Origin of the sequence: Caballeronia mineralivorans PML1(12) (assembly GCF_001028175.1) — a bacterium.
In the GTDB taxonomy this organism is placed as follows: Bacteria; Pseudomonadota; Gammaproteobacteria; order Burkholderiales; family Burkholderiaceae; genus Caballeronia; species Caballeronia mineralivorans.
Window position 1 is genome coordinate 1 of sequence record NZ_AEJF01000093.1, and the last position, 57,671, is coordinate 57,671.

42 protein-coding genes and 1 pseudogene (1 of these 43 running past the window's edge) are annotated in these 57,671 nt (G+C 61.1%); 31 read left to right on the plus strand and 12 right to left on the minus strand.

Annotated features, from left to right (window positions below; genetic code table 11):
* Positions 1–29: 29 nt before the first annotated feature.
* Both EOS_RS15020 and EOS_RS15025 read right to left on the minus strand, forming a co-directional pair.
* Positions 30–1,025: an HpcH/HpaI aldolase/citrate lyase family protein gene (locus tag EOS_RS15020; protein ID WP_047847457.1), complete on the minus strand. Its 996-nt coding sequence runs from the start codon at positions 1,023–1,025 to the stop codon at positions 30–32.
* Between the two features lie 152 nt (positions 1,026–1,177).
* Positions 1,178–2,164, minus strand: a complete 987-nt coding sequence (locus tag EOS_RS15025; RefSeq protein ID WP_047847458.1) for a malate dehydrogenase — start codon at positions 2,162–2,164, stop codon at positions 1,178–1,180.
* Positions 2,165–2,690: 526 nt separating this feature from the next.
* Here EOS_RS15025 and EOS_RS15035 point away from each other — a divergent pair.
* The 27 genes and pseudogenes from EOS_RS15035 (at position 2,691) to EOS_RS15155 (ending at position 29,490) form a co-directional block, all read left to right on the plus strand.
* Positions 2,691–3,479 (plus strand): GntR family transcriptional regulator, encoded by a 789-nt coding sequence (locus EOS_RS15035; protein ID WP_047847460.1) that lies wholly within the window; start codon positions 2,691–2,693, stop codon positions 3,477–3,479.
* Positions 3,480–3,636: 157 nt separating this feature from the next.
* Positions 3,637–4,047, plus strand: a complete 411-nt coding sequence (gene sdhC, locus EOS_RS15040; protein ID WP_047847461.1) for a succinate dehydrogenase, cytochrome b556 subunit — start codon at positions 3,637–3,639, stop codon at positions 4,045–4,047.
* Between the two features lie 2 nt (positions 4,048–4,049).
* On the plus strand, positions 4,050–4,424 hold the full coding sequence (sdhD, locus tag EOS_RS15045) for a succinate dehydrogenase, hydrophobic membrane anchor protein (protein WP_047847462.1): 375 nt from the start codon (positions 4,050–4,052) through the stop codon (positions 4,422–4,424).
* A gap of 3 nt (positions 4,425–4,427) precedes the next feature.
* Positions 4,428–6,206, plus strand: coding sequence for a succinate dehydrogenase flavoprotein subunit (gene sdhA, locus EOS_RS15050; RefSeq protein WP_047847463.1), 1,779 nt, complete (start codon positions 4,428–4,430; stop codon positions 6,204–6,206).
* Positions 6,207–6,221: 15 nt separating this feature from the next.
* A complete protein-coding gene (locus EOS_RS15055; RefSeq protein WP_047847464.1) occupies positions 6,222–6,926 on the plus strand; it encodes a succinate dehydrogenase iron-sulfur subunit in 705 nt (234 codons plus the stop codon).
* Between the two features lie 14 nt (positions 6,927–6,940).
* Positions 6,941–7,213, plus strand: coding sequence for an FAD assembly factor SdhE (locus EOS_RS15060; protein WP_047847465.1), 273 nt, complete (start codon positions 6,941–6,943; stop codon positions 7,211–7,213).
* Between the two features lie 88 nt (positions 7,214–7,301).
* On the plus strand, positions 7,302–8,603 hold the full coding sequence (gene gltA, locus EOS_RS15065) for a citrate synthase (protein WP_047847466.1): 1,302 nt from the start codon (positions 7,302–7,304) through the stop codon (positions 8,601–8,603).
* Positions 8,604–8,847: 244 nt separating this feature from the next.
* Positions 8,848–9,069 (plus strand): YdcH family protein, encoded by a 222-nt coding sequence (locus EOS_RS15070; protein ID WP_047847467.1) that lies wholly within the window; start codon positions 8,848–8,850, stop codon positions 9,067–9,069.
* A 270-nt stretch (positions 9,070–9,339) separates the two neighbouring features.
* Positions 9,340–10,232, plus strand: a pseudogene (gene ppk2, locus EOS_RS15075) (polyphosphate kinase 2); the annotation flags it as partial.
* 290 nt (positions 10,233–10,522) lie between these two features.
* Positions 10,523–11,932 carry a 3-isopropylmalate dehydratase large subunit gene (gene leuC / locus EOS_RS15080; RefSeq protein ID WP_047847468.1) on the plus strand — a complete coding sequence of 470 codons (1,410 nt, stop codon included), beginning with the start codon at positions 10,523–10,525 and terminating at the stop codon, positions 11,930–11,932.
* On the plus strand, positions 11,929–12,060 hold the full coding sequence (locus EOS_RS43920) for an entericidin A/B family lipoprotein (protein WP_063177457.1): 132 nt from the start codon (positions 11,929–11,931) through the stop codon (positions 12,058–12,060). Before leuC ends, EOS_RS43920 begins: the two co-directional genes overlap by 4 nt.
* A 43-nt stretch (positions 12,061–12,103) precedes the next feature.
* Positions 12,104–12,754, plus strand: coding sequence for a 3-isopropylmalate dehydratase small subunit (leuD, locus tag EOS_RS15085; RefSeq protein WP_047847469.1), 651 nt, complete (start codon positions 12,104–12,106; stop codon positions 12,752–12,754).
* A 43-nt stretch (positions 12,755–12,797) separates the two neighbouring features.
* Positions 12,798–13,865, plus strand: coding sequence for a 3-isopropylmalate dehydrogenase (leuB, locus tag EOS_RS15090; protein ID WP_047847470.1), 1,068 nt, complete (start codon positions 12,798–12,800; stop codon positions 13,863–13,865).
* A gap of 216 nt (positions 13,866–14,081) precedes the next feature.
* Positions 14,082–14,249, plus strand: a complete 168-nt coding sequence (locus tag EOS_RS47075; RefSeq protein WP_160312499.1) for a hypothetical protein — start codon at positions 14,082–14,084, stop codon at positions 14,247–14,249.
* An 89-nt stretch (positions 14,250–14,338) separates the two neighbouring features.
* Positions 14,339–15,460, plus strand: coding sequence for an aspartate-semialdehyde dehydrogenase (gene asd / locus EOS_RS15095; RefSeq protein ID WP_047847471.1), 1,122 nt, complete (start codon positions 14,339–14,341; stop codon positions 15,458–15,460).
* 171 nt (positions 15,461–15,631) lie between these two features.
* Entirely contained in the window at positions 15,632–18,010 is a 2,379-nt protein-coding gene (locus EOS_RS15100; RefSeq protein WP_047847472.1) for a FimV/HubP family polar landmark protein, read from the plus strand.
* A gap of 7 nt (positions 18,011–18,017) precedes the next feature.
* Positions 18,018–18,833: a tRNA pseudouridine(38-40) synthase TruA gene (gene truA / locus EOS_RS15105; RefSeq protein WP_235442823.1), complete on the plus strand. Its 816-nt coding sequence runs from the start codon at positions 18,018–18,020 to the stop codon at positions 18,831–18,833.
* Positions 18,823–19,491: a phosphoribosylanthranilate isomerase gene (locus EOS_RS15110; RefSeq protein ID WP_047847474.1), complete on the plus strand. Its 669-nt coding sequence runs from the start codon at positions 18,823–18,825 to the stop codon at positions 19,489–19,491. The genes truA and EOS_RS15110 overlap by 11 nt, the downstream gene beginning before the upstream one ends.
* 46 nt (positions 19,492–19,537) lie before the next feature.
* Positions 19,538–20,731 carry a tryptophan synthase subunit beta gene (gene trpB / locus EOS_RS15115; protein WP_047847475.1) on the plus strand — a complete coding sequence of 398 codons (1,194 nt, stop codon included), beginning with the start codon at positions 19,538–19,540 and terminating at the stop codon, positions 20,729–20,731.
* 11 nt (positions 20,732–20,742) lie between these two features.
* The gene (locus tag EOS_RS15120) at positions 20,743–21,621 is read left to right on the plus strand and encodes a DNA-methyltransferase (RefSeq protein ID WP_047847476.1); all 879 of its coding nucleotides are present in this window, start codon (positions 20,743–20,745) and stop codon (positions 21,619–21,621) included.
* Between the two features lie 53 nt (positions 21,622–21,674).
* On the plus strand, positions 21,675–22,478 hold the full coding sequence (gene trpA / locus EOS_RS15125) for a tryptophan synthase subunit alpha (RefSeq protein WP_047847477.1): 804 nt from the start codon (positions 21,675–21,677) through the stop codon (positions 22,476–22,478).
* Between the two features lie 65 nt (positions 22,479–22,543).
* Positions 22,544–23,416, plus strand: coding sequence for an acetyl-CoA carboxylase, carboxyltransferase subunit beta (gene accD / locus EOS_RS15130; protein ID WP_047847478.1), 873 nt, complete (start codon positions 22,544–22,546; stop codon positions 23,414–23,416).
* Between the two features lie 153 nt (positions 23,417–23,569).
* A complete protein-coding gene (gene folC / locus EOS_RS15135; RefSeq protein WP_047847479.1) occupies positions 23,570–24,892 on the plus strand; it encodes a bifunctional tetrahydrofolate synthase/dihydrofolate synthase in 1,323 nt (440 codons plus the stop codon).
* A gap of 35 nt (positions 24,893–24,927) precedes the next feature.
* Positions 24,928–25,803, plus strand: coding sequence for an SPOR domain-containing protein (locus EOS_RS15140; protein ID WP_047847480.1), 876 nt, complete (start codon positions 24,928–24,930; stop codon positions 25,801–25,803).
* A gap of 6 nt (positions 25,804–25,809) precedes the next feature.
* Entirely contained in the window at positions 25,810–26,346 is a 537-nt protein-coding gene (locus EOS_RS15145) for a CvpA family protein (RefSeq protein WP_047847481.1), read from the plus strand.
* Between the two features lie 129 nt (positions 26,347–26,475).
* The gene (gene purF, locus EOS_RS15150; protein ID WP_047847482.1) at positions 26,476–28,023 is read left to right on the plus strand and encodes an amidophosphoribosyltransferase; all 1,548 of its coding nucleotides are present in this window, start codon (positions 26,476–26,478) and stop codon (positions 28,021–28,023) included.
* Between the two features lie 276 nt (positions 28,024–28,299).
* Positions 28,300–29,490, plus strand: a complete 1,191-nt coding sequence (locus EOS_RS15155) for an O-succinylhomoserine sulfhydrylase (RefSeq protein WP_047847538.1) — start codon at positions 28,300–28,302, stop codon at positions 29,488–29,490.
* A gap of 58 nt (positions 29,491–29,548) precedes the next feature.
* On the opposite strand, the gene EOS_RS15160 is transcribed toward EOS_RS15155, so the two are convergent.
* Positions 29,549–29,890 (minus strand): FKBP-type peptidyl-prolyl cis-trans isomerase, encoded by a 342-nt coding sequence (locus EOS_RS15160; RefSeq protein ID WP_047847483.1) that lies wholly within the window; start codon positions 29,888–29,890, stop codon positions 29,549–29,551.
* 253 nt (positions 29,891–30,143) lie between these two features.
* Between EOS_RS15160 and EOS_RS48960 the strand changes: the two genes are divergently transcribed.
* Both EOS_RS48960 and EOS_RS15170 read left to right on the plus strand, forming a co-directional pair.
* On the plus strand, positions 30,144–31,307 hold the full coding sequence (locus EOS_RS48960) for a sensor histidine kinase (protein WP_326972928.1): 1,164 nt from the start codon (positions 30,144–30,146) through the stop codon (positions 31,305–31,307).
* Between the two features lie 61 nt (positions 31,308–31,368).
* On the plus strand, positions 31,369–32,769 hold the full coding sequence (locus EOS_RS15170) for a hemolysin family protein (protein WP_047847484.1): 1,401 nt from the start codon (positions 31,369–31,371) through the stop codon (positions 32,767–32,769).
* 35 nt (positions 32,770–32,804) lie between these two features.
* Here the strand turns inward: EOS_RS15170 and treY are convergent, their stop codons facing one another.
* From treY to EOS_RS15215, 9 genes are all read right to left on the minus strand, one after another.
* The gene (treY, locus tag EOS_RS15175; protein ID WP_047847485.1) at positions 32,805–35,729 is read right to left on the minus strand and encodes a malto-oligosyltrehalose synthase; all 2,925 of its coding nucleotides are present in this window, start codon (positions 35,727–35,729) and stop codon (positions 32,805–32,807) included.
* 4 nt (positions 35,730–35,733) lie between these two features.
* Complete coding sequence (malQ, locus tag EOS_RS15180) at positions 35,734–37,947, minus strand: 4-alpha-glucanotransferase (protein WP_235442824.1); 2,214 nt, start codon at positions 37,945–37,947, stop codon at positions 35,734–35,736.
* Positions 37,944–39,815, minus strand: coding sequence for a malto-oligosyltrehalose trehalohydrolase (gene treZ, locus EOS_RS15185; RefSeq protein WP_047847486.1), 1,872 nt, complete (start codon positions 39,813–39,815; stop codon positions 37,944–37,946). Before treZ ends, malQ begins: the two co-directional genes overlap by 4 nt.
* A gap of 78 nt (positions 39,816–39,893) precedes the next feature.
* Positions 39,894–42,149, minus strand: a complete 2,256-nt coding sequence (gene glgX, locus EOS_RS15190; RefSeq protein WP_047847487.1) for a glycogen debranching protein GlgX — start codon at positions 42,147–42,149, stop codon at positions 39,894–39,896.
* 953 nt (positions 42,150–43,102) lie between these two features.
* Entirely contained in the window at positions 43,103–45,319 is a 2,217-nt protein-coding gene (gene glgB / locus EOS_RS15195; RefSeq protein ID WP_047847488.1) for a 1,4-alpha-glucan branching protein GlgB, read from the minus strand.
* Positions 45,312–48,701: a maltose alpha-D-glucosyltransferase gene (treS, locus tag EOS_RS15200; RefSeq protein ID WP_200908649.1), complete on the minus strand. Its 3,390-nt coding sequence runs from the start codon at positions 48,699–48,701 to the stop codon at positions 45,312–45,314. The genes glgB and treS overlap by 8 nt, the downstream gene beginning before the upstream one ends.
* Positions 48,702–48,790: 89 nt before the next feature.
* Positions 48,791–52,186, minus strand: coding sequence for a maltotransferase domain-containing protein (locus tag EOS_RS15205; RefSeq protein ID WP_047847489.1), 3,396 nt, complete (start codon positions 52,184–52,186; stop codon positions 48,791–48,793).
* Between the two features lie 392 nt (positions 52,187–52,578).
* Positions 52,579–54,222 carry a glycogen synthase GlgA gene (glgA, locus tag EOS_RS15210; protein ID WP_047847490.1) on the minus strand — a complete coding sequence of 548 codons (1,644 nt, stop codon included), beginning with the start codon at positions 54,220–54,222 and terminating at the stop codon, positions 52,579–52,581.
* 411 nt (positions 54,223–54,633) lie between these two features.
* On the minus strand, positions 54,634–55,290 hold the full coding sequence (locus tag EOS_RS15215; protein ID WP_047847491.1) for a DUF1345 domain-containing protein: 657 nt from the start codon (positions 55,288–55,290) through the stop codon (positions 54,634–54,636).
* Positions 55,291–55,551: 261 nt separating this feature from the next.
* On the opposite strand from EOS_RS15215, the gene EOS_RS15220 reads away from it, so the two are divergent.
* Entirely contained in the window at positions 55,552–56,106 is a 555-nt protein-coding gene (locus EOS_RS15220; RefSeq protein ID WP_047847492.1) for a sugar dehydrogenase complex small subunit, read from the plus strand.
* Positions 56,107–56,208: 102 nt separating this feature from the next.
* Positions 56,209–57,671, plus strand: partial view of a GMC family oxidoreductase gene (locus tag EOS_RS15225; protein WP_047847493.1) — the 5' portion only. Its footprint extends 139 nt past the window's final position; the window shows 1,463 of its 1,602 coding nt (coding positions 1–1,463); its start codon is at positions 56,209–56,211; its stop codon lies beyond the right edge, outside the window.

The following is a 57,671-nucleotide window of genomic DNA, read 5'->3' on the forward strand; positions in this document are numbered from 1 at the left end:
CGACCCAGTCTCCTGATATGTAGAACGCGTTACTTGTCTTGTGAAAAAAGCGTCTCCGCGCCTTCGGGCAGCGTCTGTGCCGACGCTTTCGCGCGGCGCAGCACCGACCAGTAATACCGATAGCTTGCGCGATCGTGCAACGTGTCCTGATACCGCGTCGGTCCCCACTGCGCGTTTTGCGCGGCGAGCAGGATCTGCGTGGCGGTCGCGATTTCATCGCTCCGGGGCAGGAAGGCATCGACGATCGGCTGGATCTGATCCGGGTGAATGCTCCACATGCGTGTGTAGCCGAACTCATTGCGGGCACGCTGGGCGTCGCCCGCGACCACGCTCATGTCGCGCACTTCCGTGGACACGTTATGCGACGCTACCTTGCCATGCGCGTGGCAAGCCGCCGCGATCTCGAGCTTCGCGCGCCGCACGAGCGGATGATCGAACTGGCCCGGCGAGCGCATCGCGGTATCGGGAATCGCGCCGTTATGCGCCGAGACAAAGTCCATCAGCCCGAAACTGAGCGCTTCGACGCCCGGCAGCGCGGCGAGCTCAAAAACTTCAGCCAACGCGCCATGCGTTTCGATCAGCAGGTGGCACGCAATAGCATGCTTGATCCCAAACTCACACCGTGATGCTTCGACGAACGCGACCATTTCGGCGGCATCGAAGACGCTGCGAATCTTGGGCAGGGTGATATATGCAGGCGCTTTTTTGGCGGCGCGCAAGATGATGCGCACGTCGTCGCGCCATGCGCGGTTCTGGAAGTCGTGAATGCGCACGCCGACGCGGCTGAAGCGGTCTTCCTCACTACCGAGGAACGACGCCACCAGCTCGGCATGCGACGCTTCCTGGCCGACTTGCGCCCCGTCCTCGCAATCGAGCGTGACATCGAACACCGGACCGAGTTGCGCCTGCAACGCGAGCGATTTCCTGATCAGCTTTTCGCTTCCTGCATAGTGATCGCAAGGGGGCATCACAGCGGGTGGCACGTCGCCTTCAAACAGGACTTCGGCGGGGGTGAGAGCGCGCATCGTCGGCGTCGGGTTACATGTAAAGAGGATGGAAACCGCGGATTCGGGTGGGCTCGGACGTTCTTTTCAGGCTTCCAAACCCACTCGAATCAGCAGCGAGCGCCGGCTTTTGAGCCAGACGCTCGCGTGACTGCAAATACTGCTAAACCTGCTTACTTGCCCAGCAGATGCGCGACGCCGTCACGCTCTTCCAGCAATTCGTTCAGCGTGCCGGTCATCTTCTCGCGCGAGAACGCGTCGATTTCCAAGCCTTCCACGCGCTTGTATTCGCCGTTTTCGCACGTCACGGGGACGCCGTAGATGATGCCTTCCGGGATTTCGTACGAACCATCAGACGGAATGCCCATGGTGACCCACTTGCCGTTCGTGCCGAGCACCCAGTCGCGCACGTGGTCGATAGCCGCGTTAGCCGCCGAAGCCGCCGATGACAACCCGCGCGCTTCGATGATCGCCGCACCGCGCTTGCCGACGGTCGGGATGAACGTGTTGCGGTTCCATTCGTCGTCGTTGATCAGCTTCGTGAGCGACTCGCCGTCGACGGTGGCGAAACGGAAATCCGGGTACATGGTCGGCGAGTGATTGCCCCACACGGCCAGCTTTTCGATCGATGCCACCGGCTTGCCCGACTTGGCCGCCAGTTGCGACAACGCACGGTTGTGGTCGAGACGCAGCATGGCCGTGAAGTTCTTCTTCGGCAGATCCGGCGCCGAGTTCATCGCGATGTACGCGTTGGTGTTGGCCGGGTTGCCGACCACGAGCACCTTCACATCGCGGCTTGCCACGTCGTTGAGCGCCTTGCCCTGCACCGTGAAGATTTCAGCGTTGGCGGAGAGCAGGTCCTTGCGCTCCATGCCTTTCGAACGCGGACGGGCGCCGACCAGCAACGCGACGTCGGCGTCCTTGAACGCGACCTTTGGGTCGTCGGTGACGACCACGCCGGCCAGCAACGGGAACGCGCAGTCTTCCAGTTCCATGACCACGCCCTTGACGGCGCCTTGCGCCTGCGGCAGGTCGAGCAACTGAAGGATGACTGGCTGGTCCTTGCCAAGCAGGTCGCCATTGGCGATGCGGAACAGCAGCGAGTAACCGATTTGACCTGCGGCGCCGGTGACGACAACGCGCTTTGCGGACTTAGCCATTGAGAACACTCCTGAACGGTGCGTGAAACGCTAGGGGAAAACGCCATTTTAGGCGCGTTACGCGAAGCGTTGATGAAGCAAGTGAATCGAACTGCGCGGGCAGCCCTGAAAAGCCGATGGCGCCGCGCCTGAAGCGAGAATGTCATCGACTGTCCGGTAGCATGCCGGCAATCGCAGCCCGACCCACGTGCTGGGAATTCGGCCCTGTGAGCGTGGGATCTTGCTGGTTAGCGCCGCGCAACGCCCCGCGCGTCGCGTTTTCGATGGCGCGCGGGCGTTGCAAGAGCGGGGCACTGGCAGCGGCAGCGAACACGAAAGCCGTTCGGCTTGAAGCGATGAGCGGCAGGGCGTTTCCAACGTACCGGGCACGCCGCACGACACGTGCAGCATCCCGCAAACCCTTGCTCGCCAAGGAGTGTAGGATTCGATGAAGTCAAAGTCAACCATATCATATGTCTTATATAAGACATATGAATGGCCGGGAAAACTCTGGACGCGGCTTGTCGCTTTATGATGAAATGCGCGCATGAATTCGAACCCAGCGAGCACTACGAACCTTCCCGGCGCGGCCGGCGTGACGGAAGTCGTGCCCGCGACTTCGCCGACGTTCAGCCCGCTGTACCAGCAGATCAAGGCCCTGATTACGCAAGGGCTTGAATCGGGCGACTGGAAGCCCGGTGAAATGATTCCCAGCGAAGTCGAACTGGCTGCCCGCTACAAGGTCAGCCAGGGCACGGTGCGCAAAGCCATCGACGAACTCGCCGCCGACAACCTGCTCGTGCGCCGCCAGGGCAAGGGTACATTTGTTGCAACGCACAATGAAGATCGCGTACAGTTCCGCTTTCTGCGATTGCTGCCCGAAGACGGCGACCTTCATCCCCACGTGAGCCGATTGCTGGAGTGCCGCCGTTTGCGCGCACCCGCCGAGATCGCTCGCCAGCTGGACCTGAAGCCGGCCGACCCGGTGGTGTGTATCAAGCGCTTGCTGCAGTTCGACGGCGAAACCACGGTCTTCGACGAAATCTGGCTGCCCGGCGCCGTTTTCCGCGGCCTTACAGCCGAGCGCCTTGCAGATTACAAAGGCCCGCTTTATGCGATGTTCGAAGCGGAGTTCGGCACGCGCATGATCCGGGCATCGGAAAAAATCAGGGCGGTGGGCGCGGACGAGACGGTCGCCGAACTGCTTGGCGTGGCCATCGGTTCGCCGTTGTTGTCTGTCGAGCGTGTGTCGTACACGTATGGCGACCGGCCAGTGGAAGTGCGGCGCGGATGGTATGTCACGAACGGCTATTACTATCAAAACGATTTGAGCTGAAACAGGACGTGGATGGCTTGCCGGCGAACCCAGGGGGTTGCCTTAAAAGCCTTTCTCACGCGATTTGCAATAGCCTCTTGCGCGGCATTTCGCTGCAGCGCGATATAAAAAGGCGCTAAAATCGCGGACTAGTGTGATAACAAAGTTGGGGTCTAGCATGGCTGAAGCCGTAAAAAAACCAAGACCTGAGTACCGGAATATCGGAATTGCTCAGCTAGCAACCTACCGCTTGCCACTAGCGGGGAAGGTTTCAATTCTTCATCGGATCAGTGGCTTGCTTCTATTCATAGCGCTGCCGTTTCTGCTTTATCTGCTGGACCAGAGCCTTACGTCGGAGATCAGTTTCGACGCATTCAAGGGCTTCCTCGCCAATCCCCTCGTTAAGATCGTCGTGCTCGTGCTTTCGTGGTCCTTCCTGTTCCACTTTTGCGCAGGCATCCGCTTCCTGCTGCTCGATACCCATCGCGCAGTGAGCAAGGAAGGCGGCAAGCAGACGTCCATCGTCGTGCTCACGGTGTCATCTCTGCTGACAATCGTCGTTGCGCTTAAACTCTTCGGAGCCTTCTAAGAATGGCAGCGAACAACAACAATCGAATCGGTCCCAAGCGCCTTGTTGTCGGCGCGCATTACGGTCTGCGCGACTGGCTTGCGCAACGCATTACCGCCGTGGTGATGGCCTTCTACACGCTGGTCCTGCTGTTCTGGTTTTTCGGCGCACGTGACTTTTCGTATGACGGCTGGGCATCCATTTTCGCCATGCAGTGGATGAAGCTTGCCACCTTCGTAGCCTTGCTCTCGCTCTTCTATCACGCGTGGGTTGGCATTCGCGACATCTGGATGGACTACGTCAAGCCCATGGGGCTGCGCCTGTTCTTGCAGGCACTAACAATCCTCTGGCTGGTCGGATGCGTCGGCTACGCGGCACAGATTCTCTGGAGAGTGTAAAGAATGGCTGCAATTAAAACGTCCCTGCCGCGTCGCCGTTTCGACGTAGTCATCGTGGGTGCGGGTGGATCCGGCATGCGCGCATCGCTGCAACTCGCTCGCGCGGGTCTGTCGGTCGCGGTGCTGTCGAAGGTCTTCCCGACGCGTTCGCACACGGTCGCGGCGCAAGGCGGTATTGGTGCATCGCTCGGCAACATGAGCGAAGACAACTGGCATTATCACTTCTACGACACCATCAAGGGCTCCGACTGGCTCGGCGACCAGGATGCGATCGAATTCATGTGCCGTGAAGCGCCCGGCGCAGTCTACGAACTCGAACACATGGGCATGCCGTTCGACCGTAACGCGGACGGCACGATCTATCAGCGCCCGTTCGGCGGCCACACGGCGAACTACGGCGAGAAGCCGGTGCAGCGCGCCTGCGCGGCAGCCGACCGTACCGGCCACGCCTTGCTGCACACGCTGTATCAGCAGAACGTCGCGGCCAAGACGCACTTCTTCGTTGAATGGATGGCGCTGGACCTGATCCGCGACGCCGACGGCGACGTGCTCGGCGTGACCGCGATGGAAATGGAAACTGGCGACGTCCACATTCTCGAAGGCAAGACCACGCTGTTTGCCACGGGCGGCGCGGGCCGGATCTTCGCGGCATCGACCAACGCGTTCATCAATACTGGCGACGGACTTGGCATGGCGGCCCGCTCGGGCATCGCCTTGCAGGACATGGAATTCTGGCAATTCCACCCGACCGGCGTGGCCGGCGCGGGCGTGCTGATTACCGAAGGCGTACGCGGCGAAGGCGGCATTCTGCGTAATTCGGACGGCGAACGCTTCATGGAGCGCTATGCGCCGACGCTGAAGGATCTGGCGCCGCGCGACTTCGTCTCGCGTTCGATGGACCAGGAAATCAAGGAAGGCCGCGGCGTAGGTCCGAACAAGGACCACGTCTTGCTGGACCTGTCGCACATCGGCGCTGAGACGATCATGAAGCGGCTGCCGTCGATCCGCGAGATCGCGATGAAGTTCGCGAACGTGGACTGTATCAAGGAACCGATTCCGGTCGTGCCGACCATCCACTACCAGATGGGCGGCATTCCTACGAACATTCACGGCCAGGTCGTGGGCACGCTGAAGGGCGGTTACGAAGAACCGGTCAACGGCTTCTACGCGGTCGGCGAATGTTCGTGCGTGTCGGTGCACGGCGCGAACCGCCTGGGCACGAACTCGCTGCTGGACCTGGTGGTGTTTGGCCGCGCGGCCGGCAACCACATCATCAAGCACGCGATGGAAATGAAGGAACACAAGCCGCTGCCGGCGGATGCCGCCGACGCCGCGCTTGAACGCCTCGCCGTGCTGGAGAAGTCGTCGTCGGGCGAATACACGCAATCGATCGCCAACGACATCCGTTCGACCATGCAGGCGCATGCCGGCGTGTTCCGCACGTCGAAGCTGCTGTCGGAAGGTGTGGACAAGGTCAAGGAATTGTCGGAGCGCGTGAAGCACGTGCACCTGAAGGACAAGTCGAAGGTGTTCAACACGGCGAAGGTCGAAGCACTAGAGCTGGCGAACCTGATCGAAGTGGCGCGTGCCACCATGATCTCGGCCGAAGCGCGCAAGGAAAGCCGCGGCGCGCATGCGCATAGCGACTTCGAGCATCGCGACGACGACAACTGGATGAAGCATACGCTGTGGTTCAGCGAAGGCGACAAGCTCGACTACAAGCCGGTGCACATGACGCCGCTGACGGTTGAATCGGTGCCGCCGAAAGCGCGTACCTTCTAAGGCAAGGAAATCGAAATGGCAAAGCGTACTTTTGAAATCTATCGCTACGATCCGGACAAGGACGCGGCACCCCGCATGCAGACGTACGAGATCGAGATCGACTCGCACGAGCGCATGTTGCTGGACGCGCTGCTGAAGCTGAAATCCGTCGACGAAACGCTGTCGTTCCGCCGTTCATGCCGCGAAGGCGTGTGCGGTTCGGACGCCATGAACATCAACGGCAAGAACGGTCTGGCCTGCTTGCAGAACATGAACGACCTGCCGCAGAAGATCGTGTTGCGTCCGCTGCCGGGCCTGCCCGTCGTGCGCGACCTGATTTGCGACTTCACGCAATTTTTCAACCAGTATCATTCGATCAAGCCGTACCTGATCAACGACACACCGCCGCCGGAAAAAGAGCGTCTGCAAACGCCTGAAGAACGCGATGAGCTCGATGGCCTGTATGAGTGCATCCTGTGTGCCAGCTGCTCGACTGCATGCCCGAGCTTTTGGTGGAACCCGGACAAGTTCGTGGGTCCGGCGGGCCTGTTGCAAGCCTATCGGTTCATTGCGGACAGCCGCGACGAAGCGACGGGTGAACGTCTCGACAACCTGGAAGATCCGTACCGTCTGTTCCGTTGCCACACGATCATGAATTGTGTCGATGTCTGCCCGAAGGGACTGAATCCCACGAAGGCTATCGGCAAGATCAAAGAATTGATGGTGCGCCGCGCTGTCTGAGAAGGACTTGTGTCATGAATGACTCCGGGCATCAGTCCGACCCTCTACGCCGCGCACGCCTTCGCTGGCGCGCGCGGCGCGGTCTGCTGGAAAACGATCTGATCTTCGAGCGTTTTTTCAGCCGATATGAGCATGACCTCAGTGACGCAGACGTTGGTGTCCTGACGCAACTGCTGGAACTGAGCGACAACGACCTGATGGACTTGCTGCTGGCACGCAAGGAACCGGAAGGCGAACTGGCCTCGCCGGATATGACCCGCGTGCTGGAGATGCTGCGCTCTGCCTGAGTTAGGCCACTGAGTCAGCCCACGCGGTCGTGCAAGTGTCGTGCGAATTATCGAAAACCTGTTTCCATACTTCGATTGAGGATGTGCTATGACCCCGTCAGATGTTAAAGCCACGCTATCGTTCAGCGACAACTCGCCGAGCGTTGAAATGCCGATCTACAAGGGCACCCTGGGCCCGGACGTAATCGACATCCGCAAGTTGTACGGCCAGACCGGCAAGTTCACGTACGATCCGGGCTTCATGTCGACGGCGGCGTGCAATTCCGCAATTACCTACATCGACGGCGATAAGGGTGAGTTGCTGTATCGCGGGTATCCGATCGAGGAACTCGCGGTCAAGGCCGACTTCATGGAGACCTGCTACGCGCTGCTGCACGGCGATCTGCCGACCGTCCAGCAGAAGGCTGACTTCGTTGAAACCGTCACGAAGCACACGATGGTTCATGAGCAGATGCATTTCTTCTACCGCGGTTTTCGTCGCGATGCACACCCGATGGCGGTGCTCGTGGCGGCCGTCGGTGCCCTGTCGGCGTTCTATCACGACTCGCTGAATATCAATGACCCGCGTCATCGCGAAGTGTCGGCCATTCGCATGATCGCGAAGCTGCCCACGCTGGTGGCGATGGCGTACAAGTTCACGATCGGCCAGCCGTTCGTGTATCCGAAGAACGATCTGTCGTACAGCGCGAACTTCATGCACATGATGTTCTCGAACCCGTGCGAAGAGTACAAGGTCAATGACGTGCTCGTGCGCGCGCTGGACCGGATCCTGATCCTGCATGCGGACCATGAGCAGAATGCGTCCACGTCGACTGTGCGTCTGGCTGGGTCGTCGGGTGCGAATCCGTTTGCTTGTATCGCTGCAGGGATCGCTTGTCTGTGGGGCCCGGCGCATGGCGGCGCGAATGAAGCCGCGCTGAACATGCTGGAAGAAATCGGTTCCGTCGACAACATTCCTGAGTTCATCAAGCAGGTGAAGGACAAGAATTCGGGCGTGAAGCTGATGGGCTTCGGGCATCGTGTTTATAAGAACTACGATCCGCGCGCGAAGCTGATGCGTGAAACGTGCCACGAAGTGCTCGAAGAACTGGGTCTGCATGATGACCCGTTGTTCAAGCTGGCAATGGCGCTGGAAAAGATCGCGCTGGAAGATGAGTACTTTGTGTCGCGTAAGCTGTATCCGAATGTCGACTTCTATTCGGGTATCGTGCAGCGCGCGCTGGGCATTCCGACGGCCATGTTTACGTGTGTGTTTGCAATGGCACGGACCGTGGGCTGGATTGCGCAGTGGAACGAAATGATCGCCGATCCGGAGCAAAAGATTGGCCGTCCGCGTCAATTGTTTATCGGCGAAACGCCGCGCGAGGCGAAGGCTATCGAGAAGCGGTAATTTGCATTGAGTAGTGATTTAAAGGGAGCCCCGGCGGGTGTTTGCCGGGGCTTTTTGCGTTTTATCGGCGTGATTGTTTCCTGGCGCTCGACTTACCTCTTTGAGCGCGGCCCACACCCAACCCGAGCAAGCCAAAACTCGCGCAAACACGAGCTTTATCAACATCGGACTTGTGTAGTAATGCCAAGATAACCAGGCTTACTGACCCCGCGGCTTTGCCCGCGAACCGCAAGAGGAGCTACCGATGTTTCCAGAATTTCGCGATCTGATTTCCACGCTTAAGACCGAAGATGCCCACTTCGCCCGGCTATTTCAGCGCCACAACGAGCTGGATCAGGAGATCAAGAACCGAGAGGCCGGGCCGCTACCCGCGGACGGCAGGACCATCGAGACGCTTAAGAAGGAAAAACTGCTCTTGAAGGACAAGCTCTATGTTGTCTTGAAGAAGGCCGCCACGCCAGCTTAAGCAGGCAGTGCCCCGAACGAACCGGACACGCGGGGCACTCAGTCATAAGGAACAAACTTTGACATCACAGCACGACAAATTTAACGCTCGCGATTCAGCCGTGCGCAGCCGTCGCTCACGGCGACGTACGACCAACCAGCACACCGCGGCGCCGCTCAACTCGATGAAACCGGCCACGCCGTCGATGCAGCCAACGAGCATATTTCGAGCACGGTGCAACACGTTCTATCGACAGGCGCAACGCAGGATGCCGCCACGCTGATGGACACCATCAAGACATTGATGAGCGGTCTCTCCCCCGATGAAACCACTGCTCTGCGCAGCGTGATGCTGGAAGGCGATCCAGCACTTTGGCACACACGCGCTTCACGGCATCCGGACGATGAACTGGCGCGTGACTGGCGTGAGGGTGGTTATCCGTATCGCAACCTGATGTCGCGGCGCGGCTATGAAAAGCAGAAGTATGCGTTGCAGGTCGAATTGCTGAAGCTGCAGGCGTGGGTACGGGAGACCGGCCAGCGTCTGGTGATCCTGTTCGAAGGGCGGGATGCAGCAGGTAAGGGCGGTGCGATCAAACGCTTTATGGAGCATATGAATCCGCGTGGCGCGCGAGTCGTTGCGCTCGAAAAGCCGACTGAGTCCGAGCGCGGCCAATGGTACTTCCAGCGCTCTACGTACAACACTTGCCGACATCGGGCGAAATCGTTTTGTTCGATCGCTCCTGGTACAACCGTGCAGGCGTGGAACGGGTGATGGGATTTTGCTCGGAACACGAATACAACGACTTCATGCAGCAGGTTCCCGAGTTCGAGCGGCAACTCGTTCGAAGCGGTATGCACGTCGTCAAGTTCTGGTTTTCCGTGAGCCAGGAAGAGCAGCGCCGGCGTTTCAAGGAACGCGAGATTCATCCGCTCAAGCAATGGAAACTCAGTCCTGTGGATCTCGCCTCGCTGGATAAGTGGAACGAATACACGGACGCCAAGGAAGCGATGTTCGCGCAAACCGATACTGCCGATTCTCCATGGGCGGTGGTCCGCTCGGACTGCAAGAAGCGGGCGCGGCTTAACGCGATGCGCCATATCCTGCACAAGCTGCCGTATGCGAACCGGGACGTTCGCGCGATTGGTACGGTCGATCCGCTGATTGTGGGGCGGGCTCTGTAGCAGGTGTTGAAGAGATTGTTGATACAGTCGACGGGTGCCAGTGCGAACAGCACTTGCACCCGTCTTTGCATCCAGAGGCTTGTCCCCTCGCGGCGCGGCTAAACGGATGATTCTGTTCTGCATTTTGGGTTAACCGCCCATCCCGGTACTCCCCATACAGGTAGCTCCACTACCACCCTAACTCACTGTTTTATATCAGTTTTTTATCCGGCACTAGCGCAATGCGCCGTCCTGCGTGGCATAATCATCAAACCAAAAAACACCCCGCAGTCACAAAACCTGAAAAGACCATGGCCCAGACTCTGTACGACAAGTTGTGGAACTCGCATGTGATCCACACCGAGGAAGACGGCACGTCCATCCTCTACATTGACCGTCATTTGCTGCATGAAGTGACCAGCCCGCAAGCGTTCGAGGGTCTGAAACTGGCCGAACGGCCGGTATGGCGGATCAGCGCGAATCTGGCGGTGTCCGATCACAACGTCCCCACAACCGATCGCTCGCACGGCATCGCGGACCCGATCTCGAAGCTGCAAGTCGACACGTTGGACGACAACTGCGACGCCTACGGCATCACGCAGTTCAAGATGAACGACTTGCGGCAAGGCATCGTGCACATCATCGGGCCGGAACAGGGCGCCACGCTGCCGGGAATGACAATAGTTTGCGGCGACTCACATACCTCCACGCACGGCGCGTTCGGCGCGCTGGCGCATGGCATCGGTACGTCGGAAGTCGAGCACGTTCTCGCCACGCAAACGCTGCTGCAAAAGAAGAGCAAGAACTTGCTCGTCAAGGTCGAAGGACCGCTGCCGCGCGGCTGCACCGCGAAGGACATCGTGCTGGCGATCATTGGCAAGATTGGTACGGCGGGCGGCAACGGTTACGCCATTGAATTTGGCGGCTCGACCATCCGTGCGTTATCGATGGAAGGCCGCATGACGGTCTGCAACATGGCTATCGAAGCGGGCGCCCGTGCAGGCATGGTTGCCGTCGATGAAACCACCATCAACTACCTGAAGGATCGTCCGTATTCGCCGCACGGTGCTGAGTTCGAGCAGGCAGCAACCTATTGGCGCACCTTCACCTCCGATCCGGGCGCGAAGTTCGATCGCGTGGTGGAGTTGAACGCTGCTGAAATCGTGCCCCAAGTAACGTGGGGCACGTCGCCGGAAATGGTGACGTCCATCGACGGCCGCGTGCCTGATCCCGAGCGCGAAAAGGACCCGGTCAAGCGCGACGCTATCGAACGCGCGTTGAAGTACATGGCGCTCGAGCCAAACACACCGATGCAATCGATCAAGCCGGACAAGATTTTCATCGGCTCGTGCACGAATGCGCGGATCGAGGACTTGCGTGCAGCGGCTTACGTGGTGAAGACACTTGGCCGCCGCGTGGCGCCGAATATCCGCTTGGCGATGGTCGTGCCGGGTTCCGGCCTCGTGAAGGCGCAAGCGGAACGCGAAGGGCTCGACAAGGTGTTCCTCGACGCCGGTTTCCAATGGCGCGAACCGGGCTGTTCGATGTGCCTCGCCATGAACGCTGACAGGCTGGAGCCGGGCGAGCGTTGCGCGTCCACATCGAATCGTAACTTTGAAGGGCGTCAGGGCGCGGGCGGCCGTACGCATCTGGTGAGTCCGGCGATGGCTGCTGCTGCGGCTATCGAAGGTCATTTTGTCGATATTCGCGAACTGGCATGAAGCGCATCTTTATTCTGCTGGCGTTGATCGCGGTCGTTGCCGGTGCTGCGGGCTGCAATACGGTCCACGGCTTTGGCGAGGACATGCGTCACCTCGGCAATTCGATCAGCAATGCGGCCGACAAGTAAGCGGCTATAAGAACGGTCAAGCAAACCAAACCGGTAACGCATCATGGAAAAATTCATCGTACATAGCGGGCTCGTGGCGCCGCTGGATCGCGACAACGTCGACACGGACGCGATCATCCCGAAGCAGTTCCTGAAGTCGATCAAGCGCACGGGTTTCGGCCCGAATGCCTTCGACGAATGGCGTTATCTCGATGTCGGCCAGCCCGGCCAGGACAACTCGAACCGGCCGCTGAATCCGGATTTCGTGCTGAACCAGCCGCGCTACAAGGGCGCGTCGATCCTGCTGACGCGCAAGAATTTCGGCTGCGGCAGTTCGCGTGAGCACGCGCCGTGGGCGCTGGATCAGTACGGCTTCCGCGCGATCATCGCGCCGAGCTTCGCCGATATCTTCTACAACAACTGCTTCAAGAACGGCCTGCTGCCGATCGTGTTGACGGAAAGCCAGGTCGACAAGCTGTTCAACGAGACCTATGCGTTTAACGGGTTCAAGCTGACGGTCGATCTGGAGCGTCAAGTCGTGCTGACTGGCGATGGTACGGAATATCCGTTCGAGGTGCCGGGCTTCCGCAAGTTCTGCCTGCTGAACGGTTTCGACGACATCGCGCTTACGCTGCGCCACGCCGACAAGATCCGCCAGTTCGAAAACGAGCGTCTGGCGAAGCAGCCGTGGCTGAATAACCGCCTCGTCGGATAAGTACGGTTAGCGACGGATTAATACGAATAGAAAAGGAAACACCATGAAGATTGCAGTGCTGCCCGGCGATGGCATCGGTCCGGAGATCATCAAGGAAGCGGTCAAGGTCCTCAACGCGCTCGACGAAAAGTTCGAGCTCGAAGAAGCGCCGGTAGGTGGCGCGGGTTACGAGGCGAGCGGCCATCCGCTGCCGGACGCGACGCTTGCGCTGGCAAAAGCATCGGATGCAATCCTGTTCGGCGCTGTAGGCGACTGGAAATACGATTCGCTCGAACGCGCGCTGCGTCCCGAGCAGGCCATCCTGGGCCTGCGCAAGCATCTGCAATTGTTCGCGAACTTCCGTCCGGCCATTTGTTATCCGCAATTGACGGCGGCTTCTTCGCTTAAAGCCGAGATTGTCGCGGGGCTGGATATCCTCATCATTCGCGAACTGAACGGCGATATCTATTTCGGCCAGCCGCGCGGCGTGCGGTCGTCGCCGGATGGCTTGTTCGAAGGCGCGAAGGAAGGCTTCGACACCATGCGTTATTCCGAACCGGAAGTGCGCCGCATCGCGCATGTTGCGTTTCAGGCCGCGCAAAAGCGCGCGAAGAAGCTGACGAGCGTCGACAAGGCGAACGTGCTGGAAACGTCGCAACTCTGGCGCGACGTGATGATCGATGTATCGAAGGAATATGCGGACGTCGAGCTGTCGCACATGTACGTGGACAACGCGGCCATGCAGCTGGTGAAGGCGCCGAAAGCGTTCGATGTGGTGGTGACCGGCAACATGTTCGGCGACATTCTCTCCGACGAAGCCGCCATGCTGACGGGTTCCATCGGTATGTTGCCGTCCGCCTCGCTCGATAAGAACAACAAGGGCTTGTACGAGCCGTCGCACGGTTCGGCGCCGGATATCGCGGGCAAGGGCGTGGCGAATCCGCTCGCAACCATCCTTTCGGCCGCCATGATGCTGCGTTACTCGCTCGACAAGACCGAGCAGGCTGACCGTATCGAAACGGCGGTGAAGAAGGTGCTGGAACAGGGTTTCCGCACCGGTGACATCGCGACGCAGGATGGCCGCACGGTCGGCACGAAGGAAATGGGCGACGCAGTTCTCGCAGCGCTCTAAAACTGGCGACGCGCTTTTCCATCGGTTGAGTTGACCAAATGCGTCAGCGAAAAATTCCGGTGGAAAAGCGTCTCGCGGCGGACGTTTTTTTAAGATACCGCCGATCGCGACATTTCATCTCGTTTCGTCGCTTTTAGCGCACGAACCACGTCAAAACAGCGTGGAACGCTCGCTTGGAAGGACGAATATACGGGTTATCGTGTAGACTCTTTTGTTATGGCGAAGATCTCTAAAATCTCTCTGGACTCGATTTCATGCGGCGGCATTGAAGGCGCCCGCACGATTCGTCTCGCCATTACGCGTCTGGGCACGCATCTGGGTACGGTTGCGCTGTCCAAACGCATTACGAAAACCATTTCCCTCAAAACGATCACGTTCCGCTGATCGCCTGTCGTGTCCGCCCATCTTCCCCGCGCGGTCACGCCGGCGGAGGGTTCGGCCAAGCGGGGAAGTGTCCACAAAAAAGGTTAGTCATGAACGTAGGTCTCGTTGGTTGGCGCGGCATGGTCGGCAGCGTCCTGATGCAGCGCATGCAGCAGGAAGGCGATTTCGACCTGATCGAACCGGTGTTTTTCAGCACCAGCAATGCGGGCGGCAATGCGCCGTCGTTCGCGAAAAACGAGACGAAACTCAAAGATGCGACAAGCATCGACGACCTGAAAAAGTGCGACGCAATCATTACGTGCCAGGGCGGCGACTACACCAATGAGGTGTACCCGAAACTGCGCGCGGCCGGCTGGAAGGGCTACTGGATCGACGCGGCTTCGTCGCTGCGCATGAAGGACGATGCGGTCATCATCCTCGACCCGGTCAACCTGAACGTCATCAAGGATTCGCTCGTGAAGGGCGGCCGGAATTTTATCGGCGGGAACTGCACGGTCAGCTTGATGCTGATGGCGCTGGGCGGTTTGTTTAACCAGAACCTGGTCGAATGGACGACCGCCATGACGTATCAGGCAGCTTCCGGTGCGGGCGCACAGAACATGCGCGAACTGCTGCAGCAAATGGGCGTGCTGTATGGTGCGGCCAAAGAAGATCTGGCGGATCCGTCGTCGGCTATTCTGGATATCGACAAGCGTGTGCAGGCAGCCATGTCGAGCGAGCGTATGCCCGTCGATAATTTCGGCGTGCCGCTGGCCGGCGCGCTGATCCCGTGGATCGACAAGGATCTCGGCAACGGCATGTCGAAGGAAGAGTGGAAGGGCGGCGCGGAAACCAACAAGATTCTCGGATTGCCCGCCATGGGCGAGCCGGGTTCGGTTCCTGTCGACGGCTTGTGCGTGCGGATCGGCGCAATGCGTTGCCATTCGCAGGCCCTGACCATCAAGCTCAAGAAGGACGTGCCGCTGGACGAATTGCACGGCATCCTGGCATCGGCGAACGATTGGGTGAAGGTTGTCCCGAACGAGCGCGAAGCGTCGATGCGCGATTTGTCGCCGGCAGTGGTCACGGGTTCGCTGACAGTGCCGGTCGGCCGCTTGCGTAAGCTGGCGATGGGCGGCGAATATCTGTCGGCGTTCACGGTCGGTGACCAGTTGCTGTGGGGCGCGGCAGAACCGCTGCGCCGGATGCTGCGCATCCTGCTGGACAAGTAAAGTAAACTACGCGCCAAGACGCGCGGCAGTTCGATAAAAGCGTCGCGCTTGTGCGGCGCTTTTTCGTTTTGTGGCTATGTCGTGGCCAAACCACGGCTGGTCCGTGGCCGATTTTGGATGTCGCCCCGTTTTTTTGGTTTCTTGTTCCCCGTCCACTCGCCTGGAGTATCAATGATCGTTCGTCCGAGTCGGCCACTTCATTCACAGCCTCGCAGCTTCAGCCGCTCGCGGCGCGCGGCGCTGGTCGCGGCAAGCGTCGCGAGTGTGCTGCTCGGGACGTTCGTTTCCTTCGATGCCAACGCTCAAGCCAGCAGCGCATCAACCGTATCGGCGGCATCGGCACCGGATGCTGCGTCGGCGGCGGGCGCAATCACGCAGTACAGCGTGAAACCTGGGCAGTCACTCAGCGATATCGCCTCCCAAATCACCGGCTCGAACGACCGCGCCACGCGCGAAAAGATGGCGCGCGCACTGTTTGACGCAAATCCCAACGCGTTCATGGGTCATGACCCGAGCCGGCTGAAATTGGGATCGGTTTTGAACGTGCCGCCGGTTGAGGACGTGGGAGTGGCTTTGGCAGCTTCGCCGGTTTCTGCTTCTGCGCCGGTGGCTACGTCGGCGCCGGCAGTCGAGGCTAGCGGTTCCGTAGCGGCTGTGGCACCGGCTGAAGGGGCATCGAATACCGTCGGCGTGACGATGGCGGCGAGTGGTGCGGTCAGTGGCGCGGTTACGCCGAACGCATCGAGCGAGGCGAACGCGGTCTTGCCGACATCGGAGGCTCAACCTGCGGCGAACGCGAGTGAGGCTGCGAGCGCCAGCGAAATGGTGCCGGCATCGGCGGTGGCGTCGAGCACGCCTGCGGAGACTGCCGCGCCGGCCAGCGCTCCGTCGACGAGGGGTTCCCTCGCCACGTCAGCCAACGGGCCGATCGGTTGGATCGCCGGGGCTGTCGTAGTGATAGTCGGCTTGCTTCTGCTCGTTATGCGGGCCGGCAAACGACGCCGTGCCGCAAGCGCTGCGTCTGCGGTGACTGAGGATGACCGTTCGCCGCAAGAACCGCCGGTACCATCGACGGCGCCTGAAACAACGGTTATTCCCCCTTACGACGGTTCGACGAGCCACGTGCAATCTCCGACAGGCGCCGCCGATCTTGACGGCGCATCGGTCCAGCGCGGTCAAAGCGAGCTGAACGTGGTGGCGGCTAGCATCGAAAACTACGATGCCGCCCAGTCCTTCGATACTCCGACTGAAGACACTCCGTTTCCGCCGGCGGGGAGCGAGTCCATCGACGAAGATGCGGCTGCCGACGCACGAGTGACGCTGAGCGGGACCGAGAGCCGTGGACAGGACGCGGCGAATACGACTCGCGAAGCGGACACCAAACGCGCTCCGTTCATGCCCGACGCGCCCGCGGCACTTCATCGCGATTTCACACCGCCGCGGCCGGGTGCGATCGAAGCGGCACTGGCCGCTGAGCGGGCCGCGACGGATCGCGCAGAGGCGTTGCGTGCGGAAATGGAGGCGCGGGAGGAGGAGTTGCGCGAGGCTGCGGCGTTAGAACAGGCGACGCGGGAGGCCGTGGCGCACGAGGCTGCGGCGCGTGAGTTGGAAGCGCAAGTGGCGGCAGCGCGTGAAGCTGAGGCACGTGACGCCGCAGCGCGTGAAGTGGCAGCACGCGAAGCTGAGGCGCGAGAGGCCGCGGCAAATGAAGCCGCTGCGCATGAAGCAGAAGTGCGCGAAGCAGAGGCTCGTGACGCCGCTGCTCGTGAAGCAGAAGCTCGTGAAGCCGCAGCCCGTGAAGCCGCATCACAGGAAGAAGCGGCGCGTGCGTCTGGCACGCACGAAAGCGCAGAACACGCGCCATCCGCGCCTGAGCACGTAACCGACCAGCCTCACAGCCAGCAAGACTCGTCGGACTACGACGACGAACCCTCACCGGCTTCCCGTTTCCCCCAGCCCAAATTCCCGCAAGAGGCTATCGAAGCCCTGAGTGCGCTCGATTTCGGTTTGCCGCCGCGTCAGGAAGCGCCTTCGCCTTCGAATGTCCAGCCGACGTTCCCCGCTGCCTCGGCAACCGAACACCCATCGCCGACAGAATCCACCGAGCAGAACGAAACCACGCCTGTCGCTAAAACCCCCATAGCCGCCGCGCCCGTCACGCCCCAGCCGATCGCCGACCCGGCCGTCTTCGATCGCCAGAACGCGCAGCATCGCCACCCTGAATCCACGTCGACATCGGCGAGCGAGCAAATTGAATCCGGAACGACTGGCGCGGCATCGGTGGCAGGCCTCGGCGCATCGCGTTTTGGTCCGTTGAGCCTCGACTTCGACTACAACTCGCCCACGAGCCAGACCGAGCCGCTGCCGGCCTTCACGCCCGAGCAGATCTCGTCGATCGCCCGCAACAAGCTCGAACTTGCCGTCGAATACATCGAACTCGGCGATTTGTCCGGGGCGCGCACGCTGCTGCAGGAAGTGATCGAATCGAACGATCCGGCCACGCGCCAACCCGCTGCCGCGCTGTTATCGACGTTGGCGCCGCTCTCCTGATATGCCCTTGAAACGCATTGCATTAGGTATCCAGTACGACGGTTCGGCGTTCAGCGGCTGGCAGACTCAATCGGATGTCAAGACGGTACAAGACGTCCTCGAACGCGCGCTCGGCAAATTCACGCAAACCCGCGTGCAAACGGTTGTCGCGGGACGCACGGATACGGGCGTGCACGCGCTCGGCCAGGTCGTCCATTTCGATACCGAACTCGAGCGCACCGACTTCGCCTGGGTGCGCGGCACGAACGCGTTTTTGCCGCAGAGCGTCGCGGTCCAGTGGGCACGGCCGATGCCCGACGATTTCCACGCGCGTTTCGGCGCCTTCGAGCGTACGTATTACTACGCGCTGTACGTCCACCCCGTGCGCTCGCCGATGATCACCGGCCACGCCGGCTGGTGCTACGCCCCACTCGATGCCAATGCGATGCGCGAAGCCGCCGCCTGCCTGATCGGCAAGCACGATTTCACGGCGTTCCGCTCGTCCGAGTGCCAGGCGAAGACGCCGGTGAAGTACCTGCATCAGATCGACATAGTGGAGCAGGGCGATTTCATTCACTTTCGCTTCCGGGCGAACGCGTTTTTGCACCACATGGTGCGCAATCTGATGGGATGTTTCGTCGCGATTGGCCGCGGCAAGCATCCCGCGTCGTGGATGGCCGAATTACTGGAAGCCCGCGACCGCAAACGCGCCGCGCCGACGTTCATGCCCGACGGCCTCTATCTGGCCGAGGTCGGCTATCCTGAGAACTTCGCAGTGCCCGCGCCGCGCCTGGGAAGCTACCCTTGGAGCGCGGTCTGGCAAGGAAAACAGCATGATAAATAACGATTTGCGTAGAACGAGAATCAAACTGTGCGGTTTGTCGAAGACGGAAGACGTCGATACCGCCGTCGCACTCGGCGCTGATGCAGTGGGTTTCGTGTTCTACCCGCCAAGCCCGCGTTCGGTCAGCGTGGGCCAAGCGGTCGAACTGGCGGAGCGCGTGCCGCCGCTGGTTTCGGCGGTCGGTTTGTTCGTCAACGCCACGCCGGAATGGATCCGCGAAGTGACGTCGAACGTGCGGCTATCGCTGCTGCAATTCCACGGCGATGAAACCCCGGCGCAATGCGCGGCGCTCGCGGAAGTGGCCGGTTTGCCGTGGTGGCGTGCCCTTCGGGTAGGGCCTGATGCCACTGCACGCGATTTGGTAGAATCATCTCTTAATTATTCAGCAGCCAGCGGTTTGCTCCTCGACACCCTCGTCGAGGGCTACGGTGGCGGTGGAAAGGTATTCGATTGGTCACTTATCCCAACAGATCTCGGGCATCGGGCCGTTTTGAGTGGTGGGTTGAACGCGCAAAACGTCCTTGACGCCATCCGGCGCGTGCGCCCCTACGCAGTCGATGTCTCCAGTGGCATCGAAGTAGCGGGGGCGAAGGGCGTGAAAGATCACGCCCGAATGGCGGCGTTCGTACGCGCGGTGCGCGAAGCGGATGCCGGATGATCAACGTGGTAAAGCGCAACGCTTCCACGTACCGAGAGAGTGACACATGTACAATTTACCAGACGATCGGGGCCATTTCGGTCCATATGGCGGCGTTTTTGTATCCGAAACGCTGATTCACGCACTCGATGAACTTCGCGATGCCTACGCTGAATGCAGCAAGGATCCGGCGTTTATCGCGGAATATGAGTACGAACTGAAGCATTACGTCGGCCGTCCGTCGCCGATTTATCACGCCAAGCGCTGGAGCGACATGCTCGGCGGCGCGCAAATCTTCCTCAAGCGCGAAGACCTGAATCACACCGGCGCTCACAAAGTTAACAACGTGATTGGCCAGGCGTTGCTCGCGCGCAAGATGGGCAAGCCGCGTGTGATCGCGGAAACCGGCGCGGGGCAGCATGGCGTTGCAACGGCGACTATCGCCGCGCGTTTCGGGATGGAATGCGTGGTCTACATGGGCTCGGAAGACGTGCGGCGGCAAGCGGCGAACGTGTACCGCATGAAGTTGCTTGGCGCGACGGTCGTGCCGGTCGAATCTGGCTCCAAAACGCTGAAAGACGCGCTGAACGAAGCCATGCGCGACTGGGTGACGAACGTCGAGAACACGTTCTATATCATCGGCACGGTGGCGGGGCCGCATCCGTATCCTATGATGGTTCGCGATTTTCAGCGGGTTATCGGCGATGAATGCAAGGTGCAGATGCCTGAGATGACCGGTCGCCAGCCGGACGCGGTGATCGCGTGCGTTGGCGGCGGATCGAATGCGATGGGTATCTTTTATCCGTATATCGAAGATAAAGATGTGAAGCTGATCGGCGTGGAAGCGGCCGGCGATGGCATTGAAACCGGGCGTCATGCGGCGTCGCTGATCGGCGGAAGTCCGGGCGTTCTGCACGGCAACCGCACGTATCTGCTGCAGGACGAAAACGGCCAGATCATCGAGACGCATTCGGTTTCGGCCGGGCTGGATTATCCCGGCGTTGGCCCCGAACACGCGTGGCTGAAAGATGCGGGGCGGGCGGAATACGTGGGCATTACCGACGAAGAAGCGCTGAAGGGTTTCCACGATTGCTGCCGTATCGAAGGGATCATCCCGGCGCTCGAATCGAGCCACGCACTCGCTTACGCCGCGAAGCTCGCGCCCACGCTGCCGAAAGACAAGCTGCTGCTGGTCAACCTTTCGGGTCGTGGCGACAAGGACATGCATACGGTCGCCGAGCGCACCGGCATCACGTTCTGAGCCCGCAACCGATGCGCGATGAAATCGATCATGCAAGTGCGCACGATGCCGCCGATGGTGACATCGACCGTGGCATCCACCTGCATCACCGCGATTTCCTCACCGATGCAGCGAACCTCCCGGACGGCTCGATCGATTTGATCGTGGCCGATCCGCCGTACGGACTGGGCAAGGATTACGGCAACGACTCGGATATGCGTTCCGGCGATGCTTTCCTCGACTGGACCTACGGCTGGCTTGAACTGGCTATCCCGAAGCTCAAGCCAAGCGGTTCGCTTTACATTTTTTGCACGTGGCAATATGCGCCGGAGATCTTCGTGTTCCTCAAGCGCCGCCTCACGATGGTCAACGAGATCGTGTGGGACCGGCGTGTGCCGAGCATGGGCGGAACGGTGCGCAGATATACGTCAGTGCACGACAACATCGGTTATTTCGCGGTATCGAAGGATTACTTCTTCGATCTCGATCCCATCCGTATCCCCTACGACGCAGTGACAAAGAAGGCGCGTTCGCGCAAATTGTTCGAAGGCAGCAAGTGGCTGGAGCTGGGTTACAACCCGAAAGACGTATGGTCGGTGTCGCGATTGCACAGGCAGCACGCAGAACGCGTCGACCACCCGACGCAGAAGCCGCTTGAGATTATCGAGCGTATGGTGCTCGCGAGTTGTCCGCGTGGTGGACGCGTCCTTGATCCGTTCATGGGCAGCGGTACGACCGCCGTCGCATGCGCGCGTCATGGGCGCGAGTTCATCGGCTACGAGATCAACGCCGACTATCACGCGATTGCCGAAAGGCGCGTCGCCGAGACGCGTTCCGTCGGGGTTCGATCTGAGCCGGTAGCAGCGGAAAGCGCTGACACCGCTTCCATTGATCAAGCCAACGCCGCCTAAGTTACTGCTAAAAAATGCTAAAAGGCGCAGATTACGCGCGAAAGAGATAACTCATGTCCCGTATCAAAAGCACATTTGCGGCGCTGGCCGAGCAAGGCAAAAAAGGCCTGATCCCGTTCATCACGGCCGGCGATCCGAACCCTGAGCAAACCGTCGAACTTATGCACGCGCTCGCCAAGGGCGGCGCGGACGTCATCGAACTGGGAGTGCCCTTCTCCGACCCGATGGCCGATGGTCCCGTGATCCAGCGCTCGTCGGAACGCGCATTGGCGCGCGGCGTGTCGCTGAAACATGTACTCGCCGACGTCAAACGCTTCCGCGAGACCAACACCACCACGCCGGTTGTCCTGATGGGTTACGCCAACCCGATCGAACGCATGGGCACCGAAACCTTCGCCAAAGCAGCAAAAGACGCGGGCGTGGATGGTGTTCTGGTCGTCGATTACCCGCCGGAGGAATCGGTGGAATTTAGCGGATCGATGCGCGCCGCCGGCATCGATCCGATCTTCCTGCTCGCGCCCACATCGACCGATGCACGCATTGCCGCAGTCGGAAAAGTGGCGAGCGGCTATGTCTATTACGTGTCGCTGAAAGGCGTGACTGGTTCAGCAAATCTGGACGTGGCGAGCATCGCGAGTAAAATCCCGGCCATCAAGGCGCATGTCGCGTTGCCGGTGGGTGTCGGTTTTGGCATCCGCGACGCCGCATCGGCGAGGCGGGTGGCCGACGTGTCGGATGCTGTCGTGATCGGCAGCCGTCTCGTGCAATTGCTCGAAGAAGCGCCGCCAGAGAAGGCAGCGGAGATGCTGACGAGTTTTATCGCCGATATTCGCTCTGCGCTCGATTCTGCAAAATAACCCGTTTTTGCGGCCCCGAATAATCTCAAACGGGCCGCGAAACACGCGAACAAGAAGGAAACACGATGAGCTGGCTCGACAAACTGTTACCGCCGAAGATCAAGCAAACCGATCCGAAAAGCCGCAAGGGCATTCCGGAAGGGCTATGGATCAAGTGCCCGTCGTGCGAAGCGGTGCTGTACCGCAACGACGTCGAGGCGAATCTGCATGTCTGCCCGAAATGCAGTCATCACATGCGGATTGGTGCGCGCGAACGGCTGGACGGTTTGCTCGATCCGGAAGGCCGCTATGAAATCGGCCAGGAAATCCTGCCGGTCGATGCGCTGAAGTTCAAGGACAGCCGGAAGTACCCGGACCGCTTGAAAGAGGCGATGGAAGACACTGACGAAACCGATGCCATGGTCGTCATGGGCGGCGCGATCCACACCATTCCGGTTACCACGGCCTGCTTCGAGTTCTCCTTCATGGGCGGCTCGATGGGCTCAGTGGTCGGTGAACGCTTCGCCCGCGGCGCGCGCAACGCGCTCGAGCAGCGCACGCCGTTCATCTGCTTCACGGCGTCCGGCGGGGCGCGGATGCAGGAAAGCTTGCTCTCGCTGATGCAGATGGCGAAAACCACGGCCATGCTGACGAAGCTCTCCGATGCCAAGCTGCCGTTCATCTCCGTTCTCACCGATCCGACCATGGGCGGCGTGTCCGCCAGCTTCGCGTTCCTTGGCGACGTGGTGATCGCGGAACCGAAGGCGCTGATCGGCTTCGCCGGACCGCGTGTGATCGAGCAAACGGTGCGCGAGAAGCTGCCGGAAGGCTTCCAGCGCTCGGAATTCCTGATGCAGAAGGGCGCGATCGACATGATCGTGGACCGTCGCAAGATGCGCGAAGAAATTGCGCGTCTGATGGCGTTGCTGACGCTGCAACCGGCCGATTCGGTCGCCTGAGGTTTGTGTGTTTAAAGCGTCGTCTGAGCGTCGATCGCGCAGAAGGCGTTAAATGATGACGGCCCAGGCGCCGCGCGCGAACCCGCCGAGGGTCGCGCGCGGCGTTTTTGTTTCGGCATCTCCCCTTATTTTGCTGGCGAGCATCACCATTTCATGACGACTTCATCGTTCACCTTTTCGACCCTCGATGCGTGGCTCACCCACCTTGAATCGGCTCATCCGGTCGGCATCGACATGGGTTTGACGCGCATCAGCAAGGTCCGCGATGCGCTCGGACTGAGTTTCAAGTGCCCCGTGATCACGGTCGGCGGGACGAACGGCAAGGGTTCCACTTGCGCGATCATCGAAACCATCTTGCTGCGCGCGGGGTATAGCGTGGGCTGCCACACGTCGCCGCACTTGCTCGACTTCAACGAGCGCGCGCGGCTGAATGGCGTCGATGCCACCGACGCCGAGCTTCTCGAGCATTTCGAAGCCGTCGAACAAGCGCGCACGAGCTTGGCGGAGCCGGTTTCGCTGACGTATTTCGAATTCACCACGCTGGCGATCATGCGGCTGTTTGCATCGCGGGAACTGGATGCCGTGATTCTCGAAGTGGGCCTGGGCGGGCGGCTGGACGCCGTGAATATCATCGATACCGATTGCGCGATCGTGACGAGCATCGACATCGACCATACGGAATATCTGGGCGACACTCGCGAAAAAATCGGCTTCGAAAAGGCCGGGATTTTCCGCGGCGATACGCCCGCTATTTGTGGTGATCCGACGCCGCCGCAGTCGCTGATCGACCATGCGGCGGCAATCGGCGTGGATTTGTGGCTGGTCGGCCGCGATTTTCGCTACGAAACGCAGGGCGGCAACGAGCGGCAGCAATGGAGCTATATAGGTCGGACGCAGCGGCGCTCGGCGCTCGCTTACCCGGCTTTGCGCGGTGCGAATCAGCTGATCAATACATCGGCGGCTTTGGCCGCGCTCGAAGCGTTGCGCGACCGCATTCCGGTGTCCGCGCAGGACATCCGGCTGGGCCTCGCGAACGTCGAATTGCCGGGGCGTTTCCAGGTCGTGCCGGGCAAACCGCAAGTGATCCTCGACGTTGCGCACAACCCGCACGCTGCCGCCGTACTCGCTCAAAACCTCGGCAATATGGGCTTTTTTCCCTACACCTACGCGGTCTTCGGCGCGATGGGCGACAAGGATATTGCCGGGATCGTGGAACATTTGAAGGGTGAAATCGATCACTGGAACGTGACCGGCCTGCCGACCCCGCGTGGAGCCTCTGCGGCGATGCTCGAAGGCGTTTTACGCGAGGCCGGCGTCAACGACAGTGCCGACAGCAGCGTTACTCAATTCAACAATCCGGCCGACGCTTTTCAAGATGCGTTAAAGCGAGCGTCCGAAAATGATAGAATTTTGGTTTTCGGCAGTTTCCATACGGTGGCAGGCGTGATGGCCTACCGTAAATCGCAGCATCATTGAACGGACGGCCGGCCAGCCTCTCGCAAAAGCCAACCATGTCCTTTTTCTCGTTCGGCAAGAAAGACGACGCGCCTTCGGGCCGCGACGCATATTCCGACTCCCCGCGCGGCTCGCGTCAGACCGTGCGTACCGAACGCCGGACGCGCCGCAGCGACCGTCCCGAGGCCGACGCAATGATGCTCGACCCCACCTTGCCCGAAAAGCAGCGTGCGCGGCGGCGTCTGGTCGGTGCACTCGCGCTGGTCGCGGCCGCGGTGATCATCCTGCCGATGGTGCTGGATTCGCATCCGAAGCCCGTCACCGACGACATCTCCATCGATATCCCCACGCGCCCCGCAGCGCAGTTGCCCAAGACCAGTCATAGCGACGCGACGGACGCCGGCGCGGTCGATTCGTCAGCCGATACGCAAGCCGGTGTGGCGCCGGACGGTCCTGTAGCGGCTTCGGATAACGCGGCGGCAGTGGCTTCAAAGCCTGACTCGAAGCCGGCTTCTAAATCCGTAGAAACGCAAGCGCAGGCCAAAGCCGCGGCGCCGAAGCCTGAAGCGAAGCCGGCCGCACCGACGCCGACAACGACCGCTCAAGCGTCCAAGCCACCGGCAGACGCCCCAGCACCTGCACCCGCTGCGGCTGCGACCCCGAAACCGAACACGTCGGCATCCCCGGCCGGAAGTCGTTTTGTGGTCCAGATCGGTACCTTCGACGAGGACAGTGCCGCCCAGAACTGGGTGACGAAGTTGAAGGCGGCGGGAGTGCCCGCATATATCGAACATCGGAAGCAGGCTGACGGCACGACGCGCACCCTGTTGCGTGCAGGACCCTTCACCGACCGGGCGGCTGCATCGGCGGCGCTCGTGAAGGTGCGCCAAGCCGGATTGGGCGGCGGCAGCAACAACGCGTCGGCGAACTAGCTGTAGATGTTCACGAGTTTCGACTACGCGGTGATGGCCGTGATCGGCCTCTCCGCGCTGCGCGGGATGTGGCGCGGTCTGCTGGCCGAAGTGTTCGGGCTGATCGGCTGGATCGCGGCGCTGTTGATCGCCGGGCGTTTTGTCGGTGCGGTTGTGCCGTACATTCCGGCGCACTGGCCGGGCGGGGCGCTCACGCAGTGGTTGATCGCGTTTTTGCTGATTGTCGCGGCGGTGCTGGTGATATCGAGCGTGGCTGGCGCGTTGTTGACGCGCGTGACCGAAGTGGTCGGGCTGCGCGGTATCGACCGGTCGCTGGGTTTGCTGTTCGGCCTCGTGAGAGGCGCTATTCTGGTAGTGATCCTGGTCGCCCTCGCGGGCTTGACCGAACTGCCACAACACGATTTCTGGCGTAACGCCTTGTTCCGGCCCGCGGCCGAACAAGGCGTGCGAGAACTGAAACCGCTGCTTCCCGATACGCTCGCCGCGTACGTGCGCACCACGCCGGACGGCCCGAAAGATCCGTCGGCGACCCCTGCGCAATAACGCCCTGGCCCGCTACCCGAGAATCTTGCGACGGCTCGGCGCAACACCCATGCAGTCTGATCACATGTCCTGCATGAGTTGCACCGATACGCCATTTCGACCCGTTTCGACTCTTTGAAGGACCATGCCATGTGCGGCATCGTAGGCGTAGTTTCCCAGACTCCCGTCAACCAGTTGATCTATGACAGCTTGCTGCTGCTGCAGCACCGCGGGCAGGACGCGGCTGGCATTGCGACGGCGAACGGCAATAACTTCCACATGCATAAGGCCAACGGCATGGTGCGCGACGTGTTCCGCACGCGCAACATGCGCAGCCTGCCGGGTAATGTCGGCATTGGTCAAGTGCGGTATCCGACGGCCGGATCGGCATCGAGTGAGGAAGAAGCCCAGCCGTTCTACGTGAACGCACCGTTCGGCATCATCCTTGCCCACAACGGCAACCTGACGAACTGGCCGCAGTTGAAGGAGGAGATGTTCCGGATCGATCGCCGGCACATCAACACTGCGTCCGATACCGAGGTCCTGCTCAACGTCTTCGCCCACGAGCTGCAGTTGTCCAGCTCCGGCTTGCAACTCGACCCGACCGCGCTGTTCAAGGCGGTGAGCGGAGTGCATCGGCGAGTGAAGGGTTCGTATGCCATCGTTTCGCTGATCGCGGGTTACGGCCTCGTTGCTTTCCGCGACCCGTTCGGCATCCGTCCGCTGGTCCTCGGCAAGCAGGAAACCGCGACCGGTGTGGAATGGATGGTGGCGTCGGAATCGGTGGCTGTTGAAGGTATCGGCTTCGAATTCGTGCGGGACGTGGAGCCGGGCGAAGCGATTTTCATCGATAACGACGGCAATCTGCACAGCCAGCAATGTGCCGAGAACCCGAGCCTGAACCCCTGCATCTTCGAGCTCGTGTATCTTGCGCGTCCCGATTCGTGCCTCGACGGCGTGCCGGTCTACAACGCGCGTCTGCGCATGGGCGATTACCTCGCCGAGAAGATCAAGCGCGTGCTGCCGGGCGTCGCTATCGACGTGGTGATGCCTATTCCGGATTCATCGCGTCCTGCCGCCATGCAAGTGGCCGCGAAGCTGGGCGTGGAGTATCGCGAAGGTTTCTTCAAGAATCGCTATGTTGGCCGCACCTTCATCATGCCGGGGCAGGCTGTGCGCAAGAAGTCGGTGCGCCAGAAGCTGAACGCCATGGCGATCGAGTTCAAGGGCAAGAACGTGCTGATCGTCGATGACTCCATCGTGCGCGGCACGACCTCGCATGAAATCGTGCAGATGGCGCGCGATGCCGGCGCCGCCAAGGTGATTTTCGCGTCCGCTGCGCCGCCGGTGAAGTTCCCGAACGTGTACGGCATCGACATGCCCACGCGCGGCGAACTGGTCGCTCATGGCCGCACGGATGACGAAGTGGCGCGCATGATTGGCGCGGATCATCTGGTGTATCAGGACGTGGCCGACCTGAAGCAGGCCATTCGCGACATCAATCCGGCGCTGCGTGAATTCGATGCTTCGTGCTTCGACGGCAACTACATCACCGGTGATATTGATTCGGCGTATCTGGATCGGCTGGAGACGGCGCGTCTTGCGCCGCAAGCGCAGTCGGATCGTGAAGCTGCGAGTGAAGCGATGGAAGGCGGCGTATCGCGTTCGCAGTTGCACTTGCAGTTGTCGGTGGAGTGAGCTCGCGCGATAAGCGCGTGGCGGTCGTGATAGGATTGGGTTTGCGTCGATTTGAGATCAGCTTGCGGACGCGGGTTTGGATGAACGGGCTAGATTGTTAGCCTGAGTCGGAACCCGAAACAGCTAAAGCGAACCGGTGGCGAATCTGGACCACGCACCGGCGACGCTACAGGCTTTTCCGCACCGAGCCCGCTCATGCTGACGCAGAAGCGGGCTTTTTTGCGTCCCGGTTTTCTGGCCGGGCTAAATGAATAGATGTGAATGGAAAACACGAACATGGACGAAAACTTCAACTTCGATACGCTCGCCGTCCGCGCGGGAACCTTGCGCAGTGATTTCAACGAGCACTCGGAAGCGATTTTCCTGACGTCGAGCTTTGTGTTCAAAAGCGCCGCGCACGCAGCGGAGAGCTTCAAGAACGCCGAAGAGGCTTACACGTACTCGCGCTTCACGAACCCGACCGTCGCGATGTTTCAAAACCGCTTGGCGGCGCTTGAAGGCGGCGAGGCGTGCATGGCGACGGCCTCAGGCATGGCCGCGATCATGTCGGTGGTGATGTGCTCGATGCAGCAGGGCGATCACCTGGTGAGTTCGAAGAGTTTGTTCGGATCGACGGTCGGGATGTTCTCGCAGATATTCACCAAGTTCGGCATTACGACCACGTTCGTCGATCCCACCAATCTCGATGAATGGCGTGCCGCCGTGCGTCCCGAGACGAAGATGTTTTTCCTCGAAACGCCGTCGAATCCGCTGACGGAGATTGCGGATATTGAGGCGATCGGGAAGATTTCGAAGGAAGTGGGTGCGCTGTTTGTCGTCGATAACTGCTTCTGTAGCCCGGCGTTGCAGCAGCCGCTGAAACTGGGCGCGGATGTCGTCATGCATTCGGCCACCAAGTTCCTCGATGGTCAGGGACGCGTGCTGGGAGGTGCGTTGGTGGGGTCGAAGCAGTTCATCATGGAGAAGGTGTTTCCGTTCGTGCGCAGTGCTGGGCCGACGTTGTCGGCGTTTAATGCGTGGGTGTTGTTGAAGGGGATGGAGACGCTGTCGCTGCGGGTGGAGAAGCAGTCGGCGAATGCGCTGGAGATTGCGCGCTGGCTGGAGACGCATCCGGCGATCGAGCGGGTGTTCTATCCGGGGCTCGAGTCGCATCCGCAATATGCCATTGCAAAAAAGCAGCAGAAGGCGGGTGGGGCGATTGTGTCGTTCGAGTTGAAGGGCGAGACGCGTGAGGAGCAGCGTGCGAATGCGTGGCGTGTGATCGATGCGACGAAAATCTGTTCGATCACCGGCAATCTTGGGGATACGCGTACGACTATCACGCATCCATCAACGACAACGCACGGGCGCTTGACGCCTGAGGTCCGCGAAGCAGCGGGGATTAGGGAAGGGTTGATCCGGCTCGCGGTCGGGCTGGAAAATGCCGGGGATATTCGCGCGGATCTGGAGCGTGGGTTGAACGGCTAGACCCAGTGTTTTTCGCTCGCGCCGCCGGCAGAACCCCGTCCGCCAGCGCGAGCAAACCTTAAACTTCCAGCAATTCCACTTCAAACACGAGCGTCGCATTCGGCGGAATCACGCCACCGGCGCCTCGCACGCCATAGCCCAGTTGCGGCGGAATGGTCAGCTTGCGCTTGCCGCCCACTTTCATTCCCTGCACACCTTCGTCCCACCCCTTGATGACCATCCCGCCGCCTAGCACAAAAGCGAACGGATCATTACGGTCATGGCTGGAGTCGAACTTCTGGCCGTCCGTGAGCCAGCCGGTGTAATGCACGCTCACCGACTTGCCGGCGACGGCTTCAGCGCCTTCACCCACTGCTAAATCTTCATACTTGAGGCCTGAGTCGGTCGTCACGATCGCCATATAAAACTCCTTGGAAAGCCGGCACCGCCAGCGGGTTTCGAAAGCGGTATTGTAGGGCCTTCGGCCAGCATCGTTACACTGGGCGAAGCGCGTACGACGTTTGCTGCACGCCCTGGCGAATATCTCGTTAATGGGGAGAAGGGGCGGCCGGCCCCGCGAGAGAGAGCCCGGAAACACTCCCCTATAATGACCAGTCATCTCGATAACGCCGGGCAAGATACTCGCATTCATCAACGCTCAAGGACTTCCAATCGTGACAACGTCTTTTTCCGGCACGGTCGAAACGGGGCGCGCTCCGCGTCCTGAAGCGCCGGTCGCGGGTACGGACGGCGTGCTCGTGCTGGATACCGCACAGCGCTGTCTGTCAGCCGATACCGTGCTCGCGCATCTGTTCGATCTCGACGCGGGCGCATTAGAAGGCCGCGCTCTCACCGATACCGCCTTACCCAAACCCCTGATTGCCGTACTCGCCGAAGTCGCCGACGCTGCGCTTGTCGCTGGCAGCGTACGGCGCGCGAAGGTATCGATTGACGAGAGCGAGGGGGCTCCGTCGAGATCGCGTGCGTTCGTCATCCTCGCGCTGCCCGGCAGCGCCGGCGGGGCCGACACCGTGACGCTGATCGTCTCGCCTTACTGCCCGGGTGCGTCGACATCGGGAGGGGCCGCGCCGGCGCAAACCGACGAGCGCAGCGCTCATCTGCGTGCCGAAGCGGCGTTGTTCATGCGCGATCATGTGCTCGGGGTCGTGTCGCACGATCTACGCGGTCCGTTGAATGCCATCCATAGCTGGGGCTACGTGCTGGAGCGCAAAGTCGATGTCGCCGATGCCGCCGCCCAGCGCGCGCTCGGCGGGATTCGCTCGGGCGTGGAACAGCAGGTGAAGTTGATCGAGCAGTTCATCGATACCACCCGCGCCGAGACCAAAACACTCGCGCTCAACCGCGCGCCACTTGCGCTGCGGCAACTGGTCGAACACGCTGCCACGCAGGCACGCTCCAGTCTGGCAAGTGCGCGGCACGTGACGTTGCTCATGGAATCGTCGTTGGCGGAGGAGCAAATCAGCGCCGACAGCGAACGTCTCACCCAGGCGCTCTGGCTGATGCTTGCGTTCGCCACCGAAGCGAGCGCGGCGGGATCGACGGTCGTGTTGGACGCCCGCGCGGAGGGCGGCTCGTTCAGCGCGGTCGTCACGTTCACCGCATCGCAGAAAGCGCTTCTCGATCCCAAACTCCCTCACGCGCTCGAAGGTTTTGCCCGCAAGCAGGCGACGTTACCCCGGGAAGCGGCGCGCATCGCGTGGGGGCTAGCGCTATGCAAACGCGTGGCCGAAGCGCACAGCGGCACCTTCGAACACGACGATTTCGCCGATGGGGCAACCGTCGCGCTCAGGTTTCGCGTGCCGTTGAGCGCTGCCTGATTTAACTTTCGATCAGCTTGCACCTCTATACTGGCGGTTTCATTTTGCGGAGCAGGTCGCTTTGAATCAGGTTGTCGCGCTAATTGGTGCCTTGTTGCTCGTCGCGTTGAACGGGTTTTTCGTCGCGGCCGAGTTCGGACTCGTCAAGCTGCGCGTCACGCGCGTCCAGGCGATCGCACGGTCGAACGGCATGCCGGGGCGCTTGCTGGCGAAGGTCCACGGCAAGCTCGACGTGTATTTGTCGGCGTGTCAGCTCGGCATCACGCTGGCGTCACTGGGGCTCGGCTGGCTGGGCGAACCGGCGTTCGCCGCATTGCTGCATCCGTTGTTCGCGCTTGCCGGTATCGAATCGACCAAGCTGATCGATGCCATCTCGCTGTTTTTCGCGTTCTCCTGTATTTCGTTCCTGCATATCGTGGTGGGTGAACTCGCGCCGAAATCGTGGGCGATCAGGCGTGCGGAACAAGTCGGCCTGTGGGTCGCGATGCCGCTCTACGGCTTCTACTGGGCGATGTATCCGTTTATCTGGGTGCTGAATTCGAGCGCGAATTTCGTGCTGCGGCTGTTCGGGCTCGGAGCGGAACATGGCAGCGACGCCCACTATTCCACCGATGAACTCAAGCTGATCCTGCGAGGCCGCCGCTTGAGCGGGGCATCGAAGGCTCCTTTGCCATCCGCAACCGGGTCGGCTGGGTCTGCTTATAACGCCGATGAGTGGAATACCATCGCTCATTCGCTCGATTTCAGCCGCATGACGGTCTCTGATCTAATGCGCCCGAATCACGAAATGGTCGGCCTGCGCAACGACGTGCCGATGCGCGAAAACATGCAGGTGATCGCACGCCACCGCTTTAGCCGCTATCCGCTTTTCGCCGATGCCTCCGGCGAACGCGTGCTCGGCATGATTCACCTGAAAGATCTGCTGCTCGCACGCGATGGCGCCGGGCGCGGCCTGATGCAAGGTTTGACGCGACAGGACACGAAGCAGGATGCGCTGGCGCGCCACGTGCGGCCGGTGCAGTACGTGGCGGGTAATCTATCGGCGCTCGAATTGTTCCGCCGTTTTCGCAAGGGCGCGCCGCATTTTGCGCTGGTCGGACGCAAGGGCCAGAAACCAATCGGATTCCTGACGCTCGATAACTTGCTGGGCGCGCTGGTCGGCCAGATTCACGACGAGTTTCGCCAAGGCGATGCCGACTGGTCGCGCATGGACGACGGCACGCTGATGGGCAAGGGCAGCTTGCCGGTGGTATCGCTGGAACGGGCGTTGGGGATTGATATTGACGAAGGGCAGGCGGAATCGGTCGGCGGGCTTGTCATCAACGCGCTGGGCGATCTGCCTAGCGAAGGCCAGCGAATCGGTTTCGATCGTTTCGATATTGTGGTGAAGAAGATGAACGGGCCGCGGATCGTGCTCGTGCGCGTGTATCCGCATGAAGAGGCGGCGCAGGAAGCGGAGTGATTTTCGCCCCGTTTTTTTGCGGGCCGGTGTCAATTTCAAACCCGTGGCACCCCTTCCTCCATCAGCAACGCGACGGGCATCGCCACCAGCGCGTCGCGCATGAACAAGCGCTGGCCATCGGACTTGGGCGCGTTCGGACTCAGCCAGTCGAACAACGCGCGCGAAGCCAGCGCTTCCGGCAAAACGACCGCTGTATCTCCCCAATGCGCGGCATCGACCAGCGGCAGGCCGGTATCGTTTTCAGCCAGCAGCGAATCGGCCAGCCGCGTCGCGATAACCACCGCGTACGCGCTCCCCACATGCCGCGCAAACGCGATCACGCTATCCGCATGCGCGCCTTCCACCTTCAGCGGCACGTAAGCGCCCTGTTCGAACAGCGAATGCGCGTGCGCCCTTAGGGCAAGTGAACGCCGCACGATACCGAGCTTCACCCGGCCATCGCGCCAGTTCTTCAATTGCTCCGATGGCGCTCCCTCAGCTTCGCCTTCACTCAGCCACGCGCGCCGCTGCTCGAAGTCGACCGGCCGCCGGTTGTCAGGATCGACGAGACTGAAATCCCATAGTTCGGTGCCCTGATAAAGATCCGGCACGCCCGGCGATGTCAGCCGCAACAGCGTCTGCTGGAAACTATTGATCGCGCCGGTCCGCGAGACGCGCTCGACAAACGCCGGCAATTCGCCGAGAAAACCGTCGCGACGCTGGGGCGCGAGGATATCGAAGAGAAAATCGCGGCAGGCGTTTTCGTACGCCTCGTCGGGAGCGAACCAGCCCGTGCGTAACTTGGCCTCACGCAGCGCTTTCAGCTGCCACGCGCTTACCCGTTCGGCGAGTTCTTTCACGCCGGCCTGATCGTCGGGGGAGAGCGTCGGCGGCCAGCAGCCCACCAGCGTCTGATACAGCATGGCTTCGGCCGCAGCGCCCGGCGCCCAGCCGTGTTCATCGCTCTTCAATACACGCCGGTGCGGCGTGTTCAACGTCGACCAGCTTCGCAGCGTCGCGGCCCATTCGCCGGGAATTTCGCTCAATCCCGCGATCCGCGCGCGGACGTCTTCGCCGCGTTTGTGATCGTGCGTCGCGGTGGCGAGCATCGCGTTCGGGAAGCGTTTGGCACGTTCGAGATTGCCTGCGTGGAACGCGTCGACCGACAGTGAAAACTCGCCTGGATCGGCACCTACTTCGTTGCGTGAGATGAGGCGGCCGTATCGATAACACGCGGTGTCTTCAATCGCCTTCGCCGCCACCGGCGACGTCAGTTGGGAGAACAAAGTTTGCGCGTTACGCCGATGTGAACCGCTCGAATTCGAGCCGGCGCTATTCGCCTGCAGATTCTGGTTCTGACCATTCGCCGCCTGACGATCACGCTCACGATCCTTTCCGCGGTCGAGCAAACGTTCCCGTTCACGTGGTTTCTCTTCGACGGCTTCGTCGCCGCCCAGACCGCCGAGCCACTGCGCGACTTGATCAAGGATAGCCAGATCGGCGGGTGCCAGCGCGGCCTTCGCGGCTTCATAAGCCTGTGAGAAAAAGCGTTCGTCGTCTTCGCTGCGCTGGCCGCCGACCGGATAGATCCGGTACACGGGAAAGTGCACCACAAGTTCAGCCACCACTCGCCGCAGCGATGAATACGTGAAGTCGCGGGTAACGGGCGTATCGCGGGCGATCCGCTGCAACGCGCGCGCGGCGCGGTCGAGTTCCGCCGACAAGTTCTCCGACAGGATCTTGCGCCGCGCAGCTTCGGCTTCGACGGCAAAGTCGGCCGAACGTCCAGACAACTCGGCCCAGCTTTCTGCCAACGGTTCGGCGCCGCGCGGATCGTGCAGCAACGCGCCGACGTCGTTCATGAAGTCGTAGCCGGTGGTGCCGTCGATGCGCCAGTCGTCACGCACGGGTTCACCGCGCGCCAGGATTTTCTCGATGACGAAATACGTGCGGCCGTTCTGCAAATTTTCAGGCCGATATTCCGCGAGTTCTTCAAGCCGGCTGCGCAATCGCTGGCAATATTCGCGCGGCTCGGCGAGGCCATCGACGTGATCGATCCGCACGCCGTCGATCAGCCCTTCCGTGAACAGCCGGAAAATCAGCGCATGCGATGCCTCGAACACTTCGGGGCGCTCTACGCGCATGCCGCCGAGCGTGCTGACGTCGAAGAAACGCCGCCAGTTCACTTCGTCGGCGGCTGTCCGCCACCAGGCGAGCCGGTAATGCTGCCGTTCCAGCAAACGATGCAAACGGTCGCGGCCGACGGGGTTGTCGCCGGAATGGGCTTGCACGGCGGTATCGATGGCTTGTTTACCTTCGATCGTTGCCGCGAATTCTTTCAAAGCCGCTCGCGCTTCGTCGGCGCGCGGTTGATCGCCGGGTTGCGTCGAGAGGCCCGTGAAGCGCCGCGCCATCTCCGGCGCGTGGTCCTGCAACACGGACGTGTAGTCGAGCGGGCTCACCGGAAACGTGTGCGCGTAATACTCGATCTTGAAGCGTCCTGCGTCGGCGTCGAACACGAGTTTGATCTTGCCGCCCTGCAATTCCTCGCCGTACGCGGCTCCCAGGAACGGCGCGAGCACCTTGCCACGCAACGCGGGGTCAGGCGAATGCCAGTCCACGTCGAAATAGCGCGCATGCGCGGCGTGACGTCCCCATTCCAGGATATCCATCCACCAGAGGTTTTCCGAACCTCCCACGCCCATGTGATTCGGCACCACGTCCACGATCACGCCCATCTCGTGCGCCCGCAGCTTTTCAACGAAGCGCCTCAAGCCTTCCTCACCGCCGAGCTCCGGATTGACCCGCGTGTAATCCACCGTGTCGTAACCGTGCGTCGAACCGCTGGTCGCGGTCGTGACCGGTGACAAATACGCGTGGCTGATCCCCAGCGCCGCCATGTAGTCGACCTGACGCGCGGCGTCGTCGAAGGTGAAATCCTTGTGTAGCTGCAGCCGGAGCGTGGAGCGCGGAACGGTCATGGTGTCAGTCGGTGGGTGAAGCGTTATGCGTGGCCGCCTTCGTCTGGGCGGATTTCTGTCGTGCCTGGTCGATAGCGAGCAGGCGGCCGACGAACGAATCGTCGTCGAAGAGTTCGGATACGGGTGCAGCGAGCCGCCGGCGCCAGTTCGGATGTTCGTCGATGGAACCAGGCAGGTTCGGCATCTCGGCGAGCGCGAGCAGATCTTCCAGCGGATAGATCGCGAGCGGCGCGGGCGTGGACGCCACGAACGCGAGCGCTTCGTCGACCGGTGCGGTCTGCGGGGAGATATCGGCGGGCACGGAGACGTCGGGCGCGGCGACACCGGCTTCCTGAAAGGCAGACCACAGCAATTTACGATCCTCGCCGCGTTCCACTTGCGCCAATTCCACCGGATCCTGCCCGTCGGCCCTCGCGGCAGTCTGACCAATCTTCGAGCGCCACACGATGTCTTCGCCGATCCACCAGCCGGTAACGGTCGGCAGGTCGTGCGTGGTGGTGGTCGCGGCCACGTCGTGATCCCAGTCGGCCGGCGCCTTGAAACCCGGCCCTTTTTCCGCGCGTTCGAACCAGAGTACGCGGATGCCGAGTAGACCATGTTCTTGCAAGCGTTCGCGAAAACCGGGTGGAACGGTGCCGAGATCCTCGCCGATTACGATGGCCTTATGCCGCCACGATTCGAGCGTAATCAGCCGCAGCAGGTCGTCGAGCGGATAACGCAGATACGCGCCGTTCTTCGCGCTTTCGCCATCGGGCACGAGCCAGAGGCGCCTCAAACCGAGAATGTGGTCGATGCGAATCCCGCCCGCGAGCGTGAACGCGGCACGGAGCATATCGATAAACGCCGAAAAGCCCTGCGTGCGCATCGCGCGCGGTGAAAACGTGGTGAGACCCCAAGACTGCCCGGCCTGGTTGAACAAATCGGGCGGCGCGCCGACGGACACGCCTTGCAGCATTTCATCGCGATACGACCACGCGTGGCTGCCCGCGCTGTCGCAACCCACGGCCAGATCCGCGATCAAACCGATCGCCATGCCCGAGTCGCGCGCGACGTGTTGCGCGTGCGACAAGCCTTTGGCGGCGAGCCATTGCGCGAACAGGAAAAAATCGACTTCGTGTTTGTGCGCGGCGGCGAATTCCGCAACGGCCGTGCTGCGCGGATCGCGCAATTCATCGGCCCAGTTGCGCCAGTAACCTTCGTTGGTTTCCTTCAATTGTGCTGCCTGCAGTGCTTCGAAGCGCGCATGGTCTTCCAGTGCGCGCCCGCCGCGCTTTACGAACCGCGCGAAGTCCATGTGCAACATGTCGTTGTCTTGCGCGTTGAACTGCGCGAACAACGCGCGCAGCACGGCCAGTTTCGCCGTCACCACGCGCGGCCAGTCGATCAGCTGCAGCGTTTCGAGTTTGGCGAATTCATCGGCGACACCGGCTGCCTCGTGCGCCGCTTGCGCCGCTTCCGGTCCCATCACTGCCGCCGGATCGATGTGTGCAATGTTCAGGAACAAACGCGACGACGGTGAATACGGGCTGAATTTATGCGGCTCGGCGCTGAACATCGCGTGCATGGGGCTGACCGCGATCGCGTGACCGCCGCGCTGCGCGCTTTCGGCGGCGAGTGTCGCCAGCGCGGAAAAATCGCCGACGCCGCCATCGCCCGTGCGCCGCAGACCGTAGACTTGCGCGGCGATGCCCCACATCGGCGGAGTTGTTTCAGTGGCAGGATCGAGCGCGCGCCAGGCGTCGTCGATGGTGTAGCAGCGGGCCGGCGCGACGGCGAGCGTCGTGCGCTGCTCGTTGATCACGAGCGTGTGATAACCCGGCTCGGAGATTGGCGAGAGCAGCGCGATTTCCCCTTTCGGCGAGGTAAACCGCCCATCGATCACCGCACCGCTTTCCAGTTCGATCCGATATCGCGCACCCGTTTTCACGGCTGCCATCGGCAGGGAAATGCCGCGATCGACTTCCGCTGTCATCAGCGGCGGCAACTTTCGCCCGGACAATTCGGCGTCGAGCGTGGCTGTACTCTGCTTGAGTTGCGTGGCGTTGCCGCAGGGCAGGCCGAGGCGTTCCAGCAGCACTTTCAGCGTGTTTTCCGGCACACGCTGGATCTGCTTGTGCGCGTCTTGCCACTCGACCTCGAAACCGGCCTTGGTGGCGAGCGCCTCGATGGCGCTGGGGGTTTTATCCGGCGTAGCCGGGGTGTCGATGGTCGTGCTCACGAGGTTTTCCCCGAAGCTTTGACGCGGCGGGCGTCATGATTAAACGCGGCATCGGCGAAATCGCCCGTCAGCCACGCGATAAAAGTTTCCGCGCCAAGCTCGCCACGATCCGCCGCATCGCGGGCACGAGCCGGCGTTTCGAATACGACCTTGCCCGGCGGATGGCCGGTGAGCGGGACGGCTTTCTTGTCCAGGTTCAGCGCGATGGAATAGGTGCTGCCGTCGCCAAGCCGCCAGTTCGCCAGCACCGCTTTCTCGCCAATAACCTTGGCGCCGAGCGCCTTCGCGCTCTTCAGATGCGGCATCAGCAGCTTCGTGCGCACGGCCAGCGCCGAGCGATAGAAGTGGAGCCAGTCCATGTGATCGGCGGCTTGCTTGCTTTCATCCGGCGACGACATCCTGAATGTTTCGATGCCGTTGGGATCGGGAATCCGGGCGCGGCGTTTTTCGTCGGAGAACGCGGAGAACTTGGCAAATTCCTTGCGACGGCCTTCGCGTACGGCATCGGCAAGTTCGTCGTGATAGTCGGTGAAGAACAGGAACGGCTGCGTGGAGCCGTGCTGCTCTTCCATGAACAGCATGGGGATTTGCGGGCTGAGCAACATCAAGCCCGTTGCGGCGTAGAGCGCGTCTTCGCTGCAAAGCGAACGCAGGCGCTCGCCCATCGCGCGATTGCCGACCTGATCGTGATTTTGCAGAAACATCACGAAAGCCGTGGGCGGCAAGTGAGCGCTTGGTTCGCCGCGCGGCTTGCCGTCGTGAATGGGCGAGGGCTCGCCTTGGTACACAAACCCTTCGCTCAGCACGCGCGCGAGTTTTTGTATCGGCTGGTCGCTGTACGCACCGTAATAACTCTCGTCTTCGCCGGTCAGCAGCACATGCAGCGTGTTGTGCGAGTCGTCGCTCCATTGCGCGTTGAAATGCGTCTCGAGCAGGTTCGACGTGTTGTGCTCGTTCTCCAGCACCAGATGCACATGCCGGCCCGCTTCCACCGACGAACGCACGCGATCCGCCAGTTCGCGCAGCCATTCGTCGTCGTTGATGGCGTGGACGGCGTCGAGGCGCAGGCCATCGAAGCGATATTCCTTCAGCCAGTACAGCGCGTTGTCGAAGAAGAAGTCGCGCACTTGCGGGCGTTCGAAATCGATCGCCGGACCCCACGGCGTATTTACGCCTTCGCGGAAAAACGACTTGGCGTAAGCGCTCAGATAGTTGCCGTCCGGGCCGAAGTGGTTATAGACCACGTCGAGGAAGACCATCAGGCCGACGCCATGCGCGGTATCGATGAGCGTCTTCAGTTCGTCCAGCGTGCCGTACGCCGAGTCGGGTGCGTAGGGCAGCACGCCGTCGTAACCCCAGTTGCGGCTGCCGCTGAAGTCGTTGAGCGGCATCAGTTCGATTGCTGTCACGCCAAGGTGCGCGAATTCCTTCAGGCGGCGCGTGACGCCGGCATAACCGCCCAGCGCGCCGACGTGCACTTCGTACAGCACGGTTTCTTCCCACGGCCGGCCATGCCAGTTCGTGTTTTCCCAGCGAAAGGCGCGTGGATCGATGACTTCGCTTGGACCGTGGACGTCGTCGGGCTGGAACCGGGAGGTCGGATCGGGCACCGCCAGATCCGCATTAATTCGATAACGGTAGCGCGTGCCCGCACCGCCCTCGGCGAGCGCTTCGAACCAGCCGCCGCCGGTAGGCGTCATGTCGATGAGCGTGGGTTTCTGGTCGTCGCCATAAAGCTCCAGTTGCACCGTCTTGAGCGTTGGCGCCCAGAAGCGATACCGCGAGTGACCCGCATCGGTGAGATGGGCACCGAAGGGCAGGCAATAGGCGTGGTGATGCTTGTGCGGATCGATCGGGGTTTCGGACATGATGTGTGTGCCTTCGGTGCGCTTTCGAATACTTGGCGTGAGTCTGCCCGGTGTCTTTGCATGACGTCCTTGAGCCGTTCAATTTTCCTCCTTTGCAGGCGGCGCAGGTTCGGGCACTTTCCAGGGTTCTGCTGTCCGTCTCGATCCGATCGTGCCGGGGTCCGGCGGCAACGCCGTCAAGAGCCGCGGCCCTTCGTGCGCGCCGGCCATCCATACAGCCTGCCAGTCAGCGTCCCCGGTCGGCTGCGCCAGCAGCACAGCCACGCTGTGCGCCTGAATCTCCAGTTCTCCACCGATCAGTGGGTGCTGCAAGCCGTCAGGCGCAGCGCTATCCATGAGCACATTCCATTCCAAGTGCGGCGCGGGCGGCGTGAAGGTCAGCGCTTGTGCTGAACCGTTCATCATGATCAGGATGACATCCACTTCCCCGTTGAGACCGGGCCCCGCTCGACGCAGCGTTAGCGCGCGTCCTTCGGGATCCTGCCACGCGTCGATGGTCAGCGCCGCGCCGCGCTCGTCGAACCAGCCGACGTCATAGAGCCCCGGCAACACTTCACGATCGCCGTGGAGAAAGCGCATTTCCCGCAATATCGGGTAGTTTTTGCGCAGTGCGATGACGCGTGCGACGAACTCCGTCATCGTGCGGCCAGCCGGGGACTCTGCCAGGCTCCAGTCCATCCACGAAATCTCGTTGTCCTGGCAGTACGCGTTATTGTTGCCGCGTTGCGTGCGGCCGAATTCGTCGCCGCCGAGCAGCATCGGCGTGCCGAGCGAGAGCAGGTTCGTCGCGATCAGCGCGCGGGCCACGCGGCCGCGCGTTTCGAGGATCTCGGGATCGTCGGTCGGGCCTTCCACACCCCAGTTTGTGCTGCAGTTTTCGTTGTGGCCGTCGTTGTTGCCCTCCTGATTTGCTTCGTTGTGTTTCTGCTCGTACGACGTCACGTCCACGAGCGTAAAACCGTCGTGCGACGCCACGAAATTCACCGATGCCCATGGCTTCCTGAATCGCCGGTGGAACAGTTCGGCCGAGCCGGTAAGACGCGCGGCGAGATCGGGCCGCACGCCTGCGTCGCCACGCCAGAAGCGGCGTACGCCGTCGCGGAATTTATCGTTCCATTCGGCGAAGCCGGGCGGGTGATTGCCGACCTGATAACCGTCCGGGCCGATGTCCCACGGTTCGGAAATCATCTTGCGCGTGTTGAGGACCGGGTCTTGGCGGATGGCGTCGAAGAAGCCGGAACCGGGGTCGAAACCGTGGCCTTCGCGGCCTAGCGTTACGCCGAGATCGAAGCGGAAGCCATCGATGTTGAAGGCCGTCGCCCAGTAGCGCAGCGAGTCCATGACCATTTGCAGGACGCGTGGATGCGACAGGTTCACTGTATTGCCGCAACCGGTGTCGTTGATGTAGCGCCGTTCGTCGCCGGGGATCAGGCGGTAGTAGCTGGCGTTGTCGAGGCCGCGCCATGACACGGTCGGCCCTTGCTCGTTGCCTTCGCAGGTGTGGTTGTAGACCACGTCGAGAATCACTTCGATGCCTGCCGCGTGGAGCCGGCGCACGGCGATGCGCATTTCGTTCAGCCGGTTGGTCGACAGATACGAGGGTTCTGGCGCGAAGAACGCTGCCGTGTTGTAGCCCCAGTAATTTTTGAGACCGCGTTCGACCAGGAAGCGGTCGTTGAGAAACGCGTGCACGGGCAGGAATTCGACGGCGGTCACGCCGAGCTTTTGCAAGTGTTCGATGAACCATGGCGAGGACAACGCCGCGAACGATCCGCGTTCGTGCTGGCGGATGTCGTTGCGCAGCATGGAGGTGCCGCGCACGTGGGTTTCGTAGATGACGGTTTCGCCCCAGGGGACGTTGGGACGGGTGTCGCGGGACCAGTCGAAGGCGTCGTCGGTGACAACGCATTTGGGGGTGGCGGGGGCTGAATCGCGTCGATCCATTGACAGGTCGAGCCGGTTCGAATGCACGCGATAACCGAACAGCGCGTCGGACCAGCGCCATTGGCCGACCAGTTTTTTGGCGTAGGGGTCGAGGAGTAGTTTGTGCGGGTTGAAGCGATGGCCGTGGTGCGGTTGGTAGGGGCCGTGTGCGCGGAAGCCGTAGACTGTGCCGGGGTGTGCGCCTGGGAGGTAGCCGTGCCAGATTTCATCGGTGCATTCCGGCAGTTCGAAGCGCGCGAGTTCCTTGCGCCCGGTGGTGTCGAAGAGACACACTTCGATTTTTTGTGCGTTCGCGGAGAACACTGCGAAGTTGACGCCTAAACCGTCCCAGTTGGCTCCGAGCGGGTAGGCCGCGCCCGGGAGTAACTTGTCGGGAAATGAATTAGCCATGGATTTTCCGTTCGCACTCGGTTTGGTTTTGGGGTTTTTGGGGCGGTCAGGGGTGGTCGGGCTTGTTGCTGGGCTGCCGGTTCAGGGTTAGCGGTCGGGGTTTATGCCGGGTTGGTGCTTTCGGCCTTAGCGGTCTGCATGAGTCGGATTTTCTCTTTATCACTATTAGCCACTGTGCGTGGCGGCACGTCATTTCTTTTTCCAAAGCGACAAAGAAACGAAGCAAAGAAAGCGCTTTCCAACCATCGGCAAGTTAGTGTCCCTAGCGTGCAGTTCCGATGTCTCTGGCACTTAAATAGCACGGTGCTCGCCAGACTCAAGAATGTTTGAAGCCCGACCTCTCCGAACACAGATACCCATACGCTTCGCCACCAGTGACTGAGCCTGCCTAAGGGACATCCCGCGCTATCCGCGAACAACCAGCTCAAGAAAGAAGCACGCAGTCCACGCGGCAAAACCAAAAACCTGTCAGCCGCCGCCCCTACTCACTCACCACCCAACCGGCAACAAACAAATCAACAAGCTGTGCAAGACACGAGTGAACGAACACGTGAGGCCGTAATGGTCCGTGGACCATCGTGCTTGCCCGAGAGCGTTGGGGGCGAAGCGTGTTCGTGTCAGGATTCGCGAGAAGGAGGGGTTCAAACATCCTTCAGTCTGGCGAGCACCGTGCTATCAGGTGCCAAAAACTTCTAGCCTGCACGCTAGGGACACCAACTAGCCGATTGTTGGGAGGCGTTTTCTTTGCTTCTGTTTCTTTTTCGCCGGTGGAAAAAGAAATGAAGTGCCGCCACGCACAGTGGCTAACAGTGATAAAGAAAACAGCAAACTTAAACCGACCACAGACCCAAGCAGCAGCAACCCGGCATTGACCCCGACCGCTAACCCCGAATCATCCCCTTCCGACCACCTCCACCCACTCCCCAAAAATCCCGGATCGAGTGCGAACAACGCTAATCAGCACGCAGCACAATCGTCGCCAACGGCGGCAAAGTCAGCGCAGCAGACCACTCCCACCCATGACTAAAAACATTCTCGGCGTGAATCACGCCCCCATTCCCCATGTTCGATCCACCATAAATCGAAGCATCCGAATTAACGATCTCACTCCAACGCCCGCCACGCGGCAACCCAATCCGATACCCCACCCGCGGCACCGGCGTCATATTCGAAATCACCACGCATTCACGACCCTCACCATCAGTCCGACGAAACGCAAAAACGCTATTGCCAGCGTCATCGCCGATCAGCCAGTCAAAACCCCGTGGATCGCTATCAAGTTTGTGCAGCGCTGGTTCCTCGCCATACACCCGGTTCAAATCGCGGACCAGCCTCTGCAACCCGCCATGGAACACATCGTCAAGCAAATGCCAGTGCGGCGATGTATCGTGATTAAACTCCCCGAATTGACCAAACTCACCACCCATGAACAACAGTTTCTTGCCCGGATGTGTCCACATGAAACCCAGGTACGCACGCAGATTCGCAAACTTCTGCCAGTGATCCCCCGGCATCTTGCCAATCAACGAACCCTTCCCATGAACCACTTCATCATGCGAAAGCGGCAGCACGAATCGCTCGGAATACGCGTAGACCATCCCGAACGTGAACATGTTGTGGTGATACTTTCGATTGATCGGATCCTCTTCCATGTAGTGCAACGTGTCGTGCATCCAGCCCATGTTCCACTTGAAATCGAACCCTAGTCCGCCGCTTTCCAGCGAAGCAGTGACGCCCGGCCACGCCGTCGATTCTTCAGCAACCGTAATCGCGCCGGGAATCTGACGGACTTCGTGGTTGAGACGCTTGAGGAATGCTATCGATTCGAGATTCTCGCGGCCGCCATACCTATTCGGCACCCATTCGCCCGCCTTGCGCGAATAGTCGCGATACAACATGGAAGCCACCGCGTCCACGCGCAAACCATCGACGTGATAACGCTTTAGCCAAGCCAGCCCCGATGCCACCAGGAACGCGCTAACCTCGTTACGGCCGAGGTTATAGATCATCGTGTTCCAGTCCTGGTGATATCCCTCGCGCGGATCCGCGTGCTCGTAAAGCGGCGTGCCGTCGAACTCGACAAGACCGTGGGCATCGTTCGGAAAATGCGCCGGCACCCAGTCGAGAATGATCCCCAGCTCCGCTTCATGCGCGCGGTTCACGAACTCGGCAAATTGCTCAGGCGTCCCGAACCGCGCCGAGGGCGCGAATTGCCCCAGCGGCTGATATCCCCACGAGCCGCCGAATGGATGCTCGGCAATCGGCATGAATTCCAGATGCGTGAACCCCATGCTCTTCGCATACGGAATCAGACGCTCGGCAAGCTCATGCCAGTTCATACCGCGGTTGCCTTCCTCCGGCACCCGCAGCCACGATTCCGCATGAACCTCATACACCGAGATAGGCGCGTTGACGGTCTGTCTCGGACCGCGTGTGTTCATCCACTCGCTGTCGGTCCAGGCGTATCCATCGATAGCATCAACATCCGCCACCACCGAAGCGGTCGCCGGTGGCCGCTCGCTTTGCATCGCGCACGGATCGGCTTTCAACGGCAACGTGTGGCCGTCGCGCGAGACGATCTCGTACTTGTAGCGCGTACCCGCGCCCAAACCCGGCACGAACAGTTCCCAGACGCCGACGTTGTGGCGCAGCCGCATCGGATGCCGGCGGCCGTCCCACGAGTTGAAGTCGCCGACCACAGAAACACGCCGCGCATTCGGCGCCCAGACCGCAAACCGCACACCGGCTACGCCGCCATGTACGACCGGTCGAGAGCCAAGGCATTCCATGACCGCATACGGGTCCCCACCGGAGACGCGGTTCAACGCTTCATCGCTTAGAACGGGGCCGAACGAATAGGTATCGGCGACTTCCTGCGGCGTGCCGTGCCAATCGATATTCAACCGATACGGCTGCATTTCATCGATAAACCCGACAAACAACCCCGCCGGGTGAATCTTCGTGAGCGTGCCGAGCGGCTTGCCGCTGTCGCGCTCAAGCACCTGCACCCCGGACGCACCCGGCAGCAGCACGCGAACCACGGGGCCGGCGTCGGTCTGATGAAGCCCAAGCTTCGAAAACGGATCGGGATGGCGAGCGTCGACGAGCGCGTCGATATCGAGCGGATGCAAACCTTCGGTCAGCATCCTGGCGTCAGTGCGCTTATTCATGTTCGTTTCCATCGGAGCTGTCCTTGAATGCGGGGTCCACGGGCCGCGAACCCGGCGCGGGCGGTGCGCCCGTATCGCCCAGCAGGCGGCTCGCAAGCGACGCGAGGCCACGCAACGGCAAGCCAATCCAGGTCGGACGGTTCGCCGCTTCATAGCGGATTTCGTAGGCTGCCTTCTCGATCAGGAAGAGGTCGAGCAGGGCGGCCTGCGTGGCTTCGTCGCCGGCAATCGGTTGCGGAGAAGCCGCCACCGCCGCGCGATATTCGATCAGGAACGCTTCTTCGCCATGACCGCGGAGGCGCTCGAACAACGCGCGCTTGCGATCGGCGGTTGCCTGCGGCGCATTTCCGGTCGTCGGTTGCGCCGCCGCGCTGGCATACGACAAGGAACGCAATAAGCCGGCCACGTCCCGCAACGGGCTCGACTTCTTGCGGCGTTCCTCCAGCGGCCGGGCCGGTTCACCTTCGAAGTCGATCAGGAAAGCATCGCCCTGCGCCATCAGCACCTGGCCCAGGTGGAAGTCGCCGTGAATACGGATGCGCAATGCATCGGCGTTTTCCGGCACCAGCTTTTGCACGGCTGCAAGCAGCAGATCGCGGCGATCGAGCAGGCTCTGCGCCATCGCGCGATCATGCTCGTTGAACTCCAGGAGCTTTGCCGCCAGGATGTCGAGCGCCGTGACGAGCAGCGTGTGCGTACTGTCGTTCCAGCTGCGTACGTCCTTCTTCGACGCCTTTTCGGGCGCAAAAGCGGGGTCGTCGGAGGGTCGGGCGAGCGCGACGTGCAGCTCGCCCAGCCGCTGCCCGATGATCCCCGTGACCTTCCTGTAGCCTTCGATGCCCAGCACTTCCTTCTCGCGATCCATCGAGTGGTCGTCGGTATCCACGGCCAGCGCGAGTTCATCCACGGTGCGGCGCAGGTAATCGAGCGCGTAATTCCAGGCATCGCCCTGGTTGTCGATGAAACCTTGCAAAATGCACAGCGTATGCGGCACGCCTTCCGGATCCACCCGCACGACTTCCCCGAACAGCGGTCCCGTGTTCTCGTAACCGAGCTTCGTCAGATGCCGGCTCATTTCGGCTTCCGGATGAATCCCGCCAACCAGCCGACGCACCAGTTTCAACACGACCTGATCGCCGATCACGAGCGAACTGTTGCTCTGTTCCGCAGCTAACCAGCGGATTTCCGGCAGCGGTTCGCCGGGCTTGATATCGAAGTTCAGCGCTTCAAGCCGTTCGGTCGGAATAAAGCAGATTTCGCTTTTCTGAACCGTGGGAATGACGGCCCGTTGCTTGAGTTTGCGCAGCACGCCGTAGGCGAAATTGGGGACCGCGAAGGCATCGGTGATATGGCCGATATTGCGGACCTGGCGCACACGCGCGAGCGCGAGCTGCATATAGAGCGGCGAGGTGGTTTCAGTGCCCCATGCAATCGTGAGCGGCAGCACGTAGCGTTCGACGTGGTCGCCGACATCGGCTTCGATCTCCGTGAACGCAAAACCCGCTTCGGGAATGGTCGTCAATGCCGCGAGCCGTACGCCGACCAGCGTCCGGTCCTTCGATGCAAACCAGCGCCGCTTGCTCAAATAAGACGGCAGCACTTCCGATTCGAGCAGCCGCACGTTTTCGGGTGTCGGGCCGGTCTGGCCGGCACGGATCACCATCGTCACGAATTCGGGCAGTTGTTCGGAGGGTGCCTGGCTCCATGCTGGACGCTGATTGCCCGGGCACAACTGGAACCACAGGAAACCGTAGGGCGGGAAGGTCAGCAAATAGGTGAGCTGGCCGATCGGCGGGAACGCAGAGTCCGCGGTCATTTCCAGCGGCACCGAACCGGCGTATTCGGACAGATCGAGTTCCACGGCCTGAGGTGCACGCGACAAGTTCGCCACACAGAGGATCGGCGGTTCGCCCTCGACCTCGCGCAGATACGCGAGGATCTTGCGGTTGTTCGGACGCAGGAAGCGGATCGCGCCTCGTCCGAACGCCTGTTTCCCGCGACGCACCGTGAGCATCTTGCGGGTCCAGTTGAGCAGCGAGTGCGGGTCGCGGCTCTGCGATTCCACGTTCACGGCGTCGTAGCCGTAGAGCGAACCCATGACCGGTGGCAGCACGAGCTGCTCGGGATCGGCGCGCGAAAACCCGCCGTTCCTATCGGATGACCACTGCATTGGCGTACGTACGCCGTCACGGTCGCCGAGGTGGATGTTGTCGCCCATGCCGAGTTCATCGCCGTAATAGATCACGGGCGTGCCCGGCATGGACAGCAGCAGCGAATTGATCAGTTCGATGCGTCGCCGGTCGCGTTCCATCAGCGGCGCGAGACGCCGGCGAATGCCGAGATTCAGCCGCGCGCGACGGTCACTCGCGTACGTGTTCCACAAATAATCGCGCTCGGAATCCGTCACCATTTCGAGCGTGAGTTCGTCGTGATTGCGCAGGAAAATCGCCCACTGGTTGGTCGGCGCGAGATCCGGTGTCTGCCGCATGATGTCGGTGATCGGGAAGCGGTCTTCGCTCGCAATCGACATATAAATGCGCGGCATCAGCGGGAAGTGGAAGGCCATGTGGCATTCGTCTTCGTCGCCGAAATATTCCTTCACGTCTTCCGGCCATTGATTCGCTTCGGCCAGCAACATGCGGTTCGGATATTCCGCGTCGATGGTCGCGCGAATCTTCTTCAGGATTGCGTGCGTTTCCGGCAGGTTCTCATTATTCGTGCCTTCGCGTTCGACAAGGTACGGCACCGCGTCCAGCCGCAATCCATCAATACCGATATCCAGCCAGAAGCGCATCACCTGCAGCACTTCCTTCAGCACGGCGGGGTTATCGAAGTTCAGGTCCGGCTGGTGGTTGAAGAAGCGGTGCCAGTAGTACTGCCCCGCGACCGGATCATGCGTCCAGTTGGACGGCTCCGAATCGATGAAAATAATCCGTGTGTCTTCGTACTTCTTGTCGGTATCGGACCAGACATAGTAGTTGCGATGATTCGAGCCCGGCTTCGCCAGACGCGCGCGCTGGAACCACGGGTGTTGATCGGACGTGTGGTTGATGACCAGTTCGGTGATCACGCGAATCCCGCGTGCGTGCGCTTCCTGGATGAAACGCTTCACGTCGCCGAGGGTGCCGTAATCGGGATGCACGTTGCGGTAATCGGCTATGTCGTATCCGTCGTCACGCCGTGGCGACGGATAGAACGGCAGCAGCCAGATCGTGTCGACGCCGAGTTCCGAGATGTAATCGAGCTTCGCGAGCAGGCCGGGGAAATCGCCGATGCCGTCGTTGTTCGCATCGAAGAAGGATTTGATGTGGATCTGATAGATGATCGCGTCTTTGTACCAGAGCGGATCGTCGCTGAGAGTCGAGTTCTTGTTACGCTTCACGTGTCGCTCCTTGAGTCGCGACGGTGTTCTGTCCCGGCTGCGTGAGTTGTTCTCTGCCACGTCGGCTGATGCCGTCGTGATGATGACCTTCAGATGACCGTCTGCGCCCTCGGCAATCCCCACGTCGGCGCGATTCTCCAGATCGCGAACGGCCGCGTGTTGGGATCGAGGCGGATGTGTTGCTGTCTGCCGCGCCATTCGAAACGCTCGCCGGTCATCTGGTCCTCCACGGCCAGCGCGTCCCACTCCTGCACGCCCCAATTATTCAACGTCTGCCACGGCAGTTCCACGTCCGCGCCTTGTTCGTTGAACGGATCGAGATTGATCGCGACCAGCACGACATTGTCGCGCGCCGCATTCGCTTTCTCGAAGAACAGGATGTTGTCGTTGTGAGCGGGAAGGAAGTTGACGCCGAGATGCGAATGGAGCGCCGGATTTGCTTTCCTGATCCGGTTCAGCGCCGTGATTTCCCCGACGATATTCCCCGGCCGGTTCCAGTCCCACGCGCGGATCTGATATTTCTCCGAGTCGAGATATTCCTCGCTGTTCGGCAGCGCGGCCGCTTCGCATAACTCGAAACCGCTGTACACGCCCCACAAACCGGAAAGCGTCGCGGCGAGCGCGGCGCGGATCACGAAGCCGGCGCGCCCCGAGCGTTGCAGGAAACGCGGGTTGATATCGGGCGTATTGACGAAGAAGTTCGGGCGGAAATAATCCCTCGCGTCGGTTTGCGTCAGGTCGTGCATGTACTCCAGGAAATCGCGCTTCGACTCGCGCCACGTGAAGTACGTGTACGACTGCGAGAAACCGAGCTTGGCGAGGCGGTTCATCACGCGCGGACGCGTGAATGCCTCGGCCAGGAAGATGGCGTCGGGATGACGCCCGCGCACGTCGGCGATCACCCATTCCCAGAACGGGAAAGGTTTGGTGTGCGGGTTGTCGACACGGAAAATCTTCACGCCCGCCGCGATCCAGAACAGGAACACGTCGCGTAGTGCCAGCCAGAGTTCCGGCTTCGCATCTTGCGCGTAAAAATCCGGGTTCACGATATCCTGATACTTCTTCGGCGGGTTCTCGGCGTATCGCAAGGTGCCGTCCGGCCGCCAGGCGAACCACGTGGGATGCTCCTTCAGCCACGGATGGTCCGGCGAACACTGCACGGCGAAATCGAGCGCAATTTCCAGGCCGTGAGCGCGAGCGGCGTCCAGCATCTGCTTGAAATCATCGAGATTGCCCAGTTCCGGATGCACGGCGTCATGGCCGCCTTCCTTGCCGCCGATGGCGTACGGGCTGCCTACATCGCCGGGTAACGCTGTCAGCGCGTTGTTCTTGCCCTTGCGGTTGGCAATGCCGATCGGGCTGATCGGCGGGAAGTAGAGCACGTCGAAACCCATCTCGCGGATACGCGGCATCTTGCCGATCACATCGACAAAGGTGCCGTGGCGATTTTCGTCATCGCTCATGGAGCGCGGGAAGATTTCGTACCAGCTTGCGAAACGCGCGGCGGCGCGTTCGGCGTCGATACGATACGTCACCGGATCGCGCGACAGGAACGGCCGGTGCCGCGCCGCTTCGATCGCCAGCGCCGTCTCCGGCGCGAGCGTCAAGGCAAGCCGCGTGCTTGCATCGGCTTTGGCGAACTGCTTGACGATGCCTTCCAGCGGCTCCGTCTCGGCGCCTTCCGTGGTTTTCACTTCGGCCAGGATCAACGCGAACAAATGCCGCGCTTCTTCGAGTTCCAGTTCGACCGTCTGGTCGGCCTTCAGCTTCTTCTGCATGTGATCGATCAGCGAAGCGAAGTCGTCGCGCCACGCGATCACCGTGAATTCATGACGGCCGAGGCGATCCAGCGGAATATGGGTCGTCCACAGGTCATTGCCGAGCGGTAGGACCGGCACCATTTGCGTTTCGTGCCAGTCGGTTTCATCGGCGGCGCGCCATTGCACGGCGGCCGCGATCTTGTCGTGGCCTTCCGAGAAAATCGCGGCCGTGATGTCAGCCGCTTCGCCGACGATCCGCTTTGCCGGAAAGCGCCCGTGATCGACCGAAGGCGCCACGCTTTCGATCGCCACCCGTGGCGCCAGCAATGCCTCGTTCACCATTTTCTTGTCGGCGGCCTTGGAGCCGCGCTTGACTTGCGGTTGCGCCAGCAGGACAGGTGGTTCGGCGACACCACGCAGCAGGTGCACTTCGCCGGGCTGCAGCAGGAAGGGTTCGAGCGGCAGCGGCGTTTCCGACGTGTCCTCGCCGATAGCCCGGAACCGCGTGAAGTTACCCGGCGCGCCGTCCAGCAAATGACGCGTATCGACGTAAACCGGCGTGGTGAGATCGGGGTTCAGCACGATCAGCGCCGCTTCGCCCGCGATCCGCAGATCCGGGCCGCTGCCGCGCAGGATGGCGGCGTAAGGCGTCCCCGCGCCGGTCAGCGCGCGCAGTTCGCCGGTGCTCGCGAGTGCGGCGGAGTTGCGTTGCAGGGCGTTCGCATGGGCCACTTCCGCCGATACGTTAAAACGCGCCCCGTCTTTGGCGCGCCGGAATTCTTCCGCGCTGCCGTGGTTGTAGGTGAGCGGTTGCGTGACGCCGTATTCGAAGCCCATGGGCACAAGCAGGCCGGTGCCTATGCCCGCCGCCGTGTAAAGCGCGCGCCGGTAGGCGCGTTCGACCAGCGAGGAGTCGCCGGTATCGGGGAGATCGTGCAGCAGGCGCGAGCCGTACGGTTCCTCGGGAAACGCAATGGGCGGCGCAATGCGAAACAGCGCAGCGTGTTCGTCGAAGAGCCAGTTGCTCTGGAAATCCCACCATCTCGACGATGAAAACACCGAGTCGAATCCGGCATCGGCAAGGCCGGCGAGATCCTGGCGGCTGATGCCCACCGTCCACGCGAGCCATTTCGTTTGCGGATGACGTTCGCGAACCGCCGCGCCAAGCCGCCGCCACACATGCGCCGGTACCTTGTGCGGCGCCTCGAAGCGAAAGCCGCCAATACCGGTGTCGGCGAGCAGCATCAACTCGCGTGCCCACCATTCGGTGAGCGCCTGGGCCGCTTCGCCATCGCCGAAATTGGCATGCGCCGCGCTTTCCTCGTGCGGCGCGTGACGCGGATCGAGCCGGGCTTCAGCCGCTTCGAACGGATGGAACCAGTGACGGTTGTCCCGGAACAACCCCCCCTCGGCGCTGACCTGATCGAGGGTGATATCCACCAGCAAGGTCAGGCCGTGCTTGCTCGCCTGACTGGCAAGCAGACGCAAACCGTCGCTCGCGGGCGCGTCGGATTCGAAGACAGCATGAAGTTTGTGATGATCGGCCACCGCCTGCCGATGGCCGTTGCTGCCCGGCTGGAACGGTGCGCCGATCAGGACGTGATCGAAGCCCAGCGCGGCGGCATGTTCGAATTGCGCGGACCACTCGGGCAATGGTCCGACGAGAAGCGGGTCGATGAAATAGATTCTGGGCGCATACGCTTGAAGCATTTGATGGTGTTCCATCGGTCGTCTTTTCCAGTTCGTCCTGCTATGGCGTGGATGCGGGAAAACGCGATCGCGCTCAACCAGGCAATAAACCAACCGCAAGAACGGCAACGGCAGACGAGCCTCAGACAGTCTTCAAAGCACCAATTCCGGGGTGACGAGTGCGGCGCGTATCGTCATCTGACAATACGCCGTTCGGTGCGGCGCCAGGGTCGCAGAGGGGACACAGCACGTAGCGTGCCGCGGCCTCGCCGTGTTTCCCGGCGTGTGTCGGAGCCTGAGCTTGCCCAAGTGTTCGCGACCGGCATGCGGTTCAGGTCAGACGACATTCGCTCGTGGTGCATTGCAATCCAAAACGCCACGAGCGGCCAACCGTGTAACCGTACCATCGAACGGCGTAGCGTGGAACGTCAGGCGCTGCGTGCGACGAATTGCGCCTGCTCCGCTTCGCGACGCTCGGCCTCGGCTACCGTGACGGCCGGCACCGCCCGAACCTTGACCGGCACACGGCGAGTGCGCAACGGCGCTTTCGCGGGACGTGCATCGGTGAGACCCGCGTATAGCTGGACATATTTCGCTACCGCATGGTTCCAGCCGTAATCGCGTGCCATCGCGTTGCGTTGGAGCGTGCGCCATTGCTGCGGACGCATGAAGACGTCGATGGCGCGCGTGGCGGCGGCGATCACGTCCTGCGGACGGTCGCCGTCGAAGAGAAAACCCGTGGCCGGGCGAAAGGACGTTGCGCCCTCGAAGCCGCCGAGCGGGGATGTTTGGAAACCTGCCCGATGCCCCGATGCCTCGGCCGCATCCACGATCGTATCCGCCAGCCCGCCCACGCGCGACGCCACGGGCAAGGTGCCATAGCGCATCGCGTAGATCTGCGTGAGGCCGCAGGGCTCGAACCGGCTGCCGTGCAGGAGAATGTCAGCACCGGCATGCAGCACATGCGCGCGGCGCTCGTCAAAACCTATATAGACACCGACACGATCGGGCCATGTCCGCGCGAGGCGCCGAAACGCGGTTTCGATATGCGCTTCGCCCTTGCCGAGCACGGCGATCTGCAAACGCGGATGCTGTTCCAGCAGCGCGGGAATGGCTTCCACGGCGACATCGGCCATTTTCTGCGATGTCATCCGGCTGCCGAGCGCGATCACCGGCGCGAAGGGATCGGTGGGAAGGCCGAACATCTGCTGCAGTTCGCGCTTGCAGGCGTGTTTGCCGCGCATATCGTCGAAACAATAATTGCGGGCAACCTGCGTATCGGATTTCGGGTCCCAGGTCTCCACATCGATGCCGTTGATGATGCCCGACAGCTTGCCGGCACAACTTTGCAGCACACCTTCCATCAAGTGGCCGAAGCGCGGGGTGAGGATTTCGCGGGCATACGTTTCACTGACGGTGGCGACGTGGTCGGCATGCACAATGCCGGCTTTCATCAGACTCAATGCACCATAAAATTCGATGCTCTGCGGTTCCGTCAGCGCGGGCGCGAGCCATTTTTCGGGCACGCCGAGCGCTGCACCAAGCGAGAGCGAATAGTTGCCCTGGAACGCCAGATTGTGGATCGTGAATACACTTTTTGCGTGCACGCCGGCTTCCTTCATGAGCAGCGGCGTGAGACCGGAATGCCAGTCGTGTGCGTGCACGATGTCCGGCTTCTTGACTCCTCGAATGCCTTCGGCGATCTTCACTGCCGCCGCCGATAACGATGCGAAACGAATGGCGTTGTCTTCGTAGTCGCGTCCTTTTGCATCCTGATAGAGGCCTTCGCGTGCGTATAAATGATCCATGCGCAGCAGGATCACGGGCACACCGGTATCCGGCATGCGGCCGCGATAAAACGCGCCATCACCGCCGGGAAGCCCCGTCACGGAAGCCACCTTTTGCAATTCATTGATCGTCTGCAACGCTTTCGGATAGGCCGGAATGAGGATCGCGGCGTCCACTCCGGCCTCACGCAACGCAGCGGCGTATGCGCTGACCATGTCACCCAGTCCGCCGGTTTTGGCAAGCGGCACGGCCTCTGAAGCGACAAGCAAGACGTTCAAGGACAAAGCGGACTCCTGGCGTTTGATGGATGAAAAGCGATGGGAATGCGCTCGGCCGGAAGGGTCGGCGGCCGCATGCGTCCGGTGCTTTTATCGGGGGGAAGAGGGGGTGCCGGATAGCCAGAGCAAGGCGTGTGCCAAGTTCTTATGATTCTGCTGAATCCGGAAGAAGCAATAGTCGTTTGAGACACGCTGAGCTGGACGCTCAGCGGGCAAATGGAGGCATGTAAAAAAGCACGCGTCGGACGCGGCGTTTTTACATGGCGTGGCCTGGAATCGTTATATGAAATTCCGGTCTGTCTGTGCGCTAGCAGACCAAGCGCCAGGAATTGTCAGCCATCCAGACTAATTTATTAGATATGGCAATTACGCCCGAATCGAATGACGGATGGCGGCAAAATTTGCTCTAAGCGCGATTCAAGGCCCAAGCAAACTCGCAGCCGTGTTGACACATAAACCGATTACCGCGGCATTAAAGAAGAACGACAAAATGGATTGCGCCAGCGCCGCTCGCCGGACTTCGTTGGAGCAGAGCACGACATCCGAAGTCTGCGATGCCACCGCGATCGTGAATGAGAAATACAGGAAGTCCCAGTAGTCCGGCTTGAGGTGGGCATCGGGAAACTTCAGTGAGGTCTCGTTTCCCTCAGACTGATAGTAGTGTCGTGCGTAGTGAAGCGTGAAGATGGTCGGGATGAGGAACCACGCACCCAGCATCGTGAATCCGGTCAGCAGATAGTGGAACAGCGCGCCGCGCAAGCCCAGGTTCTTTGCCGCGGCCAGCTCGAACACGATCGCGATAAGACTCGCTACGGCGGCCAGGCTGATGATGAGCAACACCATGCCCGCGTTCTCGTCTTCGCGCTCGGCGAGTTCCTGCACTTTGTCCTGCTGTGCATTCGCCATTCGGATCCAGATAAGCACAAGATACAGCCATACGGTACTGTCCCATCCGATGAGCCCGCGCACGATCGGCGTGAAACCATGTGGAACCAAAAGCGCCACGAACACACCAATCACGAGGGCAATCACTGCCCGCGGGCGATAACGAAGTACTTGGGGAACGAGATTCATTTTTTATAGCGCTCGGGTTATGACGGTAAGCTGGCACGGCGCGGTATCGTGCAGGCCAATCGCAGAATACCGGCGCCCACAAGTGCCGCGATTATTGCCCGTGCACCTTTCAATTTCCAGTGCGCTCGGGCTTGGGTCTTTATCGGGTTCATCGTGCAAAACTTCGGCCGCCGCTTGGCGCGCCTTGAAATTATTCGGGCGATATCGGAACGTGCAATCGATCATCGACTCTCTGAGAAACGCGAATTGGGACCTCACACCATGACACCATTTGAACACCCCATAGCGCGCGCACACTCGGCCACACGCCGGCGTTTTGTTCTCGGCGCTTGCGCATCCGCAGTCGCGCTTGCGTTTGCTTCGGCGGGGTTCGGTTTCCCTTCATTGTTCACCCAGGCTTTCGCCGATACCCCACCTGCCGGTCTCGACGGTTTCCTCCTGCTGTCACGCAAACTCACCGGCCGCACGAACTTCGACCCCGTGCTGGCGCAGCGTGTGTATGACGCGTTATCGAAGTCGGACAGCGAGTTTGTCGCCAACGTGAGCGCACTGAATACCTGGCTCGCGGCGCATGGCGGCGTGCCGTCGGACACGGTGACCGAGGCGCTCAAGGCCGACACGCCCAAGCTTGCCGGCACCGTCACCGCCGTCATGCGGGCGTGGTACCTCGGTCTTGTCGGCGATGCACCGCGCATAAGCGTGGTCGCCTACGAGCGGGCGCTGATGTTCGATCCCGTCAACGACGTGCTGACCATTCCATCGTATTGCCGCGACGTGCCGTTCTACTGGACGCAAAAGCCGCCCGGCGCGGCCTGAACGAACGTATCAAAGAACGCATCAAGAAAAGCACCAAGCCGGCGCGCCGCTCGACAGCGCGACCGAAGCAGATAAAAACCTACCCTCACAGGACAACAACAAATGGCAAATTCGAATTCGGCCGATGTGGTGGTCGTCGGATCGGGGGTTGCGGGCGGTCTCGTCGCGCATCAGCTCGCGAGCGCGGGCGCATCCGTGATCCTGCTCGAAGCCGGGCCGCGTATTCCGCGCTGGCAGATCGTCGAGAACTTTCGTAACTCGCCGGCGAAAGGCGATTTCGCTACACCGTATCCGTCCACGCCCTACGCGCCGCATCCACAGTATTCACCCGAGAACCACTATCTGATCCAGAAGGGCGAGTATCCGTACGCGTCGCAATACTTGCGGCTCGTGGGCGGAACGACGTGGCACTGGGCCGCCGCCGCATGGCGTTTGCTGCCCGCCGATTTCAAGCTGAGGACGCTCTACGGCGTGGGCCGCGACTGGCCGATCCCTTACGAGACCCTCGAGCCCTGGTACTTCGCTGCCGAAGTGCAGCTTGGTGTGTCGGGCCCGAGGAACAACGTGGATCTCGGTTCGCCGCGTTCCAAACCGTATCCCATGGACATGCTGCCGTTGTCCTACATGGACCAGCGTTTCTCCGATGTCCTCAACGCCCAGTCATTCCACGTCGTGCCGGAACCGGTCGCGCGTAACAGCCGCCCCTACGATGCCCGCCCGACTTGCTGCGGCAATAACAACTGCATGCCGATCTGTCCGATCGCCGCCATGTACAACGGCGTTACGCACGCAGAGAAAGCGGAGCGCGCGGGCGCGAAGCTGATCGCGCAAGCGGTCGTCTACAAGATCGAAAGCGACGACAAAGGCTTGATCACCGCTGTCCATTACAAAGACCCGAACGGCAACAGCACGCGTGTTACGGGCAAGCTCTTTGTGCTCGCGGCTAACGGTATCGAAACGCCGAAGCTGATGTTGCAGTCGGTGTCGGACAAGTTCAAGAACGGCATTGGCAATAGTTCGGATCAAGTCGGCCGCAACCTGATGGACCACCCCGGCACAGGCGTGACCTTCCTCGCTAACGAGCCCGTGTGGCCGGGCCGCGGGCCGATGGAAATGACCTCCATCGTCAATTTCCGCGATGGTGCCTTCCGCTCCGATTACGCGGCGAAGAAGCTGCATTTGTCGAACGGCGTGCCCACCATGTCGGTGACCGCGGACCTGATCGCGAAGGGTTTGACCGGGGCGGAGCTCGACCGGCAGATCCGCGACCGCGCCGCGCGCACCATGAACATCGACAGCTTCCACGAGCATCTGGCGGAGCCGCAGAACCGCGTGGTGCCCTCGTCGGATCATAAGGATTCGCTCGGCATTCCGCAGCCAGAGATCTATTACTCGATCAACGACTACGTGAAGAAAAGCGCGGTGGATACGCGTGCGCACTATGCGCGGATCGCGGAATTGTTCGGCGGCACGGAGATTACCTTCGACGATAAATTCGCCCCGAACAACCACATCATGGGTACGACCATCATGGGCGCCGACCCGAAGGATTCCGTCGTGGATTC

Excerpts from the sequence above, each read along its gene's own strand:
- EOS_RS15020 (WP_047847457.1), bottom strand. The coding sequence starts at position 1,025 with ATGCGCGCTCTCACCCCCGCCGAAGTCCTGTTTGAAGGCGACGTGCCA.
- EOS_RS15025 (WP_047847458.1), bottom strand. The coding sequence starts at position 2,164 with ATGGCTAAGTCCGCAAAGCGCGTTGTCGTCACCGGCGCCGCAGGTCAA.
- EOS_RS15035 (WP_047847460.1), top strand. The coding sequence starts at position 2,691 with ATGAATTCGAACCCAGCGAGCACTACGAACCTTCCCGGCGCGGCCGGC.
- sdhC (WP_047847461.1), top strand. The coding sequence starts at position 3,637 with ATGGCTGAAGCCGTAAAAAAACCAAGACCTGAGTACCGGAATATCGGA.
- sdhD (WP_047847462.1), top strand. The coding sequence starts at position 4,050 with ATGGCAGCGAACAACAACAATCGAATCGGTCCCAAGCGCCTTGTTGTC.
- sdhA (WP_047847463.1), top strand. The coding sequence starts at position 4,428 with ATGGCTGCAATTAAAACGTCCCTGCCGCGTCGCCGTTTCGACGTAGTC.
- EOS_RS15055 (WP_047847464.1), top strand. The coding sequence starts at position 6,222 with ATGGCAAAGCGTACTTTTGAAATCTATCGCTACGATCCGGACAAGGAC.
- EOS_RS15060 (WP_047847465.1), top strand. The coding sequence starts at position 6,941 with ATGAATGACTCCGGGCATCAGTCCGACCCTCTACGCCGCGCACGCCTT.
- gltA (WP_047847466.1), top strand. The coding sequence starts at position 7,302 with ATGACCCCGTCAGATGTTAAAGCCACGCTATCGTTCAGCGACAACTCG.
- EOS_RS15070 (WP_047847467.1), top strand. The coding sequence starts at position 8,848 with ATGTTTCCAGAATTTCGCGATCTGATTTCCACGCTTAAGACCGAAGAT.
- leuC (WP_047847468.1), top strand. The coding sequence starts at position 10,523 with ATGGCCCAGACTCTGTACGACAAGTTGTGGAACTCGCATGTGATCCAC.
- EOS_RS43920 (WP_063177457.1), top strand. The coding sequence starts at position 11,929 with ATGAAGCGCATCTTTATTCTGCTGGCGTTGATCGCGGTCGTTGCCGGT.
- leuD (WP_047847469.1), top strand. The coding sequence starts at position 12,104 with ATGGAAAAATTCATCGTACATAGCGGGCTCGTGGCGCCGCTGGATCGC.
- leuB (WP_047847470.1), top strand. The coding sequence starts at position 12,798 with ATGAAGATTGCAGTGCTGCCCGGCGATGGCATCGGTCCGGAGATCATC.
- EOS_RS47075 (WP_160312499.1), top strand. The coding sequence starts at position 14,082 with ATGGCGAAGATCTCTAAAATCTCTCTGGACTCGATTTCATGCGGCGGC.
- asd (WP_047847471.1), top strand. The coding sequence starts at position 14,339 with ATGAACGTAGGTCTCGTTGGTTGGCGCGGCATGGTCGGCAGCGTCCTG.
- EOS_RS15100 (WP_047847472.1), top strand. The coding sequence starts at position 15,632 with ATGATCGTTCGTCCGAGTCGGCCACTTCATTCACAGCCTCGCAGCTTC.
- EOS_RS15110 (WP_047847474.1), top strand. The coding sequence starts at position 18,823 with ATGATAAATAACGATTTGCGTAGAACGAGAATCAAACTGTGCGGTTTG.
- trpB (WP_047847475.1), top strand. The coding sequence starts at position 19,538 with ATGTACAATTTACCAGACGATCGGGGCCATTTCGGTCCATATGGCGGC.
- EOS_RS15120 (WP_047847476.1), top strand. The coding sequence starts at position 20,743 with ATGCGCGATGAAATCGATCATGCAAGTGCGCACGATGCCGCCGATGGT.
- trpA (WP_047847477.1), top strand. The coding sequence starts at position 21,675 with ATGTCCCGTATCAAAAGCACATTTGCGGCGCTGGCCGAGCAAGGCAAA.
- accD (WP_047847478.1), top strand. The coding sequence starts at position 22,544 with ATGAGCTGGCTCGACAAACTGTTACCGCCGAAGATCAAGCAAACCGAT.
- folC (WP_047847479.1), top strand. The coding sequence starts at position 23,570 with ATGACGACTTCATCGTTCACCTTTTCGACCCTCGATGCGTGGCTCACC.
- EOS_RS15140 (WP_047847480.1), top strand. The coding sequence starts at position 24,928 with ATGTCCTTTTTCTCGTTCGGCAAGAAAGACGACGCGCCTTCGGGCCGC.
- EOS_RS15145 (WP_047847481.1), top strand. The coding sequence starts at position 25,810 with ATGTTCACGAGTTTCGACTACGCGGTGATGGCCGTGATCGGCCTCTCC.
- purF (WP_047847482.1), top strand. The coding sequence starts at position 26,476 with ATGTGCGGCATCGTAGGCGTAGTTTCCCAGACTCCCGTCAACCAGTTG.
- EOS_RS15155 (WP_047847538.1), top strand. The coding sequence starts at position 28,300 with ATGGACGAAAACTTCAACTTCGATACGCTCGCCGTCCGCGCGGGAACC.
- EOS_RS15160 (WP_047847483.1), bottom strand. The coding sequence starts at position 29,890 with ATGGCGATCGTGACGACCGACTCAGGCCTCAAGTATGAAGATTTAGCA.
- treY (WP_047847485.1), bottom strand. The coding sequence starts at position 35,729 with ATGACCGTTCCGCGCTCCACGCTCCGGCTGCAGCTACACAAGGATTTC.
- treZ (WP_047847486.1), bottom strand. The coding sequence starts at position 39,815 with ATGTCCGAAACCCCGATCGATCCGCACAAGCATCACCACGCCTATTGC.
- glgX (WP_047847487.1), bottom strand. The coding sequence starts at position 42,149 with ATGGCTAATTCATTTCCCGACAAGTTACTCCCGGGCGCGGCCTACCCG.
- glgB (WP_047847488.1), bottom strand. The coding sequence starts at position 45,319 with ATGAATAAGCGCACTGACGCCAGGATGCTGACCGAAGGTTTGCATCCG.
- EOS_RS15205 (WP_047847489.1), bottom strand. The coding sequence starts at position 52,186 with ATGGAACACCATCAAATGCTTCAAGCGTATGCGCCCAGAATCTATTTC.
- EOS_RS15215 (WP_047847491.1), bottom strand. The coding sequence starts at position 55,290 with ATGAATCTCGTTCCCCAAGTACTTCGTTATCGCCCGCGGGCAGTGATT.
- EOS_RS15220 (WP_047847492.1), top strand. The coding sequence starts at position 55,552 with ATGACACCATTTGAACACCCCATAGCGCGCGCACACTCGGCCACACGC.